At 67.0% G+C, this 55,759-nt stretch carries 53 protein-coding genes; 22 read left to right on the top strand and 31 right to left on the bottom strand.

Annotated features, from left to right (window positions below):
* Positions 1-51: 51 nt before the first annotated feature.
* The gene (locus tag IFT65_RS15080) at positions 52-984 is read left to right on the top strand and encodes an MBL fold metallo-hydrolase (protein WP_192082108.1); all 933 of its coding nucleotides are present in this window, start codon (positions 52-54) and stop codon (positions 982-984) included.
* Positions 985-1,059: 75 nt separating this feature from the next.
* The gene (locus IFT65_RS15075; RefSeq protein WP_192082148.1) at positions 1,060-2,712 is read left to right on the top strand and encodes a M28 family metallopeptidase; all 1,653 of its coding nucleotides are present in this window, start codon (positions 1,060-1,062) and stop codon (positions 2,710-2,712) included.
* Between the two features lie 120 nt (positions 2,713-2,832).
* Here IFT65_RS15075 and IFT65_RS15070 read toward each other — a convergent pair whose 3' ends face one another.
* Positions 2,833-4,083, bottom strand: a complete 1,251-nt coding sequence (locus IFT65_RS15070; protein ID WP_192082107.1) for a uracil-xanthine permease family protein — start codon at positions 4,081-4,083, stop codon at positions 2,833-2,835.
* Between the two features lie 167 nt (positions 4,084-4,250).
* Here IFT65_RS15070 and yedA point away from each other — a divergent pair, with 167 nt between their 5' ends.
* The 3 genes from yedA (at position 4,251) to IFT65_RS15055 (ending at position 7,066) form a co-directional block, all read left to right on the top strand.
* A complete protein-coding gene (gene yedA / locus IFT65_RS15065; protein WP_188325786.1) occupies positions 4,251-5,150 on the top strand; it encodes a drug/metabolite exporter YedA in 900 nt (299 codons plus the stop codon).
* Positions 5,147-6,046, top strand: coding sequence for an EamA family transporter RarD (rarD, locus tag IFT65_RS15060; RefSeq protein WP_192082106.1), 900 nt, complete (start codon positions 5,147-5,149; stop codon positions 6,044-6,046). The genes yedA and rarD overlap by 4 nt, the downstream gene beginning before the upstream one ends.
* A gap of 183 nt (positions 6,047-6,229) precedes the next feature.
* On the top strand, positions 6,230-7,066 hold the full coding sequence (locus IFT65_RS15055) for a hypothetical protein (RefSeq protein WP_192082105.1): 837 nt from the start codon (positions 6,230-6,232) through the stop codon (positions 7,064-7,066).
* Between the two features lie 81 nt (positions 7,067-7,147).
* On the opposite strand, the gene IFT65_RS15050 is transcribed toward IFT65_RS15055, so the two are convergent.
* The 4 genes from IFT65_RS15050 to IFT65_RS15035 all read right to left on the bottom strand — a co-directional run bounded on the left by IFT65_RS15050 (position 7,148) and on the right by IFT65_RS15035 (position 11,660).
* Complete coding sequence (locus IFT65_RS15050) at positions 7,148-8,467, bottom strand: ABC transporter permease (protein WP_192082104.1); 1,320 nt, start codon at positions 8,465-8,467, stop codon at positions 7,148-7,150.
* 10 nt (positions 8,468-8,477) lie between these two features.
* The gene (locus tag IFT65_RS15045; RefSeq protein WP_188325790.1) at positions 8,478-9,635 is read right to left on the bottom strand and encodes an ABC transporter permease; all 1,158 of its coding nucleotides are present in this window, start codon (positions 9,633-9,635) and stop codon (positions 8,478-8,480) included.
* A gap of 14 nt (positions 9,636-9,649) precedes the next feature.
* The gene (locus IFT65_RS15040) at positions 9,650-10,339 is read right to left on the bottom strand and encodes an ABC transporter ATP-binding protein (protein ID WP_188325791.1); all 690 of its coding nucleotides are present in this window, start codon (positions 10,337-10,339) and stop codon (positions 9,650-9,652) included.
* Between the two features lie 94 nt (positions 10,340-10,433).
* Positions 10,434-11,660 (bottom strand): efflux RND transporter periplasmic adaptor subunit, encoded by a 1,227-nt coding sequence (locus IFT65_RS15035; protein ID WP_192082147.1) that lies wholly within the window; start codon positions 11,658-11,660, stop codon positions 10,434-10,436.
* A 227-nt stretch (positions 11,661-11,887) separates the two neighbouring features.
* Between IFT65_RS15035 and IFT65_RS15030 the strand changes: the two genes are divergently transcribed.
* The 4 genes from IFT65_RS15030 to IFT65_RS15015 are packed head-to-tail and all read left to right on the top strand — an operon-like array spanning position 11,888 to position 15,398.
* Positions 11,888-12,787 (top strand): ABC transporter ATP-binding protein, encoded by a 900-nt coding sequence (locus IFT65_RS15030; RefSeq protein ID WP_249405180.1) that lies wholly within the window; start codon positions 11,888-11,890, stop codon positions 12,785-12,787.
* Complete coding sequence (locus IFT65_RS15025; RefSeq protein ID WP_192082102.1) at positions 12,784-13,563, top strand: ABC transporter permease; 780 nt, start codon at positions 12,784-12,786, stop codon at positions 13,561-13,563. Before IFT65_RS15030 ends, IFT65_RS15025 begins: the two co-directional genes overlap by 4 nt.
* A 6-nt stretch (positions 13,564-13,569) precedes the next feature.
* Positions 13,570-14,799: a sensor histidine kinase gene (locus IFT65_RS15020; RefSeq protein ID WP_192082101.1), complete on the top strand. Its 1,230-nt coding sequence runs from the start codon at positions 13,570-13,572 to the stop codon at positions 14,797-14,799.
* Entirely contained in the window at positions 14,796-15,398 is a 603-nt protein-coding gene (locus IFT65_RS15015; protein WP_192082100.1) for a response regulator transcription factor, read from the top strand. Before IFT65_RS15020 ends, IFT65_RS15015 begins: the two co-directional genes overlap by 4 nt.
* Positions 15,399-15,476: 78 nt before the next feature.
* On the opposite strand, the gene IFT65_RS15010 is transcribed toward IFT65_RS15015, so the two are convergent.
* The 9 genes from IFT65_RS15010 to IFT65_RS14970 form a co-directional block, all read right to left on the bottom strand.
* Positions 15,477-16,025, bottom strand: coding sequence for a cytochrome b (locus IFT65_RS15010; protein ID WP_192082099.1), 549 nt, complete (start codon positions 16,023-16,025; stop codon positions 15,477-15,479).
* Complete coding sequence (locus IFT65_RS15005) at positions 16,022-17,128, bottom strand: catalase family peroxidase (protein ID WP_192082098.1); 1,107 nt, start codon at positions 17,126-17,128, stop codon at positions 16,022-16,024. The genes IFT65_RS15010 and IFT65_RS15005 overlap by 4 nt, the downstream gene beginning before the upstream one ends.
* A gap of 135 nt (positions 17,129-17,263) precedes the next feature.
* Positions 17,264-18,631 carry a leucyl aminopeptidase family protein gene (locus tag IFT65_RS15000; protein ID WP_188325798.1) on the bottom strand — a complete coding sequence of 456 codons (1,368 nt, stop codon included), beginning with the start codon at positions 18,629-18,631 and terminating at the stop codon, positions 17,264-17,266.
* A gap of 3 nt (positions 18,632-18,634) precedes the next feature.
* A complete protein-coding gene (locus tag IFT65_RS14995; RefSeq protein WP_188325799.1) occupies positions 18,635-19,354 on the bottom strand; it encodes an HAD family hydrolase in 720 nt (239 codons plus the stop codon).
* Between the two features lie 31 nt (positions 19,355-19,385).
* Positions 19,386-20,480: an AI-2E family transporter gene (locus tag IFT65_RS14990; RefSeq protein ID WP_192082097.1), complete on the bottom strand. Its 1,095-nt coding sequence runs from the start codon at positions 20,478-20,480 to the stop codon at positions 19,386-19,388.
* Between the two features lie 67 nt (positions 20,481-20,547).
* Entirely contained in the window at positions 20,548-21,057 is a 510-nt protein-coding gene (locus IFT65_RS14985; RefSeq protein ID WP_192082096.1) for a protein sip-5, read from the bottom strand.
* The gene (locus IFT65_RS14980; RefSeq protein WP_192082095.1) at positions 21,054-21,530 is read right to left on the bottom strand and encodes a phage holin family protein; all 477 of its coding nucleotides are present in this window, start codon (positions 21,528-21,530) and stop codon (positions 21,054-21,056) included. Before IFT65_RS14980 ends, IFT65_RS14985 begins: the two co-directional genes overlap by 4 nt.
* Positions 21,531-21,538: 8 nt before the next feature.
* Complete coding sequence (locus IFT65_RS14975) at positions 21,539-21,904, bottom strand: hypothetical protein (RefSeq protein ID WP_192082094.1); 366 nt, start codon at positions 21,902-21,904, stop codon at positions 21,539-21,541.
* A 111-nt stretch (positions 21,905-22,015) separates the two neighbouring features.
* Positions 22,016-23,443: a Do family serine endopeptidase gene (locus IFT65_RS14970; RefSeq protein WP_192082093.1), complete on the bottom strand. Its 1,428-nt coding sequence runs from the start codon at positions 23,441-23,443 to the stop codon at positions 22,016-22,018.
* A gap of 467 nt (positions 23,444-23,910) precedes the next feature.
* Here IFT65_RS14970 and IFT65_RS14965 point away from each other — a divergent pair, with 467 nt between their 5' ends.
* Positions 23,911-24,909 carry a histone gene (locus tag IFT65_RS14965; protein WP_192082092.1) on the top strand — a complete coding sequence of 333 codons (999 nt, stop codon included), beginning with the start codon at positions 23,911-23,913 and terminating at the stop codon, positions 24,907-24,909.
* Between the two features lie 112 nt (positions 24,910-25,021).
* A complete protein-coding gene (locus tag IFT65_RS14960) occupies positions 25,022-25,711 on the top strand; it encodes a hypothetical protein (RefSeq protein WP_192082091.1) in 690 nt (229 codons plus the stop codon).
* A gap of 16 nt (positions 25,712-25,727) precedes the next feature.
* Here IFT65_RS14960 and IFT65_RS14955 read toward each other — a convergent pair whose 3' ends face one another.
* The gene (locus tag IFT65_RS14955) at positions 25,728-26,084 is read right to left on the bottom strand and encodes a DUF1428 domain-containing protein (protein WP_192082090.1); all 357 of its coding nucleotides are present in this window, start codon (positions 26,082-26,084) and stop codon (positions 25,728-25,730) included.
* Between the two features lie 322 nt (positions 26,085-26,406).
* Here IFT65_RS14955 and IFT65_RS14950 point away from each other — a divergent pair, with 322 nt between their 5' ends.
* The gene (locus IFT65_RS14950) at positions 26,407-26,982 is read left to right on the top strand and encodes an Ax21 family protein (RefSeq protein ID WP_188325808.1); all 576 of its coding nucleotides are present in this window, start codon (positions 26,407-26,409) and stop codon (positions 26,980-26,982) included.
* 92 nt (positions 26,983-27,074) lie between these two features.
* Here the strand turns inward: IFT65_RS14950 and IFT65_RS14945 are convergent, their stop codons facing one another.
* Positions 27,075-27,464, bottom strand: a complete 390-nt coding sequence (locus IFT65_RS14945; RefSeq protein WP_192082089.1) for a DUF6165 family protein — start codon at positions 27,462-27,464, stop codon at positions 27,075-27,077.
* Between the two features lie 169 nt (positions 27,465-27,633).
* On the opposite strand from IFT65_RS14945, the gene IFT65_RS14940 reads away from it, so the two are divergent.
* Positions 27,634-28,317 (top strand): TorF family putative porin, encoded by a 684-nt coding sequence (locus IFT65_RS14940; RefSeq protein ID WP_192082088.1) that lies wholly within the window; start codon positions 27,634-27,636, stop codon positions 28,315-28,317.
* A 113-nt stretch (positions 28,318-28,430) separates the two neighbouring features.
* Here the strand turns inward: IFT65_RS14940 and IFT65_RS14935 are convergent, their stop codons facing one another.
* A complete protein-coding gene (locus IFT65_RS14935) occupies positions 28,431-28,910 on the bottom strand; it encodes a DUF1456 family protein (protein WP_188325811.1) in 480 nt (159 codons plus the stop codon).
* A 123-nt stretch (positions 28,911-29,033) separates the two neighbouring features.
* Between IFT65_RS14935 and IFT65_RS14930 the strand changes: the two genes are divergently transcribed.
* Both IFT65_RS14930 and IFT65_RS14925 read left to right on the top strand, forming a co-directional pair.
* The gene (locus tag IFT65_RS14930) at positions 29,034-29,528 is read left to right on the top strand and encodes a hypothetical protein (RefSeq protein ID WP_188325812.1); all 495 of its coding nucleotides are present in this window, start codon (positions 29,034-29,036) and stop codon (positions 29,526-29,528) included.
* A gap of 78 nt (positions 29,529-29,606) precedes the next feature.
* Complete coding sequence (locus IFT65_RS14925) at positions 29,607-30,359, top strand: SDR family NAD(P)-dependent oxidoreductase (protein WP_192082087.1); 753 nt, start codon at positions 29,607-29,609, stop codon at positions 30,357-30,359.
* Between the two features lie 65 nt (positions 30,360-30,424).
* Here IFT65_RS14925 and IFT65_RS14920 read toward each other — a convergent pair whose 3' ends face one another.
* The 4 genes from IFT65_RS14920 to IFT65_RS14905 form a co-directional block, all read right to left on the bottom strand.
* Positions 30,425-31,294 carry an SPOR domain-containing protein gene (locus IFT65_RS14920; protein ID WP_192082086.1) on the bottom strand — a complete coding sequence of 290 codons (870 nt, stop codon included), beginning with the start codon at positions 31,292-31,294 and terminating at the stop codon, positions 30,425-30,427.
* A gap of 20 nt (positions 31,295-31,314) precedes the next feature.
* Positions 31,315-33,003, bottom strand: a complete 1,689-nt coding sequence (argS, locus tag IFT65_RS14915) for an arginine--tRNA ligase (RefSeq protein ID WP_188325815.1) — start codon at positions 33,001-33,003, stop codon at positions 31,315-31,317.
* Between the two features lie 162 nt (positions 33,004-33,165).
* Positions 33,166-33,870: a DNA repair protein RadC gene (gene radC / locus IFT65_RS14910; RefSeq protein ID WP_192082085.1), complete on the bottom strand. Its 705-nt coding sequence runs from the start codon at positions 33,868-33,870 to the stop codon at positions 33,166-33,168.
* A 58-nt stretch (positions 33,871-33,928) separates the two neighbouring features.
* On the bottom strand, positions 33,929-34,573 hold the full coding sequence (locus tag IFT65_RS14905; RefSeq protein WP_188325817.1) for a response regulator transcription factor: 645 nt from the start codon (positions 34,571-34,573) through the stop codon (positions 33,929-33,931).
* A gap of 186 nt (positions 34,574-34,759) precedes the next feature.
* On the opposite strand from IFT65_RS14905, the gene coaBC reads away from it, so the two are divergent.
* The 3 genes from coaBC to IFT65_RS14890 are packed head-to-tail and all read left to right on the top strand — an operon-like array spanning position 34,760 to position 38,863.
* The gene (gene coaBC, locus IFT65_RS14900; protein WP_192082084.1) at positions 34,760-36,025 is read left to right on the top strand and encodes a bifunctional phosphopantothenoylcysteine decarboxylase/phosphopantothenate--cysteine ligase CoaBC; all 1,266 of its coding nucleotides are present in this window, start codon (positions 34,760-34,762) and stop codon (positions 36,023-36,025) included.
* A complete protein-coding gene (dut, locus tag IFT65_RS14895) occupies positions 36,022-36,510 on the top strand; it encodes a dUTP diphosphatase (RefSeq protein WP_188325819.1) in 489 nt (162 codons plus the stop codon). Before coaBC ends, dut begins: the two co-directional genes overlap by 4 nt.
* Positions 36,511-36,526: 16 nt before the next feature.
* On the top strand, positions 36,527-38,863 hold the full coding sequence (locus IFT65_RS14890) for a phosphomannomutase/phosphoglucomutase (RefSeq protein ID WP_192082083.1): 2,337 nt from the start codon (positions 36,527-36,529) through the stop codon (positions 38,861-38,863).
* A gap of 48 nt (positions 38,864-38,911) precedes the next feature.
* Here the strand turns inward: IFT65_RS14890 and IFT65_RS14885 are convergent, their stop codons facing one another.
* From IFT65_RS14885 to pyrE, 8 genes are all read right to left on the bottom strand, one after another.
* Positions 38,912-39,628 (bottom strand): response regulator transcription factor, encoded by a 717-nt coding sequence (locus tag IFT65_RS14885; protein WP_192082082.1) that lies wholly within the window; start codon positions 39,626-39,628, stop codon positions 38,912-38,914.
* Positions 39,612-42,272, bottom strand: a complete 2,661-nt coding sequence (locus tag IFT65_RS14880) for a sensor histidine kinase KdpD (protein WP_192082081.1) — start codon at positions 42,270-42,272, stop codon at positions 39,612-39,614. The genes IFT65_RS14885 and IFT65_RS14880 overlap by 17 nt, the downstream gene beginning before the upstream one ends.
* A 36-nt stretch (positions 42,273-42,308) precedes the next feature.
* Positions 42,309-42,974, bottom strand: a complete 666-nt coding sequence (gene kdpC, locus IFT65_RS14875; protein ID WP_192082080.1) for a potassium-transporting ATPase subunit KdpC — start codon at positions 42,972-42,974, stop codon at positions 42,309-42,311.
* A complete protein-coding gene (gene kdpB, locus IFT65_RS14870) occupies positions 42,971-45,025 on the bottom strand; it encodes a potassium-transporting ATPase subunit KdpB (protein ID WP_192082079.1) in 2,055 nt (684 codons plus the stop codon). Before kdpB ends, kdpC begins: the two co-directional genes overlap by 4 nt.
* Positions 45,026-45,029: 4 nt before the next feature.
* Positions 45,030-46,730, bottom strand: coding sequence for a potassium-transporting ATPase subunit KdpA (kdpA, locus tag IFT65_RS14865; protein ID WP_192082078.1), 1,701 nt, complete (start codon positions 46,728-46,730; stop codon positions 45,030-45,032).
* A 12-nt stretch (positions 46,731-46,742) separates the two neighbouring features.
* Positions 46,743-46,835, bottom strand: coding sequence for a potassium-transporting ATPase subunit F (locus tag IFT65_RS14860; RefSeq protein ID WP_188327166.1), 93 nt, complete (start codon positions 46,833-46,835; stop codon positions 46,743-46,745).
* 636 nt (positions 46,836-47,471) lie between these two features.
* Entirely contained in the window at positions 47,472-48,119 is a 648-nt protein-coding gene (locus IFT65_RS14855; protein WP_192082077.1) for a hypothetical protein, read from the bottom strand.
* A 23-nt stretch (positions 48,120-48,142) separates the two neighbouring features.
* Positions 48,143-48,802 carry an orotate phosphoribosyltransferase gene (gene pyrE / locus IFT65_RS14850; RefSeq protein WP_188325827.1) on the bottom strand — a complete coding sequence of 220 codons (660 nt, stop codon included), beginning with the start codon at positions 48,800-48,802 and terminating at the stop codon, positions 48,143-48,145.
* A gap of 143 nt (positions 48,803-48,945) precedes the next feature.
* Here pyrE and IFT65_RS14845 point away from each other — a divergent pair, with 143 nt between their 5' ends.
* The 3 genes from IFT65_RS14845 (at position 48,946) to IFT65_RS14835 (ending at position 51,349) form a co-directional block, all read left to right on the top strand.
* A complete protein-coding gene (locus tag IFT65_RS14845) occupies positions 48,946-49,746 on the top strand; it encodes an exodeoxyribonuclease III (RefSeq protein WP_192082076.1) in 801 nt (266 codons plus the stop codon).
* Positions 49,743-51,044, top strand: coding sequence for an MFS transporter (locus tag IFT65_RS14840; RefSeq protein WP_192082075.1), 1,302 nt, complete (start codon positions 49,743-49,745; stop codon positions 51,042-51,044). Before IFT65_RS14845 ends, IFT65_RS14840 begins: the two co-directional genes overlap by 4 nt.
* A 77-nt stretch (positions 51,045-51,121) precedes the next feature.
* A complete protein-coding gene (locus tag IFT65_RS14835; RefSeq protein WP_188325830.1) occupies positions 51,122-51,349 on the top strand; it encodes a hypothetical protein in 228 nt (75 codons plus the stop codon).
* A 45-nt stretch (positions 51,350-51,394) separates the two neighbouring features.
* Here IFT65_RS14835 and IFT65_RS14830 read toward each other — a convergent pair whose 3' ends face one another.
* Positions 51,395-52,522: an anhydro-N-acetylmuramic acid kinase gene (locus IFT65_RS14830; protein WP_192082074.1), complete on the bottom strand. Its 1,128-nt coding sequence runs from the start codon at positions 52,520-52,522 to the stop codon at positions 51,395-51,397.
* A gap of 76 nt (positions 52,523-52,598) precedes the next feature.
* Positions 52,599-54,065, bottom strand: coding sequence for a peptidoglycan DD-metalloendopeptidase family protein (locus IFT65_RS14825; RefSeq protein ID WP_192082073.1), 1,467 nt, complete (start codon positions 54,063-54,065; stop codon positions 52,599-52,601).
* 170 nt (positions 54,066-54,235) lie between these two features.
* Between IFT65_RS14825 and tyrS the strand changes: the two genes are divergently transcribed.
* Entirely contained in the window at positions 54,236-55,447 is a 1,212-nt protein-coding gene (gene tyrS / locus IFT65_RS14820; RefSeq protein ID WP_192082072.1) for a tyrosine--tRNA ligase, read from the top strand.
* Positions 55,448-55,759: the final 312 nt, after the last annotated feature.

The raw sequence follows: 55,759 nt of genomic DNA, 5'->3' as shown, positions 1-55,759 counted from the left end.
GCCTGCACGTCTACCATGGGGTCTGTCCTTGACCCTGCCAGGTGCGCGCCGATGTCCGCCGATCCCAGCATCCACATCATCGATACCGGATTCCAGCGCGCCGCGTTCGATGCGGCGTACCTGATCGTAGAGAACGGCCGCGCTGCCTTCGTCGACTGTGGAACGTCGCTGGCCGTACCCGCGATGCTGCAGGCGCTGGCCGATGCCGGGCTGACACCCGATGCGGTGGACTGGCTGTTGTTGACCCACGTCCACCTGGACCACGCCGGCGGTGCCGGCCTGCTGATGCAGCAGTTGCCGAACGCACGCGCCGTGCTGCATCCGCGTGGCGCGCCGCACATGATCGATCCCGCGCGGCTGATCGCCGGCGCGACCGCCGTGTACGGCGAGGAAGAGATCGCACGCAGCTACGGCCGCATCGACGCGATTCCTGCCGAGCGGGTGGTGATTGCCGACGACGGCCACCGCATCGACGTGGGCGGGCGCGCGCTGCTGCTGGTGCACACGCCGGGGCATGCACTGCATCACTACTGCGTGTGGGATGACCGCAGTCGCAGCTGGTTCACCGGCGATACGTTCGGACTGTCCTACCGCGAACTGGACAGCGCACAGGGGGCTTTCATCATCCCGACCTCATCGCCCGTGCAGTTCGATCCTGATGCGATGAAGTCGTCCATCCAGCGCCTGCTGGCCTGCCAGCCCATTGCCATGTATCTCACCCACTACGGCCGCGTGGAGGGGGTCGCGGCGCGTGGCGACGATCTGCTGGAGCAGATCGATGCGATGGTGGCCATCGGTCGCCAGTGCGATGGGCGTCCCGACCGCCACCGGCACCTGCTGGCGGCGCTGCGCGCGCTGTACCTCGAGCGTGCGTTGGCACACGGGTGTTCGCTGGACCAGGAGGCCGTGGCGCGGGTACTGGCGATGGATATCGAGCTCAACGCGCAGGGCCTCGCGTGCTGGCTGGACCGCGACCGCCGCTGATCATTCCGCGTCATCGCGCTGTCACGTACACTCGGGGGCATCCCTGTTTTCCTGTCCCGGTGATCCGTGAATCCGATGCGCGTGCTGTTGTTGTCGTCCTGCCTGTTCGTCGGTGGCCTTGCCCATGCGGCGAATGATCTTCCTGGCGGCGGCATCGATCCGCAGGCGCTCTCCCGCCATGTGCGCGTGCTCGCATCGGACGAGTTCGAAGGACGTGCGCCTGCCACCGAGGGTGAGGAGCGTACCGTGCAGTACCTGATCGAACAGTTCCGCAGCTACGGCCTGCAGCCTGGCGGTGTCGATGGCACCTGGGTACAACCGGTGCCGCTGGTGCGCGCGCAGCTGGCGGGTCCGGCGGTCGCGACGCTGTCGTTGAAGGGCGGCACGCGTCGCCTGGTGAACGGTGAGGATGTGACCCTGCAGAGCCTGCAGCCGCGCGACAGCGTGCAGCTGAAGGACGCGCCGCTGGTGTTCGTCGGCTACGGCATCGATGCGCCGGAGCGCAACTGGGACGACTACAAGGGCACGGATCTGCGCGGCAAGATCGCGGTGATGCTGATCAACGATGCCGACTTCGAGACCGATGCCCCGGGCGCGTTGGATGGCAAGGCCGTCACGTACTACGGTCGCTGGACTTACAAGTTCGAAGAAGCGGCCCGCCGCGGTGCGGCCGGCGTCCTGATCGTGCACGAGACCGCACCGGCGGCCTATGGCTGGGCCACGGTGAAGAGCTCGGGTACCTCGCCGCTGTTCGACATCCAGCGCAGCAACGACGACGCGATGGCGCAGCACACGCCGTTGCGCGGCTGGATGCAGCGCTCGCTGGCCGAGGCGATCTTCGCCGATGCCGGCCTCGATTTCGATGCGGAGAAGCGCAAGGCGCAGAAGGCGGATTTCAAGCCGGTGGTGCTGGACAATGCCACGCTGAGTGCGGCCTTCAAGCTCAAGCGCGAAGCGGTGGTCACCCGCAACGTGGTGGCCAAGCTGCCCGGTGGAGAGCACGGCGATGAAGCGGTGATCTTCTCCGCCCATTGGGATGCCTTCGGCATCGGCCAGCCGGATGCCAAGGGTGACCGGGTGCGCCACGGTGCCATCGACAACGCCACCGGCGTGGCGACCGTGCTCGAACTCGGCCGCGTGTTCGCGGCGGGCCCGCAGCCGCAGCGCACTCTGTACTTCGTTGCGCTGACCGCCGAAGAAAAGGGCCTGCTGGGCGCGAGTTACTACGCCACGCATCCGCTGGCGCCGCTGGAGAAGACTGCGGCGGTGCTGAACATCGAGATGTTCAGTCCGGACGGCGCAACGCGCGATATTGCCTCATGGGGCAAGGGGCGTGTGTCGCTGGAAGGCGACCTGGAGCGGGTGGCGAAGGCGCGCGGCCGCACCTACAGCCCCGATCCGAATCTGGAAGCGGGTTTCTTCTACCGGGCCGACCACTTCGCGTTCGCCCGTCTGGGCGTGCCGGCGATCACCGTAGGCCCGGGCCTGGACAAACTGGAGGGCGGTGTCGAAGCGGGCCGCGCGTTGCGGGAGAAGTACTTCGCCGACTGCTACCACCAGGCCTGCGATGCCTGGACCCCCACGTGGGATCCGGCCGGCCATGCCGCTGACACGCTGCTGGTTTACGACCTGGGCGCGGAACTCGCCAACAGCCGTACGTGGCCGACGTGGGAAGAAGGATCGGAGTTCCGCAAGGCACGCGAGGCCAGCGACGCCGCGCGGCGCTGAAGCGGGCGATTATCCAGGAAGTAATGGGGTCGGCACGCTTTCGCCATGCGAAACGGCGCTGACCCCGGTTGGTGCGCGCTGCCGGCTTCTGTCCAACGTCCTGTCGGCCACACGTGCACGTCAGGGCGTTGGTGACTTGCTCGCGGGCAGCAGCAGGTTCAGTGCGATCGCCACCACCGCGCACAGCGCGATGCCCTTCAGGCCGAAGTCGTCCGGGCCCGTGCCGGTGCCGACCAGCACGCCGCCGATGCCGAACACCAGCGTCACCGATACGATCACCAGGTTGCGGGCTTCGCCCAGATCGATCCGGTGGCGGATCAGGGTGTTCATGCCCACCGCCGCGATGGAGCCGAACAGCAGGCACAGGATGCCCCCCATCACCGGCACGGGAATGCTCTGCAGCAGCGCGCCGAATTTGCCGATGAAGGCCAGGCTGACGGCGAAGATCGCCGCCCACGTCATGATCTTCGGGTTGTAGTTCCTGGTCAGCATCACCGCGCCGGTCACTTCAGCGTAGGTGGTGTTGGGTGGGCCTCCGAACAGGCCGGCCGCGGTGGTCGCCACGCCATCACCGAACAACGTGCGGTGCAGGCCCGGCTTCTTCAGGTAATCACGCCCGGTCACGCTGCCCACCGCGATCACCCCGCCGATGTGTTCGATGGCCGGCGCCAGCGCGACGGGCACGATGAACAGGATCGCCTGCCAGTTGAAGGCCGGCGCGGTGAAGTGGGGCAAGGCGAACCACGGTGCGGCGGCGATACGCGCGGTGTCGACCACGCCGAACGCGAACGACAGCCCGAACCCCACCAGTACGCCGAACATGATCGGCAGCAGGCGGAACATGCCGCGCCCGAACACCGCCACCACCAGCGTGGTCAGCAAGGCGGGCATCGAGATCAGCATGGCGGTCTGGTAAGGGATGAGCACCGTGCCGTCGGCATCCTTGCCCATCGCCATGTTCGCTGCGATCGGTGCCATCGCCAGACCGATCGAGATGATCACCGGGCCGATCACGACGGGGGGCAGCACGCGATCGATGAACCCGGTGCCTTTGATCTTCACGGCGAAGCCAAGGAACGTGTACACGAAGCCGGCCGCCATCACCCCGCCCATGGTTTCGGCCAACCCGAATTGTTGCTTGGCAAGAATGATCGGGGTGATGAAGGCGAAACTGGAGGCCAGGAATACCGGCACCTGCCGGCCGGTCACCAGTTGGAACAACAAGGTGCCCAGCCCGGCGGTGAACAGCGCGACGTTGGGGTCCAGGCCCGTGATCAGCGGCATCAGCACCAGCGCGCCGAAGGCCACGAACAGCATCTGCGCACCGGACAGCACCTGGCGCCACAGCGGATCGTTGAATTCATCCTGCATCGTCAGGCCTTCCTCGGTGTGGCGCCGGCAAACTATTCGCGGGCAGTGCCGGAGCGCCATGATATAGACGGCTGCGGCCATCCGTCGAAAACAGCATGCCGCGTTATTGACTGCTCGCGGGGCCGGCAAAGGCCTAGAATCCCCCTTCCCCCGCATCGTGGTGGCCCATGGCCGTCGTCCCTGAATCTCCCGCCGCCCCGCGCGGTGGTGCCGTCGCCCTGGCCTTGCTGCTGGTCTATGTGGTGTGGGGCTCGACGTACCTGGGCATTGCCAAGGCGCTGCAGGCCGGCGTGCTGCCGCTGACGTCGGTGTCCGGGGCGCGCTTCATCGTGGCGGGCAGCCTGATGTATGCGGCGCTGCGGCTGTTCTGGAAGGTGCCCCGGCCGACGCTGCCCCAGTGGCGCAACCTGGCCATCATGGGCTTCACCATGCTGCTGCTGGGCAACGGCATGGTGGTGCTGGCCGAGCGGGATGTATCGTCCGGACTGGCGGCCACCGCGGTGGCATCGGTGCCCCTGTGGATGGCGTTGTTCTCCGCCGTGCGCGGCCAGCATGCCACGCGCGGGGAGTGGCTGGGCATCGCCATCGGGTTCCTCGGCGTGGTCTGGCTCAATGCGGGCAGCAGCCTGGCCGCCTCGCCGACCGGCCTGGTCCTGCTGCTGGTGGCACCGGTGGGCTGGGCCTTCGGCTCGGTCTGGGTGCGCGGGCAGAACCTGCCCACGCCGTTCATGACCGCGGCCGGGCAGATGATCTGCGGTGGCGTGCTGTTGGTCATCACCGGGCTGGCCGTCGGCGAGCGGCCGACCAGCCTGCCCACCCGCGAGGGCCTGTTGGCCGTGGCCTACCTGTGCGTGTTCGGTTCCATCATCGCCTTCACCGCCTACGTGTGGCTGCTGCACAACGTGCGCCCGGCGCTGGCCGGCAGCTATGCCTACGTCAATCCGGTGATCGCGGTGCTGTTGGGCGTGCTGCTCAACGGCGAGCATTTCGGCTGGCGCGACCTGGTGGCGATGGCGGTGATCCTGGTCGGCGTGGTGGTGCTGATGCTGGCGAGGGCGCGCAAGTGAGCGTGGCACTGGTCAGTGAGCAGGAGCAGCGACGCGGCTTTGCGGTTACCGCCTTCACCTTCGTGTTGTGGGGGCTGGTGCCGGTGTACTGGCATCTGCTGCGCGAGGTGCCCTCGTTCCAGATCATCGCCCATCGCATCATCTGGAGCACGGTGCTGGTGGTGGCGTGGCTGCTGCTCAGCAGCCGGCTGCAGTGGTTCAGGGCCATCGCCGCACAACCGCGGGCGCTGGCGACGCTGGCCATCAGCAGCATCGCCATCGCCTTCAACTGGGGGCTGTACATCTGGGCGATCAACGCCGGCCATGTGATCGATACCAGCCTCGGCTACTTCATCAACCCCTTGGTGAGCGTAGTGCTGGGCGTGGTGGTCCTGAAGGAGCGCCTGCGCCGCCTGCAGTGGCTGGCCGTGGCCTGCGCCGCAGTGGGAGTCGCGTGGCTGACCTGGCAGGCCGGCGCACCGCCGTGGATCGCCTTGGGTCTGGCCGGCTCGTTCGGCCTGTACGGCCTGCTGCGCAAATTGATCTCGGTGGATCCGGTGGCCGGATTGGCGGTGGAAAGCCTGTACCTGTTCCTCCCCGCGCTGGGCTTCGCGCTGTGGAGCGAAAGCGGTCATGGCGGCGGTTTCTTCGGCGGGTGGGGCTGGCGCAACGACCTGCTGCTGATCTTCGGTGGCGTGGTCACTGCCGCCCCACTGATCGGTTTCGCTTACGGTGTGAAGCGCATCGCCCTGTCGACCGTGGGCGTGCTGCAGTTCATCGCGCCCAGCCTGGGCCTGGTGCTGGGCGTGTTCTTCTTCAACGAACCGTTCGACAGCGCCCGCGCCGTCGGTTTCGCCGCCATCTGGGCCGGCCTGGCCCTGTTCGTCTTCGACGGCCTGCGCCGAACCCGCCGCTGAAAAAAGGGGACGGAGGGGATTAAGTCGTTTTTGGCTCTTCGGGTGCCAAAAACGACTTAATCCCCTCCGTCCCCGTTTCTTTGTGATTTGCAACATTTATGGAAGTCCTGCAGCGGATATCCACTTTCAATGACGGCTCTTGCCCAGCGGGCTGCACGGAGAGTCACCATGCGATGCGTTGCATTGTTGTTCCTGCTTTTCGCCCCCTCGGCCTGGGCAGATGATCCGATCGCCTACACCTGCTACTACTGCACCCCGGCAGAGATGGAGCATGTCGCCCTCCAGCAGGGGCTGGGTGAGCATTACGTCTATGATGCGGCCCGCGTGGACATCACCGGATTCACGGTAACGGCGCAGGGCAACCAACTGCGTGCAGTGTCATTCACCCCAGCGGCGTGGATCAGGACCCAGTTCGAAGCCATGTTGGCGGCCTATGACACCGACCGTGACGAGACCATCCATGTGTTCTCGGACACCTTTCTCCATGCACCCGGCAGCTCCCATGGGCGGAGCATGACCGTCCTTTGGGGACATCACCTGGGTGGGCTTAATCCGGATCGCGAAACCGGGCGCGAGATCGTACGGCGGCACCTGTCTGACCAGCCTGGACTGGCCTACCTCTCCGCCGATGTGCAAGAGGGGCGCGTGCTGCGCTTCTGGTTCGAGCGTGATGATGCAAAGCCTTTGCTCGCTCGTCTTTACTTCACCAGTCTTCCCGGCTACCTGAGGCCACTCGGCACTGCGACTTTCTACTTCGACCGTGGCACGCGTCGATGGGAGTATCTGGCGTCGGAGGGCAGGCTCGATCAGATACCCGACAGTACAGATGATGTCGTCGGGCCATCTGGATTCAAGTCATACAGCTTCAACCGCTACTCATCCAATCCAGAAGAGCTGCCGGCCTTTCTGCAGTGGCTGGACTGGGCGGGGATTCCGGTTACTGGCGAAGTCACACCCGATAGTTCGGTCACCTTCACCTGCAGAAAGACCAACGGGCACATTGCCTGCGAACGCAGATGAAAAAAGGGGACGGAGGGTGTTAAGTCGTTTTCCGCACCTTAAGGGCCAGAAACGACTTAATCCCCTCCGTCCCCTTTTTGCTCAGACCTCGCGCAGGGCGGTGGTGATCGGCAGGCGGGCGGCGCGCAGGGCGGGGAACAGGCCGCCGACCAGGCCGATGCCGAGTGCCCACTTCAGGCCGCTCCACAGCAGCTCCGGCGAGACGTGGAACTTGAACACCACGGCGCTGAAGTTGCTGCCGATCGTCGATACGCTGTAGCCGTTGAACAGCAGCCACGCCACCGCGCAGCCCAGCAGGCCACCCAGCAGGGCCAGCAACATCGTTTCCAGCATCACGGCGGTCACCACGGGCAGGCCGCGGAAACCGATCGCGCGCATGGTGGCGATCTCGCGGGCGCGCGTGGCGACAGCGGCATACATGGTGTTCAGCGCGCCGAACACCGCACCGATGGCCATGATCGTGCCGATCACCTTGCCCAGGATGTTGATCAGGGTGGTCAGGCCGCCGCCCTGCTTGCTGTAGTAGACCCGGGTGGTTTCCACGTCCAGCTTCAGCCGGGGATCGCCGGCGACCGCTGCCTTGAACTGTTCGAAACCGGGCTTGCCGTCGGTGCGCACCGTCACCGACTGCAGGGCACTCCGCTGGTAGGTGGTGGCCAGCGTATCGACGTCGGTCCACAGCTCCGAATCGTGCGCATCGCCGGAGGCGAACACGCCTACCACCGTCCACGTCTGGTTGCCCAGGTTCAGCGTGCTGCCCACGTCCATGTCGCGGAACTGGGTCTTCGCACCTTGGCCGACCACCATCTCGCGCTTGCCGCCGGCGAACTTGCGGCCTTCGATGATGCGGACCTTGTCGTGCACCGCCCAGGCCATGTCGCCCACCCCGCGGAACTGCGCGTTGACATCGGTGCCGTCGGACTTTGATACCAGGTTGACCACCTGTGACAGCTCCGGCGACAACAGGGCGCGTCCCTTGTCGTCCCGCGCTACGCCGGGCAGGGTCGACAGCAGCGGTACCTGCGTGCGGGTAATCACCGAGTTGGTCTCTGCCTGCGAGCCGCCACGCAGCACGATGGCGGTGGTGTCATCGCCGGTACTGTTGAGCGTGGCCTGGAAGCCGGCACCCATCGCCAGCATCGCCACCAGTACGCCGACCACGCCGGCGATGCCGACCACGATCACCGACGAGGCGCCCCAGCGCTGCGGCAGGCTGGCGATGCCGATGCGGGTGGCCGCCAGCGCAAGCCGTCCACTGCGGCCCAGCAGCAGCCACAGCGCCAGCAGCACGGTGACGGCCAGCACGCCCCACCAGGGCAGCCAGACCCAGAACGCCAGGCCGACCGCGAGCGCGAACAGCATCGCGGCATTGAGCAGCCACTTCTTCAGGGTGTTCTTCATGGTCATGTCCTCAGCGTCCGGCCAGCGCGTCGACGATCTTCAGCCGCTTGGCGCGCAGCGCCGGCAGCAGTCCGACCACGATGCCGATCACGATGATCAGGGCGATGCCCACCAGCCACGTGGCGGTGGGTACATGCGGCGGCAACAGGCCGCGCGTCTGTGGCGCCAGTACCGGCAGGATGAGCGCCGCCAGGCCCATGCCGATCGCACCGCCCAGACCGACCAGCAGGATGGCTTCCACCATCACCAGGGTCAGTACGGTGCGGTCCTGGAAGCCCAGTGTCTTCAGCGTGGCCAGCTCGGGTATGCGTTCGCGCACGGCCTGCGCCATGGTGTTGCCGGTCAGCAGCAGCAGGGTGAAGAACACCGCGCCCATGATCGAAGTAACGATCATGCCGATGTCCGCGAACTGCTTGACGAAGGCCTGCTGGAACGCCGATTCGGTCTGGGTCTTGGTCTCATGGTCGGAGTTGGCCGAGATCGCGTCGATGGCCTGGGCGACGCGCGAGGCGTGGTCCGGATTGTCCAGGGTGATGGTGTACCAGCTCACCTGGCTCTTGATGTAGTCGTTGGACTCATCGAAATATTTCCAGTTCATCACCAGCTGCTGCTCTTCATTGCCGGCCACGGTGCGGTCTTTGGAGCGGAACGTGCCGACCAGCTCCAGCGGCCAGTCATTGCTGCCACCGCGCGGGAAGATGGTGGCCTGCAAGGGAATGGTGTCGCCGACCTTCCAGCCGAACTTCTTCGCCAGGGATTCGCCGACGATGGCGCCGGTACGCGTGTCCTGCCAGCGCTTCAACTGGTCGGGGGCGACCTCCAGCTCGCGGTAGATGTCGAAGTAGTTCGGTGCCACCGAGAAGTTGGGGAAGAAATCCTTGGGATCGCGGTAGATGCCCCCGAACCACATGCCGTAGGTGACGTCGCGTACGCCGGCGACCTGCCGGATCTGTGCGTCCAGGCGGATCGGCAGCGACTGGGTGATGGACAGCCGCGAGGCAGTGATCAGCCGATTGGCGCCTTCCACGCTGCCGCCCGCGGTGAACGCCACGCGGACCGAATCCAGCATGCCGAACAGCAGGAAGGCCGCTACCACCGACAGCAGGGTCAGCAGGGTGCGGGTGCGGCTGCGGAACAGCTGCGCCCAGACCAGTGAGAAGTATTTCATCAGCGTGCCCTCGGTCAGTGCGCCAGCGGTGCGGCGGCAAGTTCGCCCTTGTCCAGGTGCACGGTATGGGTCGCGTACTCGGCGGCTTTCGGATCGTGGGTGACCATGATGATTGTCTTGCCGTGCTCGCGGTTGAGCTGCTGCAGCAACTGCAGGATCTCTTCGGCGGACTGGCGGTCAAGGTCGCCCGTAGGCTCGTCGCAGATAAGGAACGTGGGGTCGGACACGATCGCGCGCGCGATGGCCACGCGCTGCTGCTGACCACCGGACAGTTCATTGGGGCGGTGGCTGCGGCGGTCCGCCAGGCCGACCAGGGTCAGGGCGATTTCCGCGTTGCGCTTGCGCTGGGCCGCGTTGAGGTGGGTCAACAACAAGGGCAGCTCGACGTTCTTCTGCGCGGTCAGCATCGGCATCAGGTTGTAGAACTGGAAAACGAAGCCAACGTGGTGGCTGCGCCAGGTGGACAGCTGGCCGCCGCTCATCTGGTCGATGCGCTCGTCTTCGATGGTGATCTCGCCGTCGCTGGGCGAATCCAGTCCGCCGATCAGGTTCAGCAGGGTGGTCTTGCCCGAACCGGAAGGCCCCATCAGCGCGACGAAGTCGCCCTTCTCGATGTCCAGGTCGATCCCGTGCAGGACCTTCACCTGCTCCGGCCCGCGCTGGTAGGTCTTGATGATGTTGCGCAATGAAACCAGGGTCGACATGCCGATTCTCCAGAGGCGGGGCGGATGGCCACGGATCGCCGTAACGACGGCGCTGGCCACGGTAGTGACGGCCGCTGGCCGTCAGACAGAAAACCTACGGTTGTTCCTTTACCTTGCTGCCGTCGTGCAACGCGTCCGTCGGATCGGTGACCACCGCCTCGCCAGCGCGTACGCCCTGCAGGATCTGCCGGTCTGCGTTCAACGCCAGTCCCGGGGTCACCGCGCGCTGCTGCACGCGGTCATCGGCCAGCACGAACACGACGCTGCGTCCGTCGCGCTGCACGACCGCCGTGGCCGGGATGCGCACGCCCTTCAGCCTGTCCTGGGTGTCCGCCTTCGGCTGCTCCAGAAAGCTCACCCGCACGCCCATCTCCGGCACGATGCGCGGGTCACGGGTCTTGATCGATACACGTACCTTGACCGTCGCCTTGCCACGGTCCGCCGTGGGAACGATGGCAATCACCTCCGCCGGGATCTTCCAGTCCGGGTAGGCATTGAGCGTGGCCTCGACCGGCATCTTCGGCTGCACGCGGCCGATGAAGGCCTCGCCGACCTCGACTTCGATCTCCAATGAATCCATGTCCACGATGGTGCCGATCCCGGTACGGGTGAAGCCACCGCCTGCCGACAGCGGCGACACGATCTCACCCGGCTGCGCCGCCTTGGCGGTGACCACCCCGGAGAACGGTGCGCGCACGATGTTGTTGTCCACGCCGAGGTCGGCGATGGCCAGCTGGTTGCCCGCCACCTGCACGTTGCGTTGTGCGGTATCCAGCTGCGCACGCAGGCTGTCGCGCTGGGCGATGGACTGGTCGAACTGCGAACGCGACACCAGCTGCTGCCCGACCAGGGACTGCAGGCGACCCGCTTCAGCATCCGCCTGTTTCAGCTGCGCCTGCAGTCCGGCCACCTGGCTGCGCGCCGCCTGCACCTGCGAGGCAGACAGGTCGCGCTGGGCGCCCGCATCGATCGGGTCCAGCGTCGCCATGATCTGGCCTTCCTCGACGCGCATGCCTTCTTCGATCATCACCTCGCGGACTTTGCCGGTGATCTTGGCCGATACCGTGGCCATGCGCCGTGCGACCACGTAGCCACTGGCATCAAGCACCGATGAGGATGCGCCCGCCCCGTCCAAGGCCACTGCGGGTGCCGTCTGTACCTCTACGGCCTGGGGGCGCAGCATCCACACCGCCGCGGCGATACCGATCAGCACCACCACGGCAATCACGATCCACAGCCAGCGGCGGCCACCCGGCGTGGGCGGCGGCGGCGTCTTGCGATCGATGCGAAGTTCTTTCAGGAGTTCACTGGAGGCGTTCATAGGGACCATGACGATGGATCGAGCGGAGTGTGACCCCCCGGTCCCCGAGGGGCAAACGGGAGCTCCGGTGCCAGCACAGAATGCGCGCTCCTGCGTTGTCGGGGCAGTGACAGCTGTCACCTGATATGGCTGACGGCGGGCACTGCGTGCCACGGGCGGAAAGCGCGAAGCTGCCAGCGTGATCCACGATCCACGCAGACCACCGCCCGCCCGCCAGGATGCCCCGCATGCACACGCCCCCCGTTACACCGCTCGCTTCACTGGACACCGTAAAAGTGACCTACCGGGCTGCCCCGGCGCTGCGTGGCATCAGCCTGCAGGTGCACGGCGGCGAGGTGCTTGCGCTGCTGGGTCGCAACGGGGCGGGAAAAAGCACCGCCATTTCCGTGCTGCTCGGCCTGCGCCATGCCGACGCTGGCACCGCGGTGCTGATGGGCGGCGACCCGCAGTCGCGGCGCCAGCGCGCGCAGGTGGGGGTGATGCTGCAGAGCACGGCGCTGCCGGAGAAGCTGCAGGTCGGCGAGCTGGTCGATCAGTTCCGTGCCAGCTATCCGGATCCCCTGCCGCTTCAGGAGGCGCTGGCAACGGCCGGTATCGAATCCCTGCAGCATCGCCGCTACGGCCAGCTGTCCGGCGGTCAACAGCGGCGCGTGCAGTTCGCCATCGCGGTCTGCGGCCAGCCGCGCCTGCTGTTCCTGGACGAGCCGACGACCGGGCTGGACGTGGATTCCCGACAGGTGATGTGGAAAGCGATCCGCCGCCTGGTCAGTGACGGCTGTGGCGTCGTCTTGACCACCCACTATCTGGAGGAAGCCGAAGCCCTGGCGGATCGGGTGATCGTGCTGGAGCAGGGACGGGTCCTTGCCGATGGGCCGATCGCCTCGTTTCGTCCACAGTTGGCACCGCGCCGCATCCGTTGCCGCAGCGCCCTGCAGGTAGACGTCGTGCGGCACTGGCCTGGCGTGCGCGAGGTGCAGCGCGACGGTGCGTACCTGCAGCTGCTGGCCGAACCGGCCGAGGCGGTGGTCGCGCGTCTGCTGGCCGACGACCCGCAGTTGCAGGAACTGGAGGTACGTGGCGGCGGGCTTGCCGAAGCCTTCGTCGAAATGACCCAGGAGGCCGCATGAACGCCACGTCCCGGACGTCCACTGCTGCGGCGCGTCGTCCTGCCACGCGCGCGTTGGCGCCCTATGTCGCCGAGCTCAAGGCAGAGCTGCGCCGTACGTGGCGCACGCCGGCTTTCGTGTTGCCGTGCCTGCTGTTCCCGGTGCTGTTCTATCTGATGTTCGGGGTGTTGCTGGGCCGCGGCCACGCGGCGCGTTACCTGCTGGCGACCTACTGTGTGTTCGGTGCGATGGGACCGGCGCTGTTCGGCTTCGGCGTGCAGTTTGCTCTTGATCGCGCCGGTGGCCTGCTGACCCTGAAACGCGCCTTGCCGGTGCCGCCGTTGGCACCGCTGCTGGCGCGCCTGCTGATGGCGGTGATCTTCGCGCTGATGGTTGCGGCATTGCTGATGCTTGCCGCGCGCCTGCTGGGAGGGCTGCAGCTGGCCCCGGGGCAGGTCTTCGGACTGCTGGGCGTGGCGGCGCTGGTTGCCTTGCCACTGGGTGCGATCGGCCTGTTGATCGGGGCCTGGGTCGGTGCCGATGCGGCCCCTGCCGTGGTCAACCTGGTCTACCTGCCGATGGCCCTGTTGTCAGGTCTGTGGGTGCCGTTGTCCGTGCTGCCCACGGTGTTCAGCACCTTTGCGCCGTTATGGCCGACGTGGCATGCGGCGCAGCTTGCGTTACCGGTGATGGGCGAGCCGACCAGCGGCAGCGCGACCGTGCACGTACTGGTGCTGGTCGCGGTGACGGTGTGCTGTGCACTGCTTGCCTCTCGCCGCCTGCGCCGCATCGGCTGACATGGCATGATCGGCCGCGACCGTCCCCTGCTGGAATCCCCCGTGCCATTGAAGTGGCTTGCCTCCCTCCTGCGCCCAGCGCCGGATTCCGCTGCAGCCGATCATCGCCGGCGGGGACAGTCCGCCTGGAGTGATTACATCCACCTGTTATGGACGTCGTGGGTGTTCCTGACGCCGCTGTTCGGTGGCGGCTACACCGCGCGCTGGGGGGTGCTGACGCTGATCAGCTACCCGACGTTCCTGTTCCTCTATGCGCGCACGATGCTGTCGCCGCGCCACCACGCACCCCGCTACGCGTTGGCGATGGTGGCGTTGAGCCTGGTGCTGGTGCCGTGGTATCCCTCGGGCATCAGCTACTTCGTGTTCGGTTGCGTGATGCTGCGCGTCTGCCGCAACGGCAGCACCTGGCGCTATGTTCTGCAGTTGCTGCTGCTCAATGCGGTGTATGTCAGCACGGCGTATCTCTCGGGGTGGGCATGGCAGAACCTGGTCTGGATTCCCTTCATGTCGGTGGTGATCGGGCTGATCTCCAACACCGAGTCGCTCAACAGGGACCGCGACGCGCAACTGCAGCTCTCGCAGGACGAAGTACGGCGCCTTGCCGCCACCGCCGAACGTGAGCGCATCGGGCGCGACCTGCACGATCTGCTCGGCCACACCCTGTCGCTGATCACACTGAAGCTGGAGCTGTCGCGCAAGCTGTACGATCGTGGCGACGCACGTGCCCGGCTGGAGATCGGCGAAGCGGAAGATATTGCGCGGCAGGCGCTTGCAGAGGTGCGCAGCGCCGTCACCGGATTCCGCTCCAGCGACCTTGCCGGTGAACTGGCATCTGCACGTCTGCTGCTGGAATGCCAGCAGGTGCACCTGGCGTACCAGCCACCGCCGCCCATGCCGCTGGAAACCGAGCGGGCGCTGGCCCTGGTGTTGCGCGAAGCGGTCACCAACATCGCCCGCCACGCGCAGGCCGGCACGGCGCAGGTCGACTTCGAGCGTGTGGGCAACACACTGCGGATGCAGGTCCGTGACAATGGCCGCGGCGGCGTGACGCGCGAAGGCAATGGTCTCGCCGGAATGCGTGAACGCCTCGTGGCACTGCAGGGCACGCTGCAGATCAGTACGGTGCCGCAGGGCGGCACCTGCATTGCGGCCAGCGTGCCGATGCCGGTAACGCCCAAGGGAACGCACAGTGTGCCTGCCCCCCTTCATTCCACGTCATCCAGGGAAGCACCATGATCCGGATCGTATTGGCCGAAGACCAGGCCATGGTGCGCGGCGCCTTGTCGGCGCTGCTCGGGCTTGAGCCGGATATCGAGGTGCTGGGCAGTGCAGCGGACGGCGAAGCTGCATGGCGCATGCTGCAGCAGGTGCAGCCGGACATCCTGGTCACCGACATCGAAATGCCCGGACTGACCGGACTGGAGCTTGCCCAGCGCATCGCACGGCAACAGCTGCCGATCAAGGTAGTGATCGTCACCACCTTCGCGCGTACGGGTTTCCTGCGCCGTGCGTTGGATGCCGGCGTGCTCGGCTACCTGCTGAAGGACGCACCGGCTGATCATCTCGCCGATGCGCTGCGGCGCGTACAGCAGGGCGCCCGCGCGATCGACCCGCAGCTGGCCCTGGACGCCTGGTCGCAGGCCGACCCATTGAACGACCGCGAGCGCCGCGTGCTGCGCCTGGCCGGCGAGGGCAAGACCGCCGGCGAAATCGCCACCGACCTCGGCCTTTCACACGGCACCGTACGCAACTACCTGTCCGAGTGCATCGGCAAGCTGGGCGTCGCCAACCGCATCGAAGCCTACCGCCTCGCCCGCCAGAAAGGCTGGCTCTGAAAAAAGGGGACGGAGGGGATTAAGTCGCATCTGGCCCAACAGTGCCAGATGCGACTTAATCCCCTCCGTCCCTTTTTTTTATTTCCTGGGGCCGCGGGCCATGGATGGGAACACGCCGTCGCGGCGGACCCAGGCGTGGTACAGCGCGGCGCCGATGTGCAGCAGCACCGTGGCGAACAATACGTAGGCGAGCAGGCTGTGCGCGCTGCGTAGTGCGGTGTAGACCGCCGGGGAGTGCGGCGCGATCGCGGGCAGGTTCATCCCGCTCCACAGCACGATGGGATAGCCGCCGGCAGACAGCATCGACCAGCCGATCAAGGGCATCGCCAACATCAGCGTGTACAGCAGCCAGTGCGAGGTCTTGGCGGCCAGGGCCTGCCACCACGGCAGGTCTGCCGGTAGCGGCGGTGGACGGTGACGCAGGCGGTTGTACAGGCGCAGCAGCACCAGCAGGCCGATCGCGATGCCCAGTGGACGATGGATATCGACCAGCATTGGACGCAGGTGCAGCGAGGCCACCATGGTCACGCCGATGAACAGCATCGCGAGGATCATCAGCGCCATCGTCCAGTGCAGCACCCGTGCCAGCAGATTGAAATGACCGGTGCTCTTGTCAGGCGTGTTCATCGTGCGACCCCTGCATCATTGCCGGCCTGGCCCCGCGCACTCTCGCGCTCGCGGCGGTTGAACGAATGGGAGTACACCGCGGAGCGTGTCGCCAGAATGGCGTCATCGCTGCCCTCGATACCTGCAGGCAGGATCAACGGATCGAAGTTGAGGTCGTTGCAGGCGCCGCCGGCCTGCGGCTGCAGGTGGTCCAGGGTCAGTACGCCTGCCTGCACGTGGCGGCGCTCGCTCGGCCACGGCGTGGACGGATCCTCGACCGCGTCACCGGCATCGGCCAGCGTGACGATCAGGTTCCAACGCACCGGCCCCTGCGCGAGACGCTGCTGGAACTCGTCCGCCAGATAGTCCAGTCCCGCCGTGCGCCGGGCCTGCTCATCCAGTTCGACGACCGGCGCTTGCGGCTGCCAGCTCCAGCGCACGGCCTGTCGTGTGCCGTCCGCAGCGGTGAACCAGAAGCTGTTGACGCTGTTGAACGTGGTGTTGGCCCAACTGTTCGACCAGGGTGCGGTCTTCGCCCATTGCTGGAACGCGCGTGCGCTGGGGTACTTCGCCAGCACGGCGGCCATCTTTGCCGGGTCGGGCTTGCCCGTGGCCGGGTCGGGCAGCTGTGCGCGGGTCTGCTCGAGGAAGGCCTCCGGCGTAGGTACCGCGAAGAACGGGAAGCTGTTCATCGCCATCCGCCACTCCTGGCCATTCTGGCTGATGAGCTGCAGCGCGATGCTGCGCACGCGGGCCTGCGCATCGGCGCCATGCGGGTCGCCGCCGCCGATCGACAGCCGGCCCAGCACCGGGACGCGCGGCTGGGCGAAAACCTCGGCCTTGGACAGGGCGGCCCCTTCGGGCGAACCGGTAAACCAGCCGCTGACGCAGACGCCTTTGCTGTGCGCGCGGCGGAAGCCGGGGTGCGCGGCGCCGGTGGCCTCGATGGTGTCGGTGAACTGCTGCGCGGTAGGCCGATCGCGGCCGATCCAGCCGGCCAGCCAGGCGAAGGCCAGCGCCACGATGCCCAGGATCATCGCGATCAACGCGATCCAGGGTAGCGGCGAATGCGCTCGCGGGCCACGCGGTGTCCCGCCATGGCGGGTAAAGCGGAACAAGGGCATTGGCGGTTCCTGCCTGGCAAGAGACTTGCGGGGATAGCGCCATCGTAAACAGAAAAGGGGACGGAGGGGATTAAGTCGCAATCGGCCTGAACGGGCCAATCGCGACTTAATCCCCTCCGTCCCCTTTTTCGGGGTTCAGGCGTAGCGGGTCTTCAGCATGGCCCACGCCGAGCGCAGGGCGAGGGCTTCGCCGCCGGCCGGGCGGCCGGGGCGTTCGCCGTCGTTCCAGGCGTACACGTCCAGGTGGGCCCAGCGCTGGCCCTCGGCCAGGAAGCGCTCGAGGTACAGCGCGGCGGTGACGGCGCCGCCCATCCGCGAGCCAGCGTTCGCCAGGTCCGCAATGCCGCTGTGCAGGTAACGCAGGTACGGCCGCCACAACGGCATGCGCCAGACCGGATCGCGCGTCTGTTCGCCCGCCTGCAGCCACTGCTGGGCCACGGCATCGTCATTGCTGAAGAGTGCGGGCAGGTCCGGGCCCAGCGCGATGCGCGCCGCGCCGGTCAGGGTGGCGAAGTCCAGCACCAGGTCCGGCTGCTGCTCGCTCGCATACGTCAGTGCGTCGCCCAGGATCACCCGGCCTTCTGCGTCGGTGTTGTCGATTTCCACGCTCAGCCCCTTGCGGGTAGCGATCACTTCGCCAGGACGGAAGGCATCGGGCCCGATCGCGTTCTCCACTGCTGGCACCAGCAGGGTCAAGCGGACAGGAAGCGCCTGCGCCATCACCAGCCCGGCCAGCGCCAACGCGTGCGCGGCCCCGCCCATGTCCTTCTTCATGTTGCGCATGCCATCGGCCGGCTTGATGTCCAGCCCGCCGGTATCGAAGCACACGCCCTTGCCGACCAGCACCAGCGACGGATCGCTTTCCTTGCCCCAGCGCAGCACGATCAGCCGCGGGGCGCGATGCGATGCACGGCCCACCGCATGGATGGCCGGGAAGTTCTGCTGCAGCAGCGCATCGCCGGTGATCGCTTCGACCTGCGCGCCGTGCGCCTGCGCCATGGTGCGCGCCGCGTCTTCCAGCTGCTGCGGTCCCATGTCTTCGGTAGGGGTGTTGACCCAATCGCGGACCCGCAGGCTGGCGTGCACCAGGGCAACGACTTCCGCCGACGGACTGGCCAGCAGCTGGGCCGGTGCGCGGTTGCGCTTGCGGTAGCGATCGAACCGGTAGCTGCCCAGGCCCCAGCCCAGCTGCAGCAGCTCGTGCTGTGCGGCATCCAGTGAGCTGGCCAGCTGCCACACGCTGCCCTCTGGCAACGCGTGCGGCGCATGGGCGTAGCTGTAGGCATCGGCGGCGTCACCGATGCCGATCACCGCGCCGGCGATGCCCTGCTCACCAGGCAGCAGGGCGACGCTGTGCGCGCTGCCGTTGAAGCCCTGCGCCTGCAGCCATGCCTGCATGGCCGGCGGTTGGCCGGCGTTCCAGTCCTTGAAACCGGCGCGGTCCAGCACATGCAGGGGCAGTGCGTGCTCGGACGCGGCAACGAAACCGACGATATCGCTCATGGGTCAGGAACTCCTGGTGGCGGTGGCGGCGACGTTGGCATCAAGCCAGTCGGCCAGCCCGGTAAGGGTGTCGAACTGCAGGTCAGGCTGCAGCGATGGGTGGTTCCAGGACGCGGCCTCGCGGTTGATCCAGCAGCCACGCAGGCCCGCGGAGATGGCACCGGCTACGTCCATGTCGATGTGGTCGCCGACATGCAGCACGTGCTCCGGCGCGACGCCCAGCCGCGCGCAGGCGGCGTGGAAGATGCTGGCCACCGGCTTGGCGGCGCCGTGCTCGCGCGCGCCCAGCTGGAAGGCGAACAGGTGCGATACGCCGATGCGCTCCAGGTCCGCATTGCCATTGCTCAGCGCGGCCACGGGCACTTTCGCGGCGATCCGCTGCAGGGCCTCCAGCGCATCCGGGTAGTACTCCACCTGGTTGCGCGCGGCATGGAACGCTTCGTACGCCGGCTCGACCAGCGCGAGGTCGGCGCCGCTGGCCTGCAGCGCCTGCTGCAGCGTCAGGCGTCGCAGCGCGCTGAGGTCATGGTGCAGGTGGGGGTTGTCGACGTACGCACGCTCGCGCAGCTCACGCATGGCCGCCAGCGGGAACATCGCCGCGGTGGCCGGGCTGTGTTCCTGCATCCAGTCGTGCAGCACGGTGTCGATGCGTGCGCCGATGGGAGCAAAGGGCCACAGGGTGTCGTCGAGATCGAGGGTGATGGCTTGGATGGGAAAGTTCACCCGACCATTCTACGCCCGTCGCAACTGGCTTTCATTCCAGCAGCCGTGACCACCCCTGCATGCCATCCAGCCGCGCCAGCACCAGCTTCACGCACACCAGCAGCGGAACCGCCAGCAACAGGCCGACGAAGCCCCACAACCAGCCGAAGATCATCAGCGCAAGGATCAGCACCAGCGGGGAAATCTTCATCCGCCGGCCCAGCACGATCGGCGTGACCATCTGCCCTTCCAGGGTATGCAGGGCCAGATACGCTGCCGCCGGCAGTACCGCCTCCAGCGGGTCGGGGAACTCGACAAAGCCGACCAGCAGCATCAGCGCGACACCGATGAGCGGCCCCACGTACGGGGCGAAGTTGAGCAGCGCCGCCGCGGTGCCCCACAGCAGGGCATCCTGCATGTCCAGGCCCAACAGCATCAGCACGCCGGCGAACAGCAGGCCCACCAGGCTGTTGATCACCGAGATGGTGAGCACGTAGCGGGAGACCTCGCGCTCGATGGCGCGCAGGATATCGGTGGTGAAGCGCTGTTGCTGGCGGCTGGGGAACAGGGCGATCGCGTGGCGCTGCAGGTTCTGTCCGTAGATCATGAAAAACAGGGTCAGCAGCACCACCGCCAGCACCGAGGCGAGCAGGCGCGGTGCCTGGGTGATGGCTTTATACGGGTCATCGAGCTGGGTGCGCACCACCTGTACGCGTCGGGTGCCTTCGCCGGCAGCGACGCGGGCGAAATTCTCCGCCGCCTGGTTGGCCTGCTGCACCGGCTTGGTCAGGTTCTGCACCTGGCGTCCGATCTTGCGCAGCTGCTGCGGCGCCTCTTGGGCCCATTCCATCGTCGGTACCACCAACTGCACGGCCAGCGCCGTGGTGGCGCCCAGGCCGAGCACGATCACCAGGATTGCGCCCAGCGGACGCGGCACCCAGATGCGCTGCAGCAGCCGAAGGATCGGATTGCCGACCAGGGCAAAGAACATCGCCAGCAGGATCGGCAGCACGATCGCCTGCGCCGCCCACAGGGTGAACGCCACCGCCAGCGTCGCCAGCACCACGAGGGCAACCGGGGCACGCGGACGGGGGGAAGGAGGGGTGGGCACTGTCTGCGCCGGACCGGTGGTAAGGGACTCGCTCATCGACGCACCGGCAGGGGAAAGTACGTCATTATCCGCCCGCCGCGATCAACGCGGCGGGGTGACCATGTCAACGTTCGGACAATTCCGTGGCGGCCTCTGCGGGACGCGGACCGGTGCCCGCATCACGCTCCTGCGAGACGCCGGTAGTTCCCGTTCGTGGCGCGTTCCGTGCGGCGGCTGCAGCACCCGCTGCCGCACCGGCCGCCGCTGCCGTTGCCGTCGGGTTGACGGCATCGTCTACCTTCTCCGCGGCCGCATCGGCCTGTTCGGCGGCATCGTCAGCGGTGCCGGCGGCATGGGCGGCCATCGCCGAAGCGAAGGCAGCCTGGCCGCTGGCCACGAGATTGGAGACCGACCCGACCATCTGCAGCCAGCGCGCGCCGCTGACCTTGCCGGGTAACTCCAGCTTGCCGGCGACGAAACCACTGGCCACGCCGGCCACGATGATGCGCAACGGCGACCAGCCACTGCGCCACACCTGGCTGAGCACGCCCCAGTTGTCCTGGGTGTCCACCAACCGCACGGCGACGACCTGTTCGCAGCGCTTCACGCGGCTGCGCAGGGTGCTGAACTTCATGGCTTGCCCTCCGGAATCTTGACGTCCGCATCCGGGTCTTCTTCGCTGGGTTCGTCGAACAGGCCCAGCTTGGACAGCTGCCGACGCGTGGAATGCATGCCAGTAAAGTTGAAGAAATAGGACACGCGCCAAGCGGCCAGCCCGGTCACTGCAAGGCTGATGACCGACGTCAGCAGCAATGCATGCAGCCATGACATGCCCCAGCTCTGCAGCAGGGCAATGAAGGTGGCCGCCAGGAACAGCCAAGCGGACGCACCGAATACGATGGCCACGCCGGCCCAGGCCAGCGCTCGACCGAATGCGCTGCGCGCAAGCGCGAAGTCCGCCGATGCCAGGCGCCGCAGCGAACGCAGCGAATGCTTCGCTGCGTCGGCCGTTGCGCGGCTGGCACGGGTGACCTCGCGGATGCTTTCATCCAGCGGCGGGGTGGCCGCTGGATCTGGACCGCGTGCGCTGTCTTCGCTTTCGCTCACGCCGCGGCTTACTTGTCGCTACCGCTGTTGGCGAACTTGGCGATCAGCCAGCCAGCCGCGAAGGCCACGCCGAACGAAGCCAGCGGACGCTCACGGATCAGCTCGGCAGCGCTGTCGACCAGGTCCTTGCCCTTGTCCATCAGCGCATCGACCTGTTCCTTGGCGGCGGCACCGCCGAACTCGGCAGCAGCAAGACCGGACAGGGCGGTGTCGGACAGCTCGGCCTTGACGTTGGCCTTGCCGATACGCAGTTCGTCACCTGCCGCGCCAGCGGCACCCTTGATCGCGCCGCCTGCCGCATTGGCAGCCGACTTCAGGTGGGTGGACGCTTCGCCCAGCTGGTCTTTCAGGTTTTCGGTATTGGTGGGGCTCATGAAAAACTCCTGTTCTGTGGGATTGGCAGCCGCCATCCGGGAAGCGGAATGGCCACGGACGACATGGATACCACCGCCCGGGTATAGGGGGCGTTACGGTTCGGCATGCCGTCAGCGCATGACCAACTGCCCACGGGCATTACCGCGCACGATGCGCAGCACCAGCTGCGGCGGGCGCTGCTGGAAGTTGGCCTTCCAGCTCGCCAGGTCGGCGAACTCACCGGCGCTGGCCTCGGTGACGATGTCGCCCTTGGCCAAGCCGGAAGCGGCAGCCCGGCTGCCACGCGTGACCTCGTTGACCAGCACCCCGCTGATGCCCGACTGCCGCAGTGACTCGGGCAGGTCGATGAACGTGGCGCCGCCCAGGCGCGGATCGAGGGTGTCGCCGGCGATGGCGCGCGCCTGTTCCTTCAACGTCGCCTTCAACTGCAGGGGTTCGCCATCGCGGCGCAGTTCAAGGGCCATCGTGCTGCCCACCGCCGCCAGCCCTTCGATGTTGTGCAGCGCCTGTGCGCTGTCCACCCGCTGTCCGTTGGCGCTGAGCACGACATCACCCGCGCGCACCCCTGCCGCCGCGGCGGCCGATCCAGCCAGCACGCGGCTGACCAGCGCACCACGCGACTCGGACAAGCCCAGCCCCTGCGCCAACTGAGGTGTCAGATTCTGGCTTTCGATACCCAGCGTGCCACGCACCACCACGCCATGTTTGACCAGCTGGTCGACGACGTTGCGTGCCAGGTTGGAGGGGATGGCCAGGCCGAGGCCGATGTTGCCGGCCATGCTGCCCTGCGGATTGAAGCTGGCGGTGTTGATGCCCACCAACTGCCCCTGCAGGTTGACCAGTGCACCACCGGAGTTGCCCGGGTTGATCGATGCATCGGTCTGGATGAAATTCTGGTAACCGAGCCCACGGATGCCGCTGCGGCCCACGGCCGACACGATGCCCGAGGTCACCGTCTGGGTGAAGCCGAAGGGATTGCCGATCGCCACCACGAAGTCGCCCACGCGCAGCTGGTCGCTGTTGCCGAGGCTGATGGCGGTGAGCCCATCGGCGGGAATCCGGATCAGCGCGATGTCGGTGTCGGCGTCGGAGCCCAGGAACTCGGCCTTTACGGTGCGCCCATCGGACAGCGTGACCTGCACATCGTCGGCGTTGTCGATGACATGGTGGTTGGTCAGCACCAATCCCTCGGCCGCATCGATGATCACGCCCGAGCCCAGCGACTCGTTGATCCGCTCCTGCGGGACGTCGGGGAACAGGCGGCGGAAGAACGGATCGTCGAAGAAGGGATTGCGCACCCGCACGACCTGCTTGGTGTTGACGCTGACCACGGCAGGGGTGACTTTCTCCAGCATCGGCGCCAGCGAGGGTACGGGCTGGCCGGCGACCGAGGCCGGCAGCGCGGTCGTCGTCGGGATGCTCACCGGCGCAGGCGCAGCTTCGGCGCGGTTATCCAGGTGTGCGTTGATGCCGGTGGCAACGAAGCCGCCGAAGGCAGCGGCCAGCGCGAGCGTAAGCAGGGTCGGAATCGGTCGCATGGGAATCGTGGTCCGTGCAGGAACAGGTAGTGGATGGAGCGAGCTTGCGTGATCGCGGCGGCAGCGTCGAGACCTGGCGATGCACACGATGCAGTGGGGTGGCTGCGTTGCCCGGGAGGGGCTGCCGCAGTGTCTCCCGCAAGGACTAAACATGCCATGAAAGTGGTCACTTGCTGCTGGCAAAGTTGCGCAATTCCGCGCAAACGCCGATGTCGATGCGCGCTTCGCAAGTCACGCCGGGTGCGCTGCAGGCAGGTCCGCTCTGTTGCCTGCGGTACCACGGTTTTTGCTGGAAACCTGCATAAAAGCGCTGTTTTATCGATGTTGGTGATCGCGCATGCGGTGCATCTGCGGCACGTAGGGCCCCAACGGTTGCTTGCGCGTGCGCAGTTTCCCGTTCCACGATGCAGGCTGCCGGTATAGCATCGCCTCCGTTTTGACATTCCAGCCCCCCAGGAGGGCAAATCATGAGCAACGGTAATGGTGTGACGACGACGCTGAGCGAAACCGTCGAGAACGTGAAAGAAGCTGCAAGCAACGTTGGCGAGACCATCGCCCACACTGCCGAGGACGCCGTGGCTGCGGTCAAGACGACGGCCAAGCGTGTTCGCAAGGCGGCAACCACCCGCGTCGCCGCGGCGAAGAAGTCGGTCGCCAAGGTCGAAAAGGCCGTGGCAAAGAAGGCAGACGATGCAGCCAAGTCGGTCGGCAAGTCCCTCTCCAAGGCGCGCCAGAAGCTGGAAACGGCCAAGAAGAACGCCCAGGCTGAAGCCGCTGCGCTGACCAAGACGGTCGCCAAGAAGAAGGCCGCCGCCACCAAGGCCGTGACCAAGAAAGCAGCTGCAGTGAAGAAGACCGCGACCAAGAAGGTGGCCGTAGCCAAGAAGACCGCGACCAAGAAGGCCGCTGTTGCCAAGAAGACCGTCGGCAAGAAGGTCGCCGTGGCCAAGAAGACCGCGACCAGGAAGGCCGCTGTTGCCAAGAAGACCGTCGGCAAGAAGGTTGCCGTGGCCAAGAAGACCGCGACCAGGAAGGCCGCTGTTGCCAAGAAGACCATCGGCAAGAAGGTCGCCGTAGCCAAGAAGGCTGTCGCCAAGAAGGCAGTGGGCAAGAAGACGGCTGTTGCCAGGAAGGCCGTCGGCAAGAAGACGGCTGTCGCCAAGAAGACGGCGACCAGGAAGGTAGCGGTTGCCCGCAAGACCGTTGGCAAGAAGGCCGTTGCTGCCAAGAAGGCTGTCGGCAAGAAGTCCGCCGTTGCCCGCAAGACCGTCGCCAAGAAGAGCGCTGTTGCCAAGAAGACCGTCGCGCGCAAAGCCGCACCGGTGAAGAAGGCAGTGGGCAAGAAGACGGCTGTCGCCAAGAAGACCGTTGCCCGCAAGGCTGCACCGGCGAAGAAAGCCGTAGCGCGCAAGGCGCCGGCGAAGAAGGTTGCCGCACGCAAGGGCGCGACCAAGCGCGCCAAGTAAGCGCGTGGCCGTATCCCCTGCCGCCCGTCGGTGGGCAGGGGAGCGGACGATGATGCCACTGCACACAGCGTGCAGGGCATCATGGGCACCTCCCTCTGCGAGGCATGGCCCGATGCGCGGTCTCGATTTCAGTTCCTGGCAAGCCGTGCTGTCCACCCTGGGTGGGCTGGCAATCATCACCCTGCTCGGCGTAGGCATCCGCTTGCTGGTGATGCAGACCCTGCAGGCACGCCGCGAGCGCGAGAACCGGCAGATCAACGAACGCCTGCGCACGCTGATGGCCGCCTACAAGACGTTGGGCGGATCGTTCACCGGCGACCTGGACGTCAGCCCTGCACACCTGCGGCAACTGCGTGAGCGCGCGCATGTGGACGGTGTGATGGAACCCGGATCGGACCGGGCGCGTCGCATCCGCGATGCCGTCGAAGCCGCGCTGTCGGACATCCTGCTGCTGGGTACCGACGAGCAGGTGCGGCTGGCGGCCCACGCGGCAACCGAACTTGCGCAGGGGCGACCGGTGCATACCCACGAGCTGGTGCTGTCATTGCGCGACTTCGTCCGTGAGGCGCTGGACCTTGCGCCGATCCCGGCCGGTCTGGCCATTCCGCGGCAAGGCCCGACCCGCCCCGCCAGCAGTGGCGGTGGGGCAGGCAAGGGCCGCGGCGATGGCGGCGAACGCGGTGGTGCCGGCAAGGGCGGCGGTGGCGCGGGGGGCGCCGGCATGGGCGCCATGGGGGGCATGGGGGCAGGCATGGCGATAGGTGCGCCCGCCAGCGACGAGCCGGATCCACGCGCACCCTGAAAACGGCCGCCCTCTCTTACGGCAACTCGACCACCGGCACGAAGCCGCCATAGATCATCCGCTTGCCGTCGAAGGGCATGGGGTTGGTTGCCGGATCCATGCGCGGATCGTCCATCATCTTCTTCATGCCGGCATCGCGCGTGGCCTTGTCCGGCCACTCGATCCAGGAAAACACGACGGTCTCGTCGTCCTTGGCCTGTACGGCACCGAAGAAATCGGTCAGCTTGCCGCGCTGGACGTCATCGCCCCAGCATTCGACCACCCGTGTCGCACCGAACTCCATGAACACCGAGTCGCCCGTACGCGCGTGGTCGATGAAGGCCTGCTTGTTCGCCGTAGGTACGGCGAGAACGAATCCGTCGATGTAGCTCATGGCGGTGCTCCTGCTGGCCTGCGGACGCAGTGCCTTCATGGGTATGACGAACCCAGGCGACGGAAATCGACACGCTGCAGCCGCGGTGGGTGCGCTTTCCCGTCTGTTTACGCCGCGCGGCGGGCGTCTGCCGTGAACGCCCTCTGCACGCTTGGAAATGAAAGGCGCGCGCGTATGCCTGAAAACAGCTGAATACAGCCCCAAAATCACATTTCTGCTTTCAGGATGGGGTTAGGTCAAAAAACGGAAACTTTACATACCCGATGCGACGGCGCCCTGGCGCTGCTGCAACAAAACCAGAAAGACAAGAGGTTGTACCCCCATGAAGACTTCGCTGATTGCCCTGGCTCTGGCCACTGCCCTGCCGTTCGCTGCTTCGGCCGCTGAGAACCTGTCGTACAACTACGCCGAAGCTGATTACGTGAAGACCCAGGCCGATGCGCTGAAGGCCGATGGTTGGGGCGTGAAGGGTTCCTACGGCGTGCTGCCGAACATGCATGTGTTCGGTGAGTACAGCCAGCAGGAACTGGACGCAACCAAGACCGACCTGGACCAGTGGCGCCTGGGCGTCGGCTACAACGTCGAAATCGCGCCGTCGACCGACTTCGTGGCACGTGCGGCTTACAACAACCGCAACCTGAAGGGTTCGAACCTGGACTTCAATGGCTGGAGCACTGAAGCAGGTATCCGTACCGCGTTCGGTGAGCATGCCGAGGTCTACGCGATGGGCGGCTACGAAGATTACGACAAGAAGAAGGGCGTCAATCCGGAAGGCCAGTGGTACGGTCGCCTGGGTGCCCAGGTCAAGCTCAACCAGAACTGGGGCATCAACGGCGACATCAAGATGAACCGTGATGGCGACAAGGAATGGTCGGTCGGCCCGCGCTTCAGCTGGTAAGACCCTGCGCGCGTGCCATATGCACGCCCCGCGCATGACGAAAAGGCCCGGCAATTGCCGGGCCTTTTCCGTTCCAGCACACGGCCTGCGCGTTACTCGCCCTGGTACTGTTTTTCTTCCACCAGCGCCGAACCGGCGACCCGGTTGATCTCGTTCTTCACCTGCACCCGTTCGCCATTGGTGCCATAGACACCGCGCGCGAGCTGCACGAAGGCGTCGTCGAACACCTGCGCCGCTTCTTTATCGCGCAGCTGGTCCTGGATATCCCACATGCGCTCGTTGATGGCCTTCAGCTGCTGCTTCAGGGCATCCAGCGCCGGCTGGCTGCTGCGTTGCGCGGCGAACAACGGCAGCAAGCCGTCCAGTTCGGTGCGTACGTTGGCCAGTTTGTCCGCATCCGAAATGCGTTCGGCCTTGATTTCCAGGATGGTGATCTTGTCGATCAGCTCGCCGATCGATACAGGGGTCAGGATCGCGTCCACGCAGGTGCTCCGTTGAACAGGGGGCCATGATAGCGCGCGCGGACTTTACGTCGTCTTTGCGCGCAACCGGGGCCCGCGCCATCGATCGGTTACGCCCTGTCCTTCCAGACTGCCCAGCTCCGACGGCCCTGCCGTCATTGCACAGGACAGCAGCATGAAGTGGGACGGGATGCGCAGGTACACAGCGGCAGGGCTGCTGGTGGCGGGGATGGGGGCGCAGGCCACTGCGGGCGCAACGGGCAGCGGAAACCTGGCCTTGGCCAGCGACTATGTCTGGCGTGGCAGCTCACAGACCGGTGGCGATCCCGCGGTGCAGGCGGGCGTGCGGCTCAGCGCGCGCAATGGGCTGTATGCCAGTGTGTGGGGATCGAATGTCGCGTTCACGCCGGACGTCGGTGCGCGCAGCGAATTCGATGCGGCACTGGGATGGAGCGGTGATCTGACGCCCGCATGGGGCCTGGACGGCAGCGTCGTGCGCTACGTCTACCCCGCTACCGGACGCGCGCTGGACTGGACCGAACTGTCCGCCACGGCGACCTACCGGCAACGCGCGTGGCTGCAGTTGGCGCATTCGCGCGATGCCCTGGCCGGTGGTGACGCCGGTACCTATGCACAGATCGGTGGACGCCTCCCGCTGGGGGCCGACACGCGCCTGGAGGCCGTCTACGGCCGCTATTGGCTGGCCAGCGCGCAGGCGCGCGACTACCAGCATGTGCAGGTGAGCCTGATCCGCGCGATGGCCGAACACTGGGAACTGCGCGTCACCGGCCACGCTACCGACGGCGCTGCCCGCACCTTGTTTCCCGGCAATGCCGGCGGCCGTCTGGAACTGGCGCTGCAGGCCAGCTTCTAGCCGCAGCGCCGAGCCGTGCCCGGCCGCCCGTAGGTCACGATGACCTGATGTCGCCCGCCGGGCGGGGCTCGGCGCTACCGTGCGCGTTCGTTGCAGGGCGGCGTGAGGGTGTCTTATCCGTTCGCCGCGCCGCGCACCCGCAGTACCAGGCCCTTCAGGAAATACCGCAGCAGCTGGTCGCCGGCCTTGCGGAAGTTCTTGTGGTCGCGCTGGCGGAACACGGCGCTCAGCTCCGGCTTGGTCACGGCGAAGCCGGCGTCGACGAAAATCTCGTGCAGGTCCACGTCCCGCAGCTGGAAAGCAACGCGCAGCTTCTTCAGGATCAGGTTGTTGTCGATGCGCGTCTCGATGGCGCGCTGTGGCTGGGTCTCGTCGCGGCCGCGCAGGTGCACGATCAGGCCGTCCAGCACATGGGCCAGCGCCTCATCGCTGCAGGGTTCGAAGCCTGCTTCGTTTTCCTGCTTCAACCAGGCATTGACCTGCTCGGCAGTCACCGGAAAGGCGGGATCGGCCAGTTCGCACAGCACCACAATGTGGTTGTCGCTCAGGTCGAGGGCAAAGCGCAGGCTGCGCAGGACATCGTTGTTGATCATGATCTTCCACACCACCGGTACGGCGTACCGGGACCACCATTGTACCGTCCCCATCCCCTGTCATCCGGCGGTCACGGAACTGCAGCACAGTGCGCGCTGTGACCTTCTGCAGCAGGACCTCCGATGCGCGCTCGCTTTTTCCTTGCCTTGGCGGCCCTGATGCTGGCATCTCCGGCCTGGGCGCAGCCTGCCTTCGTGCCACTGCAGCAGCGGGTCGACCCGACGAAGCTGGCCGATATCGGGCTGAGCACGGCGCAGCTTGATGCGCTGAACCGGCTGCTGCAGGACACAGAAGCCGCGCATCCGCAGACCGTGCCGGACGTCGCCCGAGCCGGCGTCCCGTCGGCGGCGGATGCGTCGCCACGGCCTGCCCCCATGCATATCGGCCTGGACGAGGGGCCCATCAAGGCACGCGCCACCGGCACCATCGCCGGGTGGGAGCCGGGCACGCTGTTCACCCTCGACAACGGCCAGCAATGGCAGGTGTTGAAGGGCCGGATGACCCTGCGACATGCCGTGCAGGATCCGCAGATCGAAGTGGTGCCCGGCATTGCCGGCCGCTGGTTCCTGCAGGTCGATCCGGACCTGCCGAAGGCGCGCGTGTTCCGCGTGCGCTGAGCGCACCGCAACCGATCCGGCAACACAGGCGCTGGCCGACAGTGACAGAATGTCCGCCTGACCCCATGGAGTTGCCAGATGACCCGTACTGTCCTGATCACCGGCGCCACCTCCGGCTTCGGTGCCGCTGCCGTCCATCGCTTTGCCAAGGCGGGGTGGAACGTCATCGCGACCGGCCGTCGCAGCGAACGACTGCAGCCGCTGGTGGACACCTACGGGGCTGACCGGGTACACGCCGCCGTATTCGACGTGCGCGATCCAGAGGCGATGGATGCCGCGCTCGCGGCGTTGCCGCCGGCGTTCGCGCAGATCGATCTGCTGGTGAACAACGCGGGCCTGGCGCAGGGCACCGCGCCTGCCCAGCTGGCCCGTCTGGAAGACTGGCGCACGATGATCGACACCAATGTCACGGCCCTGGTCACGCTGACCCACCGCCTGCTGCCGCAACTGGTCGCGCGCAAGGGCGCCATCATCAATATTTCGTCCGTGGCCGGCGTCTACCCGTATCCGGGTGGCAATGCCTACGGCGGCACCAAAGCATTCGTCAGCCAATTCTCGCTGGGCCTGCGCGCGGACCTGCACGGCAGTGGCGTGCGGGTGACCACCATTGAACCGGGCATGGCGGAGACCGAGTTCACCGTGGTGCGTACGCACGGCGACCAGGCGGCGTCGGACAAGCTGTATACCGGTGCCAATCCGATGACGGCCGACGATATCGCCGAACAGATCTTCTGGGTGGCCAGCCTGCCGCCGCACCTCAACATCAACCGCTTGGAAGTGATGCCGGTCAGCCAGTCCTTCGCCGGGTTCCAGGTCGCCCGCGAAGGTTGACCCCGAACGCAGCAGGGATCGGATTCCTTTCGCTGGACGAAAGGGATCCGACCCCGGGCGGCCGGTTACTGTGCCTTGATCGCCATCGCCTGCAGGCCGGTACCGTCTACCTTCTGCTTGGCTTCTGACAGCTCGCCGGCGGTGCCGTAAGGCCCCATCCGGACGCGATAGACCGTCTTGCCGTTGATCTGTGCCGATTCCACGCGGGCCGGCAGGCCGATCATGGCCAGCTTGGCCTTGGTCGCTTCGGCATCACCGGACGCACCGAAGGCGCCGGCCTGCAGGATGTAGCGCACGTTGCTTTCCGCAGCGGCAATGGCCGGCGCGGGTGCTGCCGTTGCGTTGGGCGCCGCCGCAGCGGGCGCACTGGCTACCGGCGTGGCGGCCGCCGGCGGGGGCGACGCCGGACGCTCATTCAATGGGGCGGGCAGCGCCGTGCTGGCCGGCGCGGTGGCCGTGCCTGCCGTGGTCGTTGCCGCCGTGGACGACGGCGCGGGGGCCGCAGCGGGCGGTACCGGCTTGCCTTCCAGCGCCGCCTGCGCGCGCTGCGCTTCCGTCCGCACCCGACGCTGGTCTTCGGCACGCGCGCTGGCAGCCAGTTCCGCGTCGGACATCTCCACTTCCTTGCCGGGCAGCAGCGTGTAGAAGTCGTACTGCGTTGCGGCGGGCTTGGCGGGCTCGGCCGGCTTCGCCGCCGCAGGCGCTTCCACCTGCGAACCCACGTCGCCCTCGGCCTCGGCTACCGGCGCCGGCTGCGCATTGGGGTCCGGGCGCGGGCCCGCACGCAGGAAGCCGTCGGCATCGCCTTTGAACAGATTCGGTGCGGCCAGGAACACCACCGCGGCAATCGCCACGCCGGCGATCAGCCACACCCATCCCGGCGTTCCCTGGCTGCTGTTGCGCCGTGCCTGACTTTTGCCGCGTCGTGCTGCCATGTCTACTACGTCTCCAGTGCTTACATTTTTTCCGGGGCGCCCACGCCCAGGAGTTCCAGGCCATTGCTCAGCACCTGGCGCGTCGCGCAGGCGAGGGTGAGCTTGGCATCGCGGTCGGCGGCGTCTTCCACCAGCACAGGCGTCCCGTGATACCACGTGTGGAACGCGTGTGCCAATTCACGCAGGTACTGCGCGACCAGGTGCGGTTCCAGCGCAATGCCGGCGGCTTCCACCACCTCCGGATACCGCGAGATTTCATTCATCAGGTTCAGCGACGACTCGTCGTCCAGCGTACGCAGCGCGGTCAGTCCCTGCTCCTGCGAATACCCCATTCCTTTCTCGTTCGCCTGGCGAAGCAGGCTGCACACGCGGGCATGGGCGTACTGCACGTAGAACACCGGATTGTCGTTGCTCTGCTGCCGGGCCAGATCGATGTCAAAGGTCAGCTGCGAGTCCGGCTTGCGCGCGATCAGGAACCAACGGGTCGCATCGCGGCCGGCTTCCTCGATCAGGTCGCGCAGGGTGAAGTAACTGCCGGCGCGCTTGGACAGCTTCACCTCTTCGCCGCCACGCATCACCGTCACCATCTGGTGCAGCACGTATTCGGGCCAGCCCTGCGGGATGCCCACGCCCATGGCCTGCAGGCCGGCGCGAACCCGCGACAGCGAGCCGTGATGGTCTGCGCCCAGTTCAGTGATGGCGCGCTCGTAGCCGCGCTGCCACTTGGTCAGGTGATAGGCCACGTCCGGGACGAAGTAGGTGAAGGTGCCGTCGGACTTGCGCATCACGCGGTCCTTGTCGTCACCGAAGTCGGTCGAGCGCAGCCACAGCGCGCCGCCTTCCTCATAGGTATGTCCCGACTCCTGCAGGCGCTGCACCGCTTCGGCGACTTTGCCGTCGTTGTACAGCGAGCTTTCCAGGAAATAGATGTCGAAATCCACGCCGAATGCGGCCAGGTCGAGATTCTGCTCGTTGCGCAGGTAGGCCACGGCGAAACGTCGAAGTGCCGCCATGTCGTCGGGATCCTTGGCGCCGACCACCATGGTGCCTTCCAGGTCGACGCTGGCGCCGCGCATGTACGCGTCGGCCACGTCCTGGATGTAATCGCCGCGGTAGCCGCCTTCCGGCCAGCCGGGCTCGTCGGGCTTGATGCCCTTGACCCGTGCGTGGGTGGACAGGGCGAGGTTCTCGATCTGCACGCCGGCATCGTTGTAATAGAACTCGCGCTTGGCGTTCCAGCCATTGGCATCCAGCACGCGGGCAACGCAGTCACCGATCGCGGCGGCACGGCCGTGGCCGACGTGCAACGGTCCGGTCGGGTTGGCGGACACATACTCCACGCCGACCGTACGGCCATTGCCGGACAGGTTGCGACCGTAGTCGACACCTTCCTTGATCACGCTGACGGCCTCGCGCTGGAACGCGCTGGCCGCGAGGTGGAAATTGATGAAGCCGGGGCCTGCGATCTCGACCTTGCTGACATCGGTGCTGTTCGGCAACGCCTCCACCAACGCCTGGGCGATGGCGCGCGGATTGCTGCGCGCAGCCTTGGCCAGCAGCATCGCGGCATTGGTGGCGAAGTCGCCGTGTTCCCGGGTTTTCGGGCGTTCGACCACGAATTCCGGCGGCAGGGAGTCGACGGGCAGGGTGCCATTGGCGCGCAGGGCTTCGATGCCTTGGCTGATCAGGGCGCGGAGGAGATTTTTCACGAGGCCTGCTGTGAAGTGAGCGGCGGAATCCCCCATTTTAGCCGATCTGTCCCCCCGCGGCGGCAGCAACCGTACGTCGCAGCGTGGTGCCGCTCAGCTGGGGCCGCCGCAACTGCCGTGGATCCCCGTGGCGTGGGCGGGTCTGGCCTCCCCGGCCCGGCGCTAGCGGGGCGTGCGGGCGGCGACAGGCAACAGCCAACCGCGTTCAGCAAACGACACAGGGGGGCCTTCGCCGATGACCAGATGGTCCAGCAGGCGGATGTCCATGACCGCCAGCGCCTGCTGCAGCGCATGCGTCGCGTCATGGTCGGCGGAGGACGGTTCCGCATGGCCGGAGGGATGATTGTGGCTGACGATCACCGCTGCGGCGTTGTGGGCCATGGCGCGGCGGACAACCTCGCGCGGATGGATCGACGCCGCATTGATCGTGCCCTGGAACAGTTCTTCATAGGCCAGCAGACGGTGCTGGTTGTCCATGAACAGCGCCGCGAACACCTCGTTGGGGCGTCCGCGCAACCGGTGTTGCAGAAAGTGGGCTGCCACCGCCGGTGAATGGCCGACCACCTCGCGTTCGCCGAGACGGGCGGCGAGATGACGCTGGGCGAGCTCCAGTCCGGCCACCAGCGCGCAGCTGCGGGCCGGACCCAGTCCCGGCAGCCGTGCCAGCTGGTCGGCGGGGAGGTCCAGCAGGCGACGCAGCGGGCCGTGCGCGCCGAGCAGGGCGCGGGCGGTCTGCACCGCATCCTGGCCACGCGTGCCGGAGCCGAGGAAGAGGGCCAGCAGCTCGGCTTCGGACAGCGCTCCAGGGCCTTTGGCCAGGAGTCGTTCGCGGGGGCGCTCAGCGGGGGGCCAGTCATGGATTGCCATGCCGGCAGTGTGCGGTGACCGCAGGCGGCGGCCCATCAGGTACCGGCGTGTCGTCGCTTCAGACCTTGGCAGGGACCCGGATCGGGCAAGTCTGCAGGAAGGCATGCAGCTCATGGTTGCCGGTCAGCCCCAGCTTCCGCATCGCGTCGGACTTCTGCCGGCTGACGGTCTTCGGACTGCGGCCACGACGCTGGGCGATGGCGTTGATGCTCAGGCCCACCCGCAGACCCTCCAGCACCTCGCATTCACCGGGCGACAAGCTGGCCGGGCGCGTCCGGTGGGCGAGATCGCGGGCTTCCAGATGGGAGCGCAGGTGCTGCGATACATAGGTCTGGCCGGAAGCGGCCGTGCGTACTGCCTGTGCCAGTTCGTCGAAGTCGACGGCCTTGTCCAGCGCGCCGCGCACGCCGCTTCCCAGCAGCATGGCCAGCACGCTCGGGCTGGCGGTGCCGGTAAGCACCACCAGTGGCAGGTCGGGATGATCGGTCCGGATGCGGTCCAGCAGCTCGGGTCCGTCCAGCCCTTCGCCAGGCATGGTCAGGTCGGTCAAGACAACGTCGCAGGGCTGCCTGGACAGCAGGGCGAGCAGCGTTTCACCGCCTGGCGCCTCGCCGACCACGTCGATCTGTGCGTTCTGCAGGACCACGCGGGCACCGTACAGGATGATCGGATGATCGTCGGCGATGATGGTCCGGATATACAAAACGACGTCCTGCGCTGGAGCGGAACCGATAACAGACGCCCGCTTGTTGCAAGCGGCGGGGGCGACATCCGGCTTCGTTTGATGCTGCCATACATGTCCTTATATCCGTCGGTCATATCTCCTCAAATAGGGGGTCTACGGGGCTTTCGGCTAAGCTAATGTCTTTGCGCGCATAGGATTTTTCCGGTGGCTGACTCACCCAAGGCTTCCCCGGCACCGCCGCGCCCTCTGCAAGGGCGTCGGGTGCTGCTGTGTGTCGGTGGCGGAATCGCGGCCTACAAGTCGCTGGAGCTGGTGCGCCGGCTGCGTGATGCAGGTGCGCAGGTGCAGGTCGCGATGACCGCGGGTGCCCAGCAGTTCGTCACGCCGCTGAGTTTCCAGGCGCTCTCCGGGCATCCCACGCGGACCACCCTGTGGGACAGCGCGGCCGAACAGGCGATGGGCCATATCGAGCTGGCGCGCTGGGCCGATCGCATCGTGATCGCTCCCGCCACCGCCGACCTGCTGGCTCGGCTGGCGCAGGGGCATGCCGACGATCTGGTCACCACGCTGTGCCTGGCCAGTACCGCAGCCCTCACCGTGTGCCCGGCGATGAACCACCGCATGTGGCTGCATCCGGCCACGCAGGCGAACATCGGGCTGCTGCGCGTGCGCGGTGCGCAGGTGGTCGGGCCGGTGGACGGTCCGCTGGCCGAAGGCGAGTCTGGTCCCGGCCGGCTGGCCGAGCCGGATGACATCGTGGCCGCGCTGGTGGCGGCCGAACGCGCTGACGCGGACACGCAGCAAGCGGTTGCCGGCAGCCAGTTGGCAGGCCTGCGCGTGGTGATCAGTGCCGGGCCGACGTATGAAGACATCGATCCGGTCCGCTACGTCGGCAACCGCAGCAGCGGCAAGATGGGCTATGCGCTCGCTGCCGCCGCCGCCCGGCTGGGCGCCAGCGTGGTGCTGGTCAGTGGGCCGGTCCATCTGGCCACGCCGGCAGGCGTGCAGCGCATCGACGTACGTTCGGCGGCGCAGATGCGCGATGCGGTACTCGGCGCACTGCCCGCCGACATCTACATCGGGGCGGCCGCCGTTTCCGATTACACGCCGCGCCACGTAGCACCGCAGAAGCTGAAAAAAACCGCCGACAGCCAGTCACTGGTGATCGACCTGGTGCGTACGCCCGACATCCTGGCCGAGGTCGCCACCCAGACCCAGTCGTTGAAGCTGGTCGTCGGGTTCGCCGCGGAAACCCACGACGTGGAGAAGTACGCGCGCGGCAAGCTGGTCGACAAGCGCCTGGATCTGGTGATCGCCAACCAGGTGGGGCAGGGCACGGGCGGATTCGAGAGTGACGACAACGCCGCCACGGCCTACTGGCAGGGCGGCGAGCAGGTATTCCCGGCCACCTCGAAGACCGAACTGGCCACCCACCTCCTCGCCCTCATCGCGCAAAGGCTCAAAGCATGACCACCGCATCCCGTCCCGCCACGCCGTCCCTGCAGCCCTTGCAGGTGAAGCTGCTTGATCCGCGCTTCGGCGACAGCTGGCCATTGCCGGCCTACGCCACCGAAGCCAGCGCCGGCATGGACCTGCGTGCGGCGCTGGAAACCGCGCTGACCCTGCAGCCGGGTGACACCGCGCTGGTGCCCAGCGGGCTGTCCATCCACGTAGCCGATCCGAATCTGTGTGCGGTGATCCTGCCACGGTCCGGGCTGGGCCATCGCCACGGCATCGTGCTGGGCAACGGGACCGGCCTCATTGATGCCGATTACCAGGGACCGCTGTTGATCAGTGTCTGGAACCGGGGCCGCGATGCCTTCACCATCGAGCCTGGTGACCGGATCGCGCAGCTGGTCGTGCTGCCGATCGTGCGCGTCGGCCTTCAGGTAGTGGATACTTTCAGCGACAGCACGCGCGGCGCCGGTGGATTCGGCCATACCGGAGTGCGCTGAACTCTCGGGGGACAGGATGATCGGCAAGGGGAAGGGAGTAGCGGCAAGCGGGCGCACGGGACCGTTGTTGGCGGTGTTGCTGCTGTTGTTGGCCGGGTGGTTCGGTTGGAGTGCCGCGCAACAATGGCGGCAGACGCATACCGGCACGCAGCTGGAACAGGCGCGCGATACCGCCGTGCAGGGACTGCAACAAGCGCTGGCCGGTCAGGTGCAGCAGTTCGCCAGGCAGTTGCAGGCGCCGCGGGTGCAGCAGGCCCTGCAGGCCGGCGACACGACCGCTGCGGCAACGGCATTGCGTGAAAGCTGGACCGGCGTCGAAGACGTGCAGGTGTGGAATGGCACGCTGGACAGCGCCTACGCAGATCCGCCGGCCTTTGGGTACGCGCGTCTCGCCTTGCTGGAGGCCGCGCTGGGCGCGGAGGCGCCGGTTGCCCGGGTGGTGCGTGCAAAAGAGGGCGCGCGGTTCGGATTGGCCGCGCGTGTCCCGCTTGGCCCGGAAGACGCTGCCGTGGTCTACGTACAACAGCCGCTGATGCAGCTCACCGGACCGCTGGATGCCGTGCAGGCGCCGGCGAGCGGCTACCTCGCGCTGCGCCAGGGAAGTTTCAACGTGCTCGAGCGCGGTAACCCAGCGCTTGCCGACAGTGGTGAAGTGCTGGCGCGCCCGATCAAGGGCAGCAGCCTGCGGCTGGCCGCCGGGGTGCCCTCCATCGAGGCCGGTCCGCTGGGACTGGGGCCGCTCGGCTGTTCCATCGTGGCCCTGTTGCTGGTGCTGGTTGCCGTGCTGGTGGTGGTGGGCAAGTCGCGCCTGCCATTGCCTTCGCGCACATCGCGCACCGCGGCCGAAGAACACGGGTTGACCCTTCGCGAAAGCCTGGCGCAGACCGCCGTCGACACCGAAGCAGACGCGCCCGCGCTGGATGACAGCAGGCCCGTCGCGCCGCCGGCCGCCGCCGCTACGCTGGCGGCAGGCATCTTCCGTGCGTACGACATCCGTGGCGTGGTCGGTGATGAGCTGAGCCCCAAGGTGGCCGCGCTGATCGGCCAGGCCATCGGCAGTGAAGTGGTGGAGCAGGGCCTGCGCGAAGTCGTGATCGGTCGTGATGGTCGCCTGTCGGGCCCGGAACTCGCCGCCGGCCTGGCCGAAGGGCTTCGCCGCGCTGGGTGCGATGTGATCGACATCGGCTTGGCACCCACACCCGTGGTGTACTTCGCCAGCCATCACCTGCGTACCGGTAGCTGCGTGGCGGTGACCGGCAGCCACAATCCGCCGGAGTACAACGGCTTCAAGATCGTGATCGCGGGCCAGACCTTGTCCGGCGACGCGGTCACCGCGCTGTACACGCGCATCGTCGAAGGCCGCTTGACCCAGGCCGCGACCCCCGGCAACTACCAGCAGCGCGAAGTGAACGATGAGTACGTGCGGCGCATCGCCGACGACGTGCAGCTGGAACGGCCCTTGAAGGTCGTGGCCGATGCGGGCAACGGCGTAGCCGGTGCCCTGGTGCAGCCGCTGCTGGAAGCCATCGGTGCGGAAGTCATCCCGCTGTACTGCGATGTGGATGGCACCTTCCCCAACCACCATCCCGATCCAAGCGTGCCGGAAAACCTGCAGGACCTCGTGCAGACGGTGAAGCGTTTCGGTGCGGACCTGGGTATCGCCTTCGACGGTGATGGTGATCGCCTTGGCGTGGTCACGCCGGACGGCACGATCATCTTCGCCGACCGCCTGCTGATGCTCTTCGCCGCCGACGTGCTGCTGCGCAATCCGGGTGCGATGGTGATCTATGACGTGAAGTGCACCGGCAAGCTGGCCGACTTCGTGCTGCGCCATGGCGGCAGCCCGATGATGTGGAAGACCGGACATTCGCTGATCAAGGCACGGATGGCCGAGACGGATGCGGAGCTGGCCGGCGAGATGAGCGGCCACTTCTTCTTCCGCGAGCGCTGGTTCGGCTTCGACGATGGACTGTATGCCGCCGCGCGTCTGTTGGAGATCCTTGCCCTGCGCGAGGAGACGCCACAGGAGGTGCTGGAGGAACTGCCGCAGAGCCTCTCCACGCCGGAGATCAAGGTGCCCGTTGCCGATGGCACGCCGCACGCGCTCGTATCGCTGGTGGTCAGTGCGGCGCAGGCGCCGGAGAACCCGTTCGTCGGCGGTCGCATCTCCACGATCGACGGTCTGCGTGTCGACTTCGCCGACGGGTGGGGCCTGGTGCGCGCGTCCAACACCACCCCGGTGCTGGTGCTGCGTTTCGAGGCAGACACCGATGCGGCACTGGAGCGCATCAAGTCCCAGTTCCGCGCACAGCTGCAGCCCCTGCTGGGTGACCAGGACCTCGGTACCTGGTAGCGCCCTGCTTCGGTAGCGCCGACCCATGGTCGGCGAGCGCAGCGGCGCCTACCCCTTGAACCGCAATCCCACGCCCGGTTCGGTGAACAGATAGCGCGAGTGCAGTGCGGAATCGCCCAGCTTCTGCCGAAGCTTGCCGACCAGGATCCGCAGGTAATGCGTATCGTGCTGGTGGGTCGGCCCCCAGATGTCCTTCAGGATCTGCGGCTGCGTCACCACCCGGCCGGCATTCACCAGCAGCAGCGACAGCAGGGCGTACTCCTTGCGCGTCAGGGTGACGGGCACCCCCTCCAGTGCCACCTCGCGGCGCACCAGGTCGATGCGCAGATGCCCATCGTCGAACACCGGCGGCTGGCCGTCGAGCGGCGACGCGCGCGTGCGCAGCAGCATCCGTACGCGTGCCATCAGCTCCTGCGTGCCAAACGGCTTGGTCACGTAGTCATTGGCCCCCGCATCCAGCGCACGCACCTTTTCTGCTTCGCCTGCGCGGACCGTCAGCATGATCACCGGCACCTGGCTCCACTGCCGGAGGTCGGCCAGCACCTCGTGCCCTTCCCGGTCCGGCAGGCCGATATCCAGGATCACCAGGTCCACGTGCTCCGCGACCAGTCGTTCCAGCCCTTCCTGCCCGCTGGCGGCCTGCACCACCCGGTAGCCCTGCGCACGCAGGCTGATATCCAGGAAGCGCCGGATCTGCGCTTCATCGTCGATGACCAGCACGCAGGCGGGGGGGATGGAGGGAGCGGTGTCAGGCGGCAGCGGCATCGGGGTGACCGGCAGGGGTGAGCAGAGGCAGCGAAATCCGTATCAGCGTACCGCGTCCGTCCTGTCCCGCCAGCGCCTGCACGCTGCCTCCATGTGCGCCGATCATGCCCTGGCAGATGGCCAGGCCCAGCCCGGTGCCGTGGCGGCCGCGATCACCGCGTTCCACGCTGTAGAACATATCGAAGATGCGGGCCCGCTCATCGGCCGGGATGCCGGGCCCCTGGTCGAGCACGTCGACCACCAGCGTGGCGTCCTGCAACCGCGCGCTGACCGTGACCGGCGCGCCCGGCGGGGAAAACTTCGCGGCGTTTTCCATCACGTTGAACAGGGCCTGTTCGACCAGTGCAGGATGCACCCAGATCGGGGCAAGTGACGGCGGGATGTCCAGTACCAATTGCACCGTCGGCTGGTAACGCTGCAGCCGTCGTGCGGCCGAGCCGACCAGCTCGTCCACGCCGATCCAGTCACGGTTGATCGTCAGCCCATCATGGCCGAGCCGGGTCATGTCCAGCAGGTTCTGGATGTAGCGGTCCAGGCGTTCGCCTTCCAGCATGATGGTGTCCAGCAGCGCACGGCGGTCGCTGCCATCCATCGCCTCGCCATAGCTGGCCAGGCTGTCGGCCGACCCGATCATTGCAGCAAGCGGCGAACGCAGGTCATGGGAGACCGAGGACAACAGCGCCGAGCGCAGCCGTTCGGTCTCGTTGCTGACGTGGGCCTGCTCCAGCTCGGCCACCAAGCGCGTACGCAGCGCGGCCTGGGCAATGTCATCCACCATCGCCATCGCCAGCTGCCGTTGTTCCGGTGCCAACCGCGCCAGCCCCTGCGGAAAGCACAGCGCCGCCACGCCGATGCAGCGTGCGTCGCCATCCAGCAGGGGAAGGCACCACCACCGTGCGCCGGCCAAGGTATCGGTGAAACGGCCGCTGGCCTGCCCTTGGCGCTGCGACCAGTCGGCGGCGGCCAGGTCCGTATCGCCCGGCACGGCGCTGCCACTGCGGGCGACGTCGCTGCCGATGCGAAGCCATGCCGGCACCTCCAAGGCCTGCTCCAGGGCCTGCCGTCCGGCGCTGGCCACGGCTTCAATGCTGGCGGCGCGGGTGAGCTGCAGGCCCAGCTGCTGGCGGGCATGTGCATGCCGGTTGGCAGCGCGCAACGCGACCACCTGCATGCGCAGGCGTGACGCAAGGCGGCCCGCCACCAGCGCCGCAGCCAGGAAAAGAAAGACCGTGATAACGCCTTGCCGCGCGCTGATGGCGAAGGTGAAGCGCGGTGCGATGAACAGGAAGTTGTACGCCAGGAAGCACAAGCCGGCGGCGAGCACCGCAGCGCTCGCGCGGGTACGGGCGGCGACCAGCACCACCGCGACGATGAACACCATCGACAGATCCGCCATGCCCACCCAGCGTTCGGCGACCCACGCCACCGCGCAGGCCAGGGTGCACGCGACCAGGGCCTGCAGCATTTCCATGCCTTGGCCCGGTGAGGGCGACAGCTGGCGATCACGCCGCGACCTGGCGCGCGCACGCGGCGTGCTGATGATGGTGATCTCGTAGTGCGCGCCATGCTGGATCAGCTGCTGGGTGAGCGTCCGGTTGAGCATCCGGGCCAGTGGACGTTCGCGCGTACGCCCCAGCAGCAGCGTCGATACGTTGTTCTGTGCGGCATGGTCCAGCAACGCGTCAGCCACGCTGGCGCCGTGCAGCAGTTCAGCGTCCGCCCCCAGCCGGCGCGCGAGCGCGAACGCCGCGTCGATCTCACGCTGGGTCGCTTCGTCGGCGCGCCGTCGTTGCACGGTGACCACGGTCCACGGCGCATCGCGGCGCTCGGCGATGCGCCGTGCCACGCGGACCAGATACTCGCTCTGCCCAGCCCCATCGATCGCCACCAGCACGCGTCGGCGCAAGGGCAAGGCCGCCTCGCCGCCCGCAGCGCGGACCTCGCGCAGGCTGCTGTCGACGCGGTCGGCCGCTTCCTGCATCGCCAGTTCGCGCAGCGCGGTCAGGTTGGCGGTGGAGAAAAAAGACTGCAGTGCCTGCGAGGCCTGTTCCGGTATGTAGACCTTGCCCTGTTGCAGGCGTGCGATCAGTTCGCGCGGCGGCAGGTCGACCAGCACGATGTCGTGCAGTCGATCCAGCACGACATCGGGCACGGTTTCGGTGACCCGGATGCCGGTGATGCGCAGGACGACGTCATTGAGGCTTTCCAGATGCTGGATGTTGACCGTGGTCCACACATCGATGCCGGCATCCAGCAGTTCCAGCACATCCTGCCATCGACGTTCGTGGCGGCTGCCCGGTGCATTGCGATGGGCCAGTTCGTCCACCAGCACCAGCGCGGGCGCGCGCTGCACGATGGCGTCCAGGTCCATTTCCTGCAGCGTCCGGTCGCGGTAGGTCAGCTGCCGCTGCGGCAGCGCCGGCACGCCGTGCAGCAGCGCGGCGGTCTCGGCGCGGCCATGGGTTTCCACCACGCCCGCCACCAGGTCCACGCCACGCCGCAGCTGTTCCTGCGCACGCGTGAGCATGCTGAAGGTCTTGCCCACGCCCGGTGCCGCGCCGAGGAACACGGTCAGCCTGCCCCCGGCATCGCGCTGCAGTCCTTCGATGAGGGCATCGGCCTGGCGGCTGCGGGAATCGGTCATGGCGCTGATTGTGCGCCAGCACGGCGTGCCACGACATCACCGTGCATGCGCGGCCGCCTGCACGGACTGGTTGAGCCGCATCACGTTGATCCGGGGTTGGCCGAACAGGCCCCAGCGCGGCGCCTGCACCTGCGCATCGACCAGCGCCTGTACGGCGGCAGGGGACAGCCCACGCGCATGCGCCACGCGGGCCACCTGCACCTGCACGGCGGCCGGCGAAAGATCCGGATCCAGGCCGCTGCCGGACTGGGTCACCAGATCAGCCGGCACCTGCGCCGCGGGGATGCCTTCGCGCGCCGCCACAGCGGCGGTGGCTTCGGCAACGCGGGCAGCCAGTGCGGGATTGCTGCGCGCCATGTTGGACCCGGCCGCCGCCATCGGATCGTGGCTGGCCGCGGACGGGCGCGTCTGGAACCAGCCATCGCCGACGAAAGGCTGTGCCAGCAGCGCTGAACCGCGTACCGTGCCCTGCGCGTCGTGCAGCAGGCTGCCGTCGGACTGCGCCGGAAAGGCCAGCCGTGCCAGCCCCGTGCCGACGCCGGCGTAAAGCGCGCCGGCCAGCAGCAGGCTGCCCAGCCCCAGCACCACGGCGGGGCGCCAAGGGGCGTCATGCTGCAGTCTCGCTTCGCGCTCGGCCGCAGCCCGGGCACGTGCACGCGCCGGTGCGGTGGTCTCTGCGGGGGTCATCATCGAACGATTCATGCGCCAATCACCATCATCAGGAGGAAGTCGATCGCCTTGATCGCCACGAACGGCAGCAGCACGCCACCGAGCCCGTACACCAGCATGTTCCGCCGCAGCAACATCGTGGCCGTGGCCGGACGGAAGCGGACGCCGCGCAATGCCAACGGAATCAGGGCAGGGATCACCAGCGCATTGAAGATCAGTGCGGCGAGCACCGCGTTGCGTGGACTGGACAGGCCCATCACGTTCAACGACGCCATCGCAGGCACGGTCGCGGCGAACAGCGCCGGCAGGATGGCGAAGTATTTGGAGATGTCGTTGGCCAGCGAGAACGTCGTCAGCGCACCGCGGGTGATCAGCTGCTGCTTGCCGATCTCGACCACGGCCAGCAGTTTGGCCGGATCCGAATCCAGGTCGACCATGTTGCCGGCCTCCTTGGCGGCCTGCGTGCCGGAGTTCATCGCCAGGCCGATGTCGGCCTGCGCCAGCGCGGGCGCATCGTTGGTGCCATCGCCGACCATCGCCACCAACCGGCCGCCGGCCTGCTCCTGGCGGATGCGCGCCAGCTTGTCTTCGGGTCGGGCCTCGGCGATGTAGTCGTCCACGCCGGCCTCGGCCGCGATCGCGGCGGCGGTAAGCGGGTTGTCGCCGGTGATCATCACCGTGCGGATGCCCATCGCCCGCAGCTGGGCGAATTTCTCGCGCATGCCGTGCTTGACCACGTCGGACAGTTCGACCACGCCCAGCACATGGCGACCTTCGGCCACCACCAGCGGTGTGGCGCCATTGCGCGCAACCTGTTCCACGCGTCCGCTGAGTTCGGCCGGCACCTCGCCGCCCAGTGCCTGTACGTGCGCGCGGATGGCGTCCGCGGCGCCCTTACGGATGCTTCTGGACGTCCCCAGGTCGACGCCGGACATCCGTGTCTGTGCGCTGAAAGCGAGGTAGTGGGCCTGTTCGGGCTCTGCGTGGCGGCAGCCCTGTTCGCGCCCCAGGCGCACGATGGATTTACCCTCCGGCGTGGGGTCGGCCAGCGATGACAGCAGGGCCGCCTCGCGCAGCTGTGACACATCCACGCCCGCCAGCGGATGGAACGCGGTCGCCTGCCGGTCGCCATGGGTAATGGTGCCGGTCTTGTCCAGCAGCAGCACATCAATGTCGCCGGCCACTTCCACGGCCTTGCCCGACTTGGCCAGGATGTTGGCGGACAGTGCCCGGTTCATGCCCGCGATGCCGATGGCCGGCAGCAATCCGCCGATGGTGGTCGGGATCAGGCAGACCAGCAGCGCAACCAGCAACAAGGGATCCACGCGTACGCCCACCGATGCACCGATCGCCGGCAGGGTTGCGACCACCACCAGGAAGGTCAGCGTCATCGCGGCCAGCAGCAGGGTCAGCGCCACTTCGTTCGGTGTTTTCTGCCGGTTGGCCCCTTCCACCAGCGCGATCATCCGATCCAGGAAACTGTGGCCTGGTTCGGCGGTGATGCGCACCACGATCTGATCGGACAGGACCTTGGTGCCGCCGATCACCCCGGATCGATCGGTGCCGGCTTCACGCAGCACCGGTGCCGATTCGCCGGTGACGGCGGCTTCGTTGATGGTGGCCAGGCCCTGGACGATTTCACCATCGGCCGGAACCAGCTCGCCCTCGCTGACCAGCACGTGGTCACCCGGGCGCAGTTCGGCAGCGGCGACCTGTTCCTGCTGCGCATCAGGGTGCGCCGTGCGCAGGCGGCGCGCGACCAGATCCTGACGGGCGCGTCGCAGGGAGGCGGCCTGGCCACGGCCACGTGCTTCGGCCACCGCCTCGGCGAAGTTGCCGAACAGCACGGTGAGCAGCAGGATCGCGCTGACCGCCAGGCCGAAGCCGAGCGGTGCATTGCCGCTCAACGTGATGACCAGCGCGAGCAGGGTACCGGCCAGCACCACGGCCATCACCGGACTGTGCATCAGGTGCCGGGGGGAGAGCTTGCGGACGGATTCCAGCAGCGCGTGGCGCAGCCCGGCGGCATCCAGCAGGGCAGGGCGACGCGGCAGGGAAGAAGGAGCGACAGGGTTCATGGGCATTGCCTCAATGCAGGCCAAGGCTGAGGTGATCGGCCACCGGGCCGAGCACCAGAACCGGCAGGAACTGCAGGACGGTCAGGATGACGATCACGCTGAGCAGGGTCAGCGCGAAGGTGGGGGTTTCGATCTGCAGCGTGCCTGGCGATTCCGGTGCCCGGCGCTTGGCGGCAAGCTGCGCGGCGATCACCAGCGGCACGATCAGCAGCGGGAAGCGGCCCAGCAGCAGGACCAGCGAGCAGGTCAGGTTCCACCACGGCGTGTTGTCGCCCAGCCCCTCGAAACCCGAGCCGTTGTTGGCGTAGGCCGAGGCGTACTCATAGAACACCTGGCTGATGCCATGGAAGCCGGGATTGGACGTGCCGGACAACCCCGGTACGGCCAAGGTGACCGCGGTAAGCACCAGCAGGGTGATCGGCTGCAGCAGGACCAGCAGCGCGAGCAGGCGGATCTGCGGTGTTTCCAGCTTGCGTCCGAACAGCTCCGGCGTACGGCCGGTCATCAGGCCGGCCAGGAACACGCCCAGCAGCAGGTAGACGATGAACTGCTGCAGGCCGCAGCCGATGCCGCCCCAGATGGCACTGACCAGCATGTTGACCAGCGACACCGCACTGGCCAGCGGACTCATCGAGTCGAGCATGCCGTTGACCGAACCGTTCGACACCTGGGTGGTGACGGCCGCCCACAACGCCGTGGCGTCACTGCCCAGCCGTACTTCCTTGCCTTCCATCAGCAGGGCGCTGGCGGCGGTGGGGGAGTGGCCTTCCAGCCAGACGGTGGCCGCGATGGAGACCGTGGACATGCTGGCCATGCAGCCCAGTACCAGCCAGCCGAAGCGGCGGCGTCCGGTGAAGGCACCGATCATGAAGATGATCGCGATGGGGATCAGCAGGATACCGACCAGCTCCAGTGCGTTGGACAGCGGCGTCGGGTTCTCCAAGGGAAACGCGCTGTTCGGCCCATACCAGCCGCCGCCGTTGGCGCCGAGCTGCTTGGCGGCGACCATCGCGGCGACCGGGCCCAGCGGGATCTTCTGCGTTTCCATGCCAGCGCTCGTGTCCATCGGCGTGGCCTGCGGGCCTGCCGCGAACGTGGACGGCACGCCCTGGCTCGCCAGCAGCACGGTCCACAGCAGGCACAGCGGCAGCATGAAACGCACGCACAGGCGCAGCACGTCGCGGTAGTAGTTGCCGACATCGATGCGGCGGTCGCCATCGTCGGTCACGTCCGTCCGTGTCGGCGCGAACATCGCGCGCAGCGTGGCCACCGCCAGTGCCAGGCCCATCATCGGCGTCACCACCTGCAGTCCGGTGATGCCGGTCATCTGCGAGAGATAGGACAGCTGCGCCTGGCCGGAATAATGCTGCTGGTTGGTGTTGGTGAGGAAGGACACCATCGTATGCAGCGCCGTATCCCACCGCAGGTTGGCAATGCCATCGGGGTTGAGCGGCAGCCAGGCCTGGGTCATGAACACCGCCCAGACCAGCACGGCGATGACCAGGTTGCTGAGCACGAACGCACCGACGTAACCCCGCCAGGACATGCCATGCGCCGGATCGACGCCGAGCACGCGGTACAGCGGTTTCTCAATCCAGTGGAACAGGGGGTCGATGCGCATGGGGGCGCCCCGCATCACCCGCGCCAGGTACAGGCCCAGCGGCCAGGCCAGCAGCACGCTGGCCGCCAGCAGAACGAAGATCTCGGTCATGTCAGGGGCCCGTCAGAAGGATTCGGGCCGGAGCACGACGTAGAGCAGGTACGCGGCCGCCACCAGCACCAGCACGCCGCACAGCAGGGAAAGCCAGCCGGGCATGGTCAGCACCCCGCCTGGCAGGAACAGCAACGGCCGCCGGCCGGGTGGGCGGCGGTGCAACGCGAAGTCGATGACATGACAGTGATCGTCCTGGTGGAACCGCTCCACCTCAGGACGTCATGCTCCGCCTGGCACGCGTAAAGCCTCCATGGCGCGTTCCCTGCGGCCGCATAAAGTCAGCGTAAATACTGCGGCGAACGGGTGAGACCCCCTCGCGGCTGGCGCTGACAGCAGGTTGCGTGTCTGGGGCCGGGCGGTGGGGCTGGTCGGGGGACGGCAAGAGCCGCATCCATGCAGGCCTCGTTTCGCGCCATCCATGGCGCTCAACGCCCCCGCCCAGCCCCACCGCCCGACCCCCCTGACAGGTTCCGTGGCCGCCCGCCGCGTAATAAAAAAGAGAAAAGCGGTAGCGCCGACCCATGGTCGGCGAGCGTAGCGGGCCGTTGGCGGAAACATTCCGCCGAGCACGGCTCGGCGCTACCGCAGGCCCCGTTGACCCGTCGGGTGGAGGGAGCCCCTGAGTCAGGGGCGGCCGCGAAGAGGGGGGGTGTGGGTGCTGGTGAGACGGGGCCCACGGTTTGCGCAGCAAAGCGTGGGAGCGGCAGCGCGAATGCGATGACGTGGACCCGTGTGCCCTCAGGCCGCGGGCGTACCGCCTTTCAGCAGGCGGAAACGCTGCACCGTCTCATCGATCTCCACATCCAACTCCTTGCGCTGGCGCTCGAAGGTCGCCTGCATGCGTTGCTGTGCGATCAGTTCCCCATGCCGCTGGCGGATGGTGGCGGCGGGCTTGTCGCCCACGGGGCGGCCGGCCAGTTCCTGGTCGCCGGCGCTGGCCAGTGCAGTGAACAGCGCATCGCGCAGGCTGGCGACGTTGTACCGCGCCGTATTGATGTTGTTTTCGAGAATGCCGATGCGTTCGCTGAAGACCCGCCGCAGTTCGGCTTCACTGCCATAGGTGGACAGCATCGCCTGCTCGGTACGTTGGCGGGTCTCGCGCGCCATTTCATCCAGGCGCGCTTGCGCGTCTGCCACGGCGGCCTGTGCGCGCTCATCCTCGTTGAGCGCGCGCTGCACCTGGCCGCTGCGCAGGCCGCTGATGGCGCTGAACTCTTCGCGCGCATTGTTGACCGCGTCGGCGGGCAGGGCATCGCTGCAGATGCGTTGAGTGCCCTGGTTCCAGCAATACAGCTTTTTCGGCTTGGGATCTGCCGTGCCCTGTGCGCTGGCCACGCACGGCACGGTCAGCAGCACGACCGCTAACAGCGATGAAATCCTCACCATGGCGACCACCCCCTTGGGCCGTTTCAGTGCGTAGGACGGCTGCCGTAGCGGGACCGATAGTCCTCCAGCGGCTGCCGGTAGCCGACAAGTTCCGGGTTTCCGGACGCGAAATCAAGCAGATCCGCCATCGTCGCAACGGCGATCACCGGAATGCCGGCTTCTTCGGCCACGGCCTGCGCGGCCGAGCGCTTGTCGGTTTCCGAGGCGATCTCCTGGCGATCCAGTGCCACCACGATGCCGGCCGGAATGCCGCCCGCCGCACGGATGATCGCCATCGCTTCACGGATCGCGGTGCCCGCGGTGATGACGTCATCGACGATCAGTACCCGCTTTCCGGTCATGTCGGCGCCGATCAGCTGGCCGCCTTCGCCGTGGTCCTTCACTTCCTTGCGGTTGAACGACAACGGCAGGTCGCGGCCACGCTGCGCCAGCTCGCAGGCCATCGCGGTGGCCAGCGGAATGCCCTTGTAGGCCGGGCCGAACACCACGTCGTACTTCAGGCCGACCGCATCGACGGCGTCGGCGTAACACAGCGCCAGCTGCGCCATCTTGGAGCCGGAATCAAATCGGCCGGCATTGAAAAAATAGGGGCTCAGGCGGCCGGACTTGAGGGTGAACTGGCCGAAGCGCAGGGCGTCGGCGCTCAGGGCCAACTGCAGGAAACGGTGACGATGGTCGCTCATCTGACTCTATCTATCTTCTTCTTGGAACGTAAAGCGTACTGCAAAGCCCGCGTCAGGTCCCTTTCAACGGGGGAGAAAGGGGGCCGAGGCCGGTGGCAACAGGTATGCTGGGCCGGTTTCCGCCGACACCCTGAATCGACCGCATGCGCATCATCAGCTTCAACGCCAACGGCATCCGTTCGGCTGCCAGCAAGGGCTTCCTCGAGTGGTTCCGCGCCCAGGACGCCGACGTCCTGTGCATCCAGGAAACCAAGGCACAGGAGGCGCAGCTGTCCGATCCGATGTTCCGTCCGGATGGCCACCATTGCTTCTACCGCGACGCCAGCACCAAGAAGGGCTACAGCGGCGTGGCCATCTACAGCAAGCGCGAACCCGACCAGGTCATCACCTCGCTGGGCTGGGCGCCGTTCGACGAAGAAGGGCGTTACATCGAGGCCCGCTTCGGCAATCTCAGCGTGGTCTCCTTCTATATTCCGTCGGGCAGTTCCGGCGATCTGCGCCAGGGCTTCAAGTTCGAGGTGATGGAATGGCTCCGGCCGATCCTCGACCAGTGGCTGCACAGCGGCCGTGATTACGTCCTCTGCGGCGACTGGAACATCGTCCGCTCGGCGCTGGACATCAAGAACTGGAAATCCAACCAGAAGAACTCCGGCTGCCTGCCGGAAGAGCGCGACTGGCTCAATGCGGTGTGCGCCGACCATGGCCAGGCCACCGACCTGGCCAGCGGGCGCGGCTGGGCGGATGCTTACCGCGTGCTGCACCCGACCGGCGAGGACTACACCTGGTGGAGCAACCGCGGCGCGGCGCGGGCCAACAACGTGGGGTGGCGCATTGACTACCAGTTCGTCAGCCCGGGCCTGCGCGACCGCCTGCAGGGGTGCTCGATCTACCGGGACGAGCGCTTCTCCGACCATGCTCCCTTCTGCGTGGACTACGCCCCATGACGGACGCGCCCGCGCCGGCGTCGTACAAGGGCTGGGCCGGCATCAAGCGCGCCTTCGGCACGCCCTCGGCCCTGACCATGGCGCTGCTGGGCTTCGGCAGCGGCCTGCCGTTCCTGCTGATCGCCTCACAGACCCTGTCCACGCGCCTGCGCGACGTCGGCCTGGAGCTGGGCAGCATCGGCCTGATCAGCCTGGCCAGCTTCTTCTACCTGCTCAAGTTCCTGTGGGCCCCGATGCTGGACCGCTACGCGGTGCCCCTGCTGGGTTTCATGGGACGCCGCCGTTCCTGGCTGCTGGTGTCGCAGGTCATGGTGCTGGTGGGTCTGGTCGCGCTGGCCTTCGTGCGCCCGGAACAGGGCGTGTGGCCACTGGTCTGCTGGGTACTGGTGGCGTCCTTCGCCGGCGCCACCCAGGATTCGGTGGTCGATGCGTACCGTATCGAGATCGCACCGGATGCCTCGCAGGCTGCATTGGCGGCCACGTACACGCTGGGCTACCGGATCGGCCTGATCCTGGCCGGGGCCGGCGCGCTGTACCTGGCGCAGTTCGAAGGCTGGATCATCGCCTACCTGGCCATGGCCGCGCTGATGCTGCTGCCGATCCTCACCACGGTGTTCTGCCGCGAGCCGGCGCACCCGGAAGCGGCCGTCGTGCGCCGCATCGATGTGGCCGAAGCCTTCATCCAGCCGATCAGCAGCTTCTTCACCCGCAACGGGGTAGCGCTGGCGGTTGGACTGTTGGCCTTCGTCGGGTTGTTCAAATTCCCGGATCAGGTGATCGGCGTGATGGCCGGTCCCTTCTATCTCGATTCGGGCTTCGACAAGGCGGACATCGCCACCGTGTCCAAGCTGTTCGGTGTCTGGATGGGCATCGGCGGGGCGTTCCTCGGCGGCATCGCGGTGGCAGCGTTCGGCTTCCGCCGGATGCTGCTGGTGGCGGCCCTCGGCGTCGCCCTGTCCAACCTCGCGTTCCTGCTGATGGCCCATAACCCCGGCCAGCTGTGGGCGTTCTATGCGGCGCTGAGTGCCGACAACCTGTTCCAGGGGTTTGCCGGCACGGTGCTGGTGGCGTTCATGTCATCGCTGACCGATCGCAACTTCACCGCCACCCAGTACGCGCTGCTGGTCTCGCTGGCCAACCTGCCGGGCAAGTTCGTCGGCGGTGTGTCCGGATACATCGTGGAGGCCACTTCGTACAGCGTGTTCTTCATGCTCAGCGCGGTGACCGTGGTACCGACGCTGCTGCTGCTGGCGTGGTTGTGGCCACGCCTGTCCGACACCGCATCGCCTGCAGGCTGATTGCCTGCGGGCGCGCGGTACGGGATGATCGCCTGTCGGCACCGTGGGGACGGGGCCATGCAAGGGGGAGCACACTCATGGCGGACCTGCTGCTGCAGGAAGTGGATCCGATGATCCTGGACCGTATCGCGCGGTTGGCGGTGGCGCGAGGGTGGACACAGGCGCAGGCCTGTGTCGCCGTGCTGGAGCAGGGCCTGTTTTCCACCGAACTGGAAGTCCGCAGCGGCTTCGAGAATCCGGAAGTCGATGCATTGGCCGATGCCATCGCGGCCCTGCAGGCCCTGCCGGCCGGCCACGGCTTCTGACGTGTCGCCAAGCGCCGGGCCACGCTCGGCGAATCCCGAACGGCCTTACCCCGGATGGATGGCGCCCAGGATCCGCGGCCCCTGTGCCCCGGTGACGCTGGGCAGGTTGCCCGCCAGTCCGTCCAGCGTGCGCTGCGCCAGCCACGCGAACCCCATCGCCTCCATATAGTCCGGGTCCAGCCCGTGCACGGCGCTGGATTCCACCACCACGCCGGGCAAGCGTGCGCCCAGCCGCAGCAGCAGTTGGCCATTGCGGACGCCGCCGCCGCACACCAGAAGACGACGGGTGCCAGGCTGGTTGCGCCGCAGCGCATCGGCGATGGTGGCGACGCTCAGCTCCAGCAGCGTGGCCTGCACATCGGCCGCCGGGCGTTGGCCATCGGCCAGGAAGCTCTGTGCCCATGGCAGGTGGAACTGCTCGCGGCCGGTGCTCTTGGGCGGCGGCAACTGGAACCACGGGTCGGCCCGCCAGCGCGCCAGCAGTCCCTCGTCGACCACGCCACTGGCGGCGAAGGCACCATCGGCATCGAACGCCTGGCCGGTGTGGCGCTGGCACCACGCATCCAGCAGGGCGTTGGCCGGGCCCGTATCGAAGCCAAGCAGGGTGCCCGATCGCGGGATCAGCGTCAGGTTGGCGATGCCGCCGAGATTCAGCACGGCACGGTCTTCGTCGGCCGTGCCCAGCATGGCCAGATGGAAGGCCGGCATCAGCGGCGCGCCCTGGCCACCGGCGGCGACGTCGCGGCGACGAAAATCGGCGACGGTGGTGATGCCGGTGCGCTCGGCGATGCGGTTGGCATCGCCCAGTTGCAGGGTGAACGCAGGCGATGCATTCGGGCGATGACGGACCGTCTGGCCGTGCGAACCGATGGCCCGCACCTGCCGTGCCGCCACACCGGACTGCGCAAGCAGGTCCGCGGCAGCCTCGGCGAAGGCCAGGCCGATGCGCGCATCCAGATCGCCCAGCTCGTCCAGTGACGCCAGTTCACCGCCTTGCCCCAGGACCACCAGGCGCTCGCGCAGTGTCGGCTCCCAGGCGCCGGTCAGGCCGTCGACGAAGCGGCATCCGCCCTCAGCGGGAAACTGCACGAGGGCCGCATCGATGCCATCGGCGCTGGTGCCGGACATCAGGCCTATATAGAGCGGGCACGTCGGATCGAACGAGGCGGTCATCGGAACTCCAGAAACGACAAGGGCGCCAGCTTGGGCGCCCTGTCATGAGCCGTCAATGCAGGAACAGGCTGCGGCCTCAGCCGCGCTTGTTGCCGGTCGCCACCCGCGGCGCACTCGCCACTTCAGTGCCGGAGGCACGTCCGGCCGGGGCCGGGCTGGCATCGGCGTAGATCATCTTCTCCATGCCCTGGATGCGCGCCATCGCCGGCGAGGTCTGGGCGCGGAAGGCCACCAGTTCGGCGCCACGCAGCGGCTCGGGCGGCGGCATGGTCACGCTGAGCGGATTGCGATGCTCGCCGTTGACGCGGAATTCGTAGTGCAGGTGCGGGCCGGTGGCCAGTCCGGTGGAGCCGACGTAGCCGATCACAGTGCCCTGCGCCACGCGCTGGCCGGCCTTGATGTTGCCGAAGCGCGACATATGCCCGTACAGCGTGGTGTGGCCGCGACCGTGGTCCAGGATCACCACGTTGCCGTAGCCGCGCTGGGTACCGGCGAACTGCACGCGCGCATCGCCCGCGGCCATGATCGGGGTGCCGGTGCGTGCGGCGTAGTCCACGCCCTTGTGCATGCGCATCTTGCCCAGCACGGGGTGCTTGCGTGCGCCGAAGGTCGAGCTCAACCGCGCGAACTGGATCGGCATGCGGATGAAGCTCTTCTTCAACGGGCGGCCATCGAGATCGAAGTACTCCGCCTTGCCGTTGCGGTCGAAGCGGAAGCCGGAATAGGTCTTGCCGCCGCTGCTGAAGGTGGCGGCCAGGATCTTGCTGGTGTCCACGCGCTCGCCTTCGCGCCAGGTTTCATCCATCACCACACTGAAGCGGTCGCCCGGCTGCAGGTCTTTGGAGAAATCGATGTCGTATTTGAAGATCTCGTCGGTCATGGTCGCGATTGCCGAAGGCGAAAGCCCCGCCTTGCGCGCGGCGGCGTACAGCGAGCTGGTGATCTCGCCGCTGGTGACCACGGTGCGGGTGCTGGTCTCGCGCTTGCTGACCGTTTCCTTGATGGTGTCCCCGGCCAGCGCCAACTCCACCCGGTTGGCATCGTCCCGGTTGAAGCGGATGCTGCGCAGCTCACCGGACAACGGCATGTCGAAGGCGATCTCGGTGCCTGGGCGCAGCTTGACCAGCGCGTCGCGGGCACCGGGATGCTCGAGTATCCGGTGCATGGTGGTGGCCGGGATACCCGCCTGGTCGAACAGATCGCTCAGGGTCTGGCCGCGCTGCACGCGCAGCACCTGCCAGCTGTCGCCCGGGGTGTGCTGCTGGCGCGCGAGGGACAGCGGCGGCAGCGGCAGCGCCAGACTGGTGTGCGCGTTCGGGTACGGGGTTTCGATGGTGCTGGAGAAACCCGGCACGATCGTGGCCACCAGCATGCCGATGGTGGCGAACAGGCTGGCGTGCACCCAATGACGCCGGGTCCAGCGTTCATTGAATGCAGCGGGGAGGTGGTGCCTGAGCTTCCGGTGCAGGGCGTTGTCGTGAAGGACGTGGAGCCGTTCCTTGAAGCGCTGTTTGCGCGCGCGGCCGTGATCGGAATTGAGCATCAGTGGTGTTTTCCTGGCGGGCCCGGGAACACGGGCTGGATCGCCGGTTACCATAGACACCTATGAAAAGCGCGTCAAACCCTTGTGCCTATTGGCTTTTGTGAAGCCGATGCGGTTAACTTGGTCTTAACACCCCACAAGAAAATACGGCGTTGCCGGGAGTAGTGAACGTGTCCTCCATTGATGAAGCCCTTGCCCTGATCAGCCGCGGTGCCGACGAGATCCTGAAGGTCGACGATCTGCGTGCACGCCTGGAAAGCGGCAAGCCCCTGCGGGTAAAGGCGGGGTTCGACCCTACCGCCCCCGACCTGCACCTGGGCCACACCGTGCTGTTGAACAAGCTGCGGCAGTTCCAGGACCTCGGTCACCAGGTGATCTTCCTGATCGGCGACTTCACCGGCATGATCGGCGACCCGTCCGGCAAGAGCCTGACCCGCAAGCCGCTGAGCCGTGAGGATGTGCTGGAGAACGCACGTACCTATGAAGAGCAGGTCTTCAAGGTGCTGGACCGGGAAAAGACCGAGGTCCGCTTCAATTCGGAATGGTTCGGCAAGATGTCCGCCGCCGACATGATCCGCTTGGCCGGCCAGCACACCGTGGCCCGCATGCTGGAGCGCGACGACTTCGCCAAGCGCTATGCCGCCCAGCAGTCCATCGCCATCCATGAGTTCCTGTACCCGCTGGTGCAGGGCTACGACTCGGTCGCGCTGGAAGCGGACGTGGAGCTGGGCGGTACCGACCAGAAGTTCAACCTGCTGATGGGCCGCGGCTTGCAGGAGCACCACGGGCAGAAGCCGCAGGTGGTGCTGACCATGCCGCTGCTGGAAGGCCTGGACGGCGTCAACAAGATGTCCAAGTCGCTGCACAACTATATTGGTGTCAGTGAGCCGGCCATCGACATCGTCACCAAGACCATGAAGGTGGACGATGCCCTGATGTGGCGCTGGATCGAGCTGTTGTCCTTTGACATCAGCCAGGCCGAAGCAGCCGCGTTGCGGGAACAGGTCGCGTCCGGCGGATTGAACCCGCGTGAGGTGAAGCTGCGCCTGGCCCGCGAACTGGCCACGCGGTTCCATGATGCCGCCGCCGCCGAACAGGCCGTGGTGGGCTGGAATGCCGCCGTGACCGGGCAGGGTGACATTACCCAGTTGCCGCTGCAGGACGTCGCGGTTCCTGCCGAAGGCCTGCGCATGGCCGCGCTGCTGACGGCCGCCGGGCTGACCCCGAGCAACTCCGAGGCCAACCGCAAGCTCAAGGAGCGCGCGGTCAAGGTGGACGGTGTCGTGGTGGAAGACGGGCAGCAGGTGCTGCCGCCGGGTTTCGAAGGCCTGCTGCAGGTAGGCAAGCGGACCTTCGCCCGCATCCATCTGGTCATTGCCTGATACCTCTCTATAGAGGAGGAGCGGGCCCACGGCCCGCTCTGGATGCCGATACACGAGCAACTGCAAGGCGATGTGAAAAAATATCGCCAAACCCCTTCCCAAAGTCTGGGGAAAGGGACATACTTCACCTCCCCCGTCGCAGGGGTCGCCACCAAGGGGCTTCAGCGGCAAAAGGAACGCCACCACCGCCGAACGATTTAATCGAACGAAGGTGTTGACGGACTCGAAAAGTCCGGCATAATAGGCGGCTCGCAACGGCGAAAGGCCTCCGGGTTCAACGTCGAAGCAGCAGAGTCAACAACGTCCGCTTCG

It is taken from the genome of Stenotrophomonas sp. CFBP 13725, assembly GCF_014841935.1.
Lineage (GTDB): Bacteria > Pseudomonadota > Gammaproteobacteria > Xanthomonadales > Xanthomonadaceae > Stenotrophomonas.
This window is presented reverse-complemented; position numbering and strand designations above follow the sequence as displayed.

What these genes read in the sequence shown, in the direction of transcription:
- radC (WP_192082085.1), bottom strand. Translation starts at nt 33,870, where the DNA reads ATGGCAATCCATGACTGGCCCCCCGCTGAGCGCCCCCGCGAACGACTC.
- IFT65_RS14930 (WP_188325812.1), top strand. Translation starts at nt 29,034, where the DNA reads ATGCGCGCTCGCTTTTTCCTTGCCTTGGCGGCCCTGATGCTGGCATCT.
- IFT65_RS15020 (WP_192082101.1), top strand. Translation starts at nt 13,570, where the DNA reads ATGATCGGCCGCGACCGTCCCCTGCTGGAATCCCCCGTGCCATTGAAG.
- IFT65_RS15035 (WP_192082147.1), bottom strand. Translation starts at nt 11,660, where the DNA reads ATGAACGCCTCCAGTGAACTCCTGAAAGAACTTCGCATCGATCGCAAG.
- IFT65_RS15080 (WP_192082108.1), top strand. Translation starts at nt 52, where the DNA reads ATGTCCGCCGATCCCAGCATCCACATCATCGATACCGGATTCCAGCGC.
- IFT65_RS14860 (WP_188327166.1), bottom strand. Translation starts at nt 46,835, where the DNA reads ATGCCCGGCTGGCTTTCCCTGCTGTGCGGCGTGCTGGTGCTGGTGGCG.
- IFT65_RS14840 (WP_192082075.1), top strand. Translation starts at nt 49,743, where the DNA reads ATGACGGACGCGCCCGCGCCGGCGTCGTACAAGGGCTGGGCCGGCATC.
- IFT65_RS14880 (WP_192082081.1), bottom strand. Translation starts at nt 42,272, where the DNA reads ATGACCGATTCCCGCAGCCGCCAGGCCGATGCCCTCATCGAAGGACTG.
- IFT65_RS14890 (WP_192082083.1), top strand. Translation starts at nt 36,527, where the DNA reads ATGATCGGCAAGGGGAAGGGAGTAGCGGCAAGCGGGCGCACGGGACCG.
- IFT65_RS14950 (WP_188325808.1), top strand. Translation starts at nt 26,407, where the DNA reads ATGAAGACTTCGCTGATTGCCCTGGCTCTGGCCACTGCCCTGCCGTTC.
- IFT65_RS14940 (WP_192082088.1), top strand. Translation starts at nt 27,634, where the DNA reads ATGCGCAGGTACACAGCGGCAGGGCTGCTGGTGGCGGGGATGGGGGCG.
- IFT65_RS14835 (WP_188325830.1), top strand. Translation starts at nt 51,122, where the DNA reads ATGGCGGACCTGCTGCTGCAGGAAGTGGATCCGATGATCCTGGACCGT.
- IFT65_RS14985 (WP_192082096.1), bottom strand. Translation starts at nt 21,057, where the DNA reads ATGAAGTTCAGCACCCTGCGCAGCCGCGTGAAGCGCTGCGAACAGGTC.
- IFT65_RS14855 (WP_192082077.1), bottom strand. Translation starts at nt 48,119, where the DNA reads ATGGTGAGGATTTCATCGCTGTTAGCGGTCGTGCTGCTGACCGTGCCG.
- IFT65_RS14960 (WP_192082091.1), top strand. Translation starts at nt 25,022, where the DNA reads ATGCGCGGTCTCGATTTCAGTTCCTGGCAAGCCGTGCTGTCCACCCTG.
- yedA (WP_188325786.1), top strand. Translation starts at nt 4,251, where the DNA reads ATGGCCGTCGTCCCTGAATCTCCCGCCGCCCCGCGCGGTGGTGCCGTC.
- IFT65_RS15070 (WP_192082107.1), bottom strand. Translation starts at nt 4,083, where the DNA reads ATGCAGGATGAATTCAACGATCCGCTGTGGCGCCAGGTGCTGTCCGGT.
- IFT65_RS15050 (WP_192082104.1), bottom strand. Translation starts at nt 8,467, where the DNA reads ATGAAGAACACCCTGAAGAAGTGGCTGCTCAATGCCGCGATGCTGTTC.
- kdpA (WP_192082078.1), bottom strand. Translation starts at nt 46,730, where the DNA reads ATGACCGAGATCTTCGTTCTGCTGGCGGCCAGCGTGCTGCTGGCCTGG.
- IFT65_RS15030 (WP_249405180.1), top strand. Translation starts at nt 11,888, where the DNA reads ATGCACACGCCCCCCGTTACACCGCTCGCTTCACTGGACACCGTAAAA.
- IFT65_RS14830 (WP_192082074.1), bottom strand. Translation starts at nt 52,522, where the DNA reads ATGACCGCCTCGTTCGATCCGACGTGCCCGCTCTATATAGGCCTGATG.
- IFT65_RS14935 (WP_188325811.1), bottom strand. Translation starts at nt 28,910, where the DNA reads ATGATCAACAACGATGTCCTGCGCAGCCTGCGCTTTGCCCTCGACCTG.
- dut (WP_188325819.1), top strand. Translation starts at nt 36,022, where the DNA reads ATGACCACCGCATCCCGTCCCGCCACGCCGTCCCTGCAGCCCTTGCAG.
- kdpC (WP_192082080.1), bottom strand. Translation starts at nt 42,974, where the DNA reads ATGAATCGTTCGATGATGACCCCCGCAGAGACCACCGCACCGGCGCGT.
- IFT65_RS14920 (WP_192082086.1), bottom strand. Translation starts at nt 31,294, where the DNA reads ATGGCAGCACGACGCGGCAAAAGTCAGGCACGGCGCAACAGCAGCCAG.
- IFT65_RS14965 (WP_192082092.1), top strand. Translation starts at nt 23,911, where the DNA reads ATGAGCAACGGTAATGGTGTGACGACGACGCTGAGCGAAACCGTCGAG.
- IFT65_RS14885 (WP_192082082.1), bottom strand. Translation starts at nt 39,628, where the DNA reads ATGCCGCTGCCGCCTGACACCGCTCCCTCCATCCCCCCCGCCTGCGTG.
- IFT65_RS15005 (WP_192082098.1), bottom strand. Translation starts at nt 17,128, where the DNA reads ATGCCCTTGTTCCGCTTTACCCGCCATGGCGGGACACCGCGTGGCCCG.
- IFT65_RS15015 (WP_192082100.1), top strand. Translation starts at nt 14,796, where the DNA reads ATGATCCGGATCGTATTGGCCGAAGACCAGGCCATGGTGCGCGGCGCC.
- IFT65_RS14970 (WP_192082093.1), bottom strand. Translation starts at nt 23,443, where the DNA reads ATGCGACCGATTCCGACCCTGCTTACGCTCGCGCTGGCCGCTGCCTTC.
- IFT65_RS14990 (WP_192082097.1), bottom strand. Translation starts at nt 20,480, where the DNA reads ATGAGCGAGTCCCTTACCACCGGTCCGGCGCAGACAGTGCCCACCCCT.
- IFT65_RS14825 (WP_192082073.1), bottom strand. Translation starts at nt 54,065, where the DNA reads ATGCTCAATTCCGATCACGGCCGCGCGCGCAAACAGCGCTTCAAGGAA.
- pyrE (WP_188325827.1), bottom strand. Translation starts at nt 48,802, where the DNA reads ATGAGCGACCATCGTCACCGTTTCCTGCAGTTGGCCCTGAGCGCCGAC.
- IFT65_RS14975 (WP_192082094.1), bottom strand. Translation starts at nt 21,904, where the DNA reads ATGAGCCCCACCAATACCGAAAACCTGAAAGACCAGCTGGGCGAAGCG.
- IFT65_RS15075 (WP_192082148.1), top strand. Translation starts at nt 1,060, where the DNA reads ATGCGCGTGCTGTTGTTGTCGTCCTGCCTGTTCGTCGGTGGCCTTGCC.
- kdpB (WP_192082079.1), bottom strand. Translation starts at nt 45,025, where the DNA reads ATGCCCATGAACCCTGTCGCTCCTTCTTCCCTGCCGCGTCGCCCTGCC.
- IFT65_RS15045 (WP_188325790.1), bottom strand. Translation starts at nt 9,635, where the DNA reads ATGAAATACTTCTCACTGGTCTGGGCGCAGCTGTTCCGCAGCCGCACC.
- IFT65_RS15040 (WP_188325791.1), bottom strand. Translation starts at nt 10,339, where the DNA reads ATGTCGACCCTGGTTTCATTGCGCAACATCATCAAGACCTACCAGCGC.
- IFT65_RS14955 (WP_192082090.1), bottom strand. Translation starts at nt 26,084, where the DNA reads ATGAGCTACATCGACGGATTCGTTCTCGCCGTACCTACGGCGAACAAG.
- IFT65_RS15000 (WP_188325798.1), bottom strand. Translation starts at nt 18,631, where the DNA reads ATGAGCGATATCGTCGGTTTCGTTGCCGCGTCCGAGCACGCACTGCCC.
- IFT65_RS14845 (WP_192082076.1), top strand. Translation starts at nt 48,946, where the DNA reads ATGCGCATCATCAGCTTCAACGCCAACGGCATCCGTTCGGCTGCCAGC.
- IFT65_RS15025 (WP_192082102.1), top strand. Translation starts at nt 12,784, where the DNA reads ATGAACGCCACGTCCCGGACGTCCACTGCTGCGGCGCGTCGTCCTGCC.
- IFT65_RS15010 (WP_192082099.1), bottom strand. Translation starts at nt 16,025, where the DNA reads ATGAACACGCCTGACAAGAGCACCGGTCATTTCAATCTGCTGGCACGG.
- IFT65_RS14925 (WP_192082087.1), top strand. Translation starts at nt 29,607, where the DNA reads ATGACCCGTACTGTCCTGATCACCGGCGCCACCTCCGGCTTCGGTGCC.